The sequence below is a fragment of the Gardnerella pickettii genome (genome assembly GCF_029226345.1).
GTDB classification, from domain to species: domain Bacteria; phylum Actinomycetota; class Actinomycetes; order Actinomycetales; family Bifidobacteriaceae; genus Bifidobacterium; species Bifidobacterium piotii.
On the sequence record NZ_JAKNCU010000001.1, the window covers coordinates 634,386 to 692,056 of the forward strand.

Annotated in this window: 46 protein-coding genes, 2 tRNA genes and 2 riboswitches (2 of these 50 cut by a window edge); of the genes, 10 read left to right on the forward strand and 38 right to left on the reverse strand. The window is 40.4% G+C overall.

The features are described from left to right. The 9 genes from metK to MAF46_RS02500 form a co-directional block, all read right to left on the reverse strand. A protein-coding gene (metK, locus tag MAF46_RS02460; RefSeq protein WP_060785954.1) for a methionine adenosyltransferase crosses the window boundary here: on the reverse strand, positions 1 to 58 show its 5' end (the start). It extends 1,169 nt beyond the left edge of the window; 58 of the gene's 1,227 nt are visible here — the first part of the coding sequence; its start codon is at positions 56 to 58; its stop codon lies off the left edge, out of view. A gap of 131 nt (positions 59 to 189) precedes the next feature. Next, positions 190 to 474 carry a DNA-directed RNA polymerase subunit omega gene (gene rpoZ / locus MAF46_RS02465; RefSeq protein WP_004130985.1) on the reverse strand — a complete coding sequence of 95 codons (285 nt, stop codon included), beginning with the start codon at positions 472 to 474 and terminating at the stop codon, positions 190 to 192. Positions 475 to 611: 137 nt separating this feature from the next. Then, positions 612 to 1,226 carry a guanylate kinase gene (gene gmk, locus MAF46_RS02470; RefSeq protein ID WP_016635440.1) on the reverse strand — a complete coding sequence of 205 codons (615 nt, stop codon included), beginning with the start codon at positions 1,224 to 1,226 and terminating at the stop codon, positions 612 to 614. Between the two features lie 22 nt (positions 1,227 to 1,248). Beyond that, complete coding sequence (gene pyrF, locus MAF46_RS02475) at positions 1,249 to 2,148, reverse strand: orotidine-5'-phosphate decarboxylase (RefSeq protein WP_004130989.1); 900 nt, start codon at positions 2,146 to 2,148, stop codon at positions 1,249 to 1,251. Between the two features lie 3 nt (positions 2,149 to 2,151). Next, positions 2,152 to 5,547, reverse strand: coding sequence for a carbamoyl-phosphate synthase large subunit (gene carB, locus MAF46_RS02480; protein WP_060785953.1), 3,396 nt, complete (start codon positions 5,545 to 5,547; stop codon positions 2,152 to 2,154). Between the two features lie 29 nt (positions 5,548 to 5,576). Next, entirely contained in the window at positions 5,577 to 6,791 is a 1,215-nt protein-coding gene (gene carA / locus MAF46_RS02485; RefSeq protein WP_016784993.1) for a glutamine-hydrolyzing carbamoyl-phosphate synthase small subunit, read from the reverse strand. Between the two features lie 192 nt (positions 6,792 to 6,983). Beyond that, positions 6,984 to 7,454 (reverse strand): transcription antitermination factor NusB, encoded by a 471-nt coding sequence (gene nusB, locus MAF46_RS02490; protein ID WP_016805016.1) that lies wholly within the window; start codon positions 7,452 to 7,454, stop codon positions 6,984 to 6,986. Between the two features lie 26 nt (positions 7,455 to 7,480). Then, on the reverse strand, positions 7,481 to 8,044 hold the full coding sequence (gene efp / locus MAF46_RS02495) for an elongation factor P (protein ID WP_004130995.1): 564 nt from the start codon (positions 8,042 to 8,044) through the stop codon (positions 7,481 to 7,483). 134 nt (positions 8,045 to 8,178) lie between these two features. Then, complete coding sequence (locus tag MAF46_RS02500) at positions 8,179 to 9,132, reverse strand: hypothetical protein (RefSeq protein ID WP_060785952.1); 954 nt, start codon at positions 9,130 to 9,132, stop codon at positions 8,179 to 8,181. 196 nt (positions 9,133 to 9,328) lie between these two features. Between MAF46_RS02500 and MAF46_RS02505 the strand changes: the two genes are divergently transcribed. Then, entirely contained in the window at positions 9,329 to 11,788 is a 2,460-nt protein-coding gene (locus MAF46_RS02505) for a BspA family leucine-rich repeat surface protein (protein ID WP_060785951.1), read from the forward strand. Positions 11,789 to 11,884: 96 nt separating this feature from the next. Here the strand turns inward: MAF46_RS02505 and pyrE are convergent, their stop codons facing one another. The 19 genes from pyrE to leuS all read right to left on the reverse strand — a co-directional run bounded on the left by pyrE (position 11,885) and on the right by leuS (position 37,528). After that, positions 11,885 to 12,577, reverse strand: coding sequence for an orotate phosphoribosyltransferase (gene pyrE, locus MAF46_RS02510; RefSeq protein WP_060785950.1), 693 nt, complete (start codon positions 12,575 to 12,577; stop codon positions 11,885 to 11,887). A 139-nt stretch (positions 12,578 to 12,716) separates the two neighbouring features. Then, complete coding sequence (locus tag MAF46_RS02515) at positions 12,717 to 13,712, reverse strand: dihydroorotate dehydrogenase (RefSeq protein ID WP_060785949.1); 996 nt, start codon at positions 13,710 to 13,712, stop codon at positions 12,717 to 12,719. Positions 13,713 to 13,765: 53 nt separating this feature from the next. Next, positions 13,766 to 14,650 (reverse strand): dihydroorotate dehydrogenase electron transfer subunit, encoded by an 885-nt coding sequence (locus MAF46_RS02520; protein ID WP_004131005.1) that lies wholly within the window; start codon positions 14,648 to 14,650, stop codon positions 13,766 to 13,768. Positions 14,651 to 14,818: 168 nt separating this feature from the next. Further along, entirely contained in the window at positions 14,819 to 15,853 is a 1,035-nt protein-coding gene (pyrF, locus tag MAF46_RS02525; RefSeq protein ID WP_060785948.1) for an orotidine-5'-phosphate decarboxylase, read from the reverse strand. A 71-nt stretch (positions 15,854 to 15,924) separates the two neighbouring features. After that, on the reverse strand, positions 15,925 to 17,337 hold the full coding sequence (locus tag MAF46_RS02530) for a dihydroorotase (RefSeq protein ID WP_018615672.1): 1,413 nt from the start codon (positions 17,335 to 17,337) through the stop codon (positions 15,925 to 15,927). A gap of 110 nt (positions 17,338 to 17,447) precedes the next feature. Beyond that, a complete protein-coding gene (pyrB, locus tag MAF46_RS02535) occupies positions 17,448 to 18,674 on the reverse strand; it encodes an aspartate carbamoyltransferase (protein WP_004133044.1) in 1,227 nt (408 codons plus the stop codon). A 184-nt stretch (positions 18,675 to 18,858) separates the two neighbouring features. After that, on the reverse strand, positions 18,859 to 22,155 hold the full coding sequence (locus MAF46_RS02540; RefSeq protein ID WP_060785947.1) for a bifunctional [glutamine synthetase] adenylyltransferase/[glutamine synthetase]-adenylyl-L-tyrosine phosphorylase: 3,297 nt from the start codon (positions 22,153 to 22,155) through the stop codon (positions 18,859 to 18,861). Between the two features lie 126 nt (positions 22,156 to 22,281). Then, positions 22,282 to 23,136 (reverse strand): methylenetetrahydrofolate reductase [NAD(P)H], encoded by an 855-nt coding sequence (gene metF / locus MAF46_RS02545; protein ID WP_004131021.1) that lies wholly within the window; start codon positions 23,134 to 23,136, stop codon positions 22,282 to 22,284. Further along, positions 23,133 to 25,469, reverse strand: a complete 2,337-nt coding sequence (gene metE / locus MAF46_RS02550) for a 5-methyltetrahydropteroyltriglutamate--homocysteine S-methyltransferase (RefSeq protein WP_060785946.1) — start codon at positions 25,467 to 25,469, stop codon at positions 23,133 to 23,135. The genes metF and metE overlap by 4 nt, the downstream gene beginning before the upstream one ends. Positions 25,470 to 25,644: 175 nt before the next feature. Further along, positions 25,645 to 26,202, reverse strand: a complete 558-nt coding sequence (locus MAF46_RS02555; RefSeq protein ID WP_004131024.1) for a SixA phosphatase family protein — start codon at positions 26,200 to 26,202, stop codon at positions 25,645 to 25,647. A 21-nt stretch (positions 26,203 to 26,223) separates the two neighbouring features. Then, positions 26,224 to 27,324, reverse strand: coding sequence for a tRNA (adenine-N1)-methyltransferase (locus MAF46_RS02560; protein WP_004131026.1), 1,101 nt, complete (start codon positions 27,322 to 27,324; stop codon positions 26,224 to 26,226). A gap of 36 nt (positions 27,325 to 27,360) precedes the next feature. Then, entirely contained in the window at positions 27,361 to 28,425 is a 1,065-nt protein-coding gene (gene tsaD, locus MAF46_RS02565; protein WP_004131029.1) for a tRNA (adenosine(37)-N6)-threonylcarbamoyltransferase complex transferase subunit TsaD, read from the reverse strand. Continuing rightward, positions 28,418 to 29,035 carry a ribosomal protein S18-alanine N-acetyltransferase gene (gene rimI, locus MAF46_RS02570; RefSeq protein WP_004131031.1) on the reverse strand — a complete coding sequence of 206 codons (618 nt, stop codon included), beginning with the start codon at positions 29,033 to 29,035 and terminating at the stop codon, positions 28,418 to 28,420. The genes tsaD and rimI overlap by 8 nt, the downstream gene beginning before the upstream one ends. Before the next feature lie 20 nt (positions 29,036 to 29,055). Then, on the reverse strand, positions 29,056 to 29,850 hold the full coding sequence (gene tsaB / locus MAF46_RS02575; protein ID WP_004131032.1) for a tRNA (adenosine(37)-N6)-threonylcarbamoyltransferase complex dimerization subunit type 1 TsaB: 795 nt from the start codon (positions 29,848 to 29,850) through the stop codon (positions 29,056 to 29,058). Between the two features lie 38 nt (positions 29,851 to 29,888). Beyond that, positions 29,889 to 30,458 (reverse strand): tRNA (adenosine(37)-N6)-threonylcarbamoyltransferase complex ATPase subunit type 1 TsaE, encoded by a 570-nt coding sequence (gene tsaE / locus MAF46_RS02580; RefSeq protein ID WP_080573931.1) that lies wholly within the window; start codon positions 30,456 to 30,458, stop codon positions 29,889 to 29,891. A 36-nt stretch (positions 30,459 to 30,494) separates the two neighbouring features. After that, positions 30,495 to 31,478: a DNA polymerase III subunit delta gene (gene holA / locus MAF46_RS02585; RefSeq protein WP_060785945.1), complete on the reverse strand. Its 984-nt coding sequence runs from the start codon at positions 31,476 to 31,478 to the stop codon at positions 30,495 to 30,497. Between the two features lie 179 nt (positions 31,479 to 31,657). Next, entirely contained in the window at positions 31,658 to 33,460 is a 1,803-nt protein-coding gene (locus MAF46_RS02590) for a ComEC/Rec2 family competence protein (RefSeq protein ID WP_004133031.1), read from the reverse strand. A 51-nt stretch (positions 33,461 to 33,511) separates the two neighbouring features. Next, entirely contained in the window at positions 33,512 to 34,402 is an 891-nt protein-coding gene (locus tag MAF46_RS02595; protein WP_004133029.1) for a ComEA family DNA-binding protein, read from the reverse strand. Between the two features lie 141 nt (positions 34,403 to 34,543). After that, on the reverse strand, positions 34,544 to 37,528 hold the full coding sequence (gene leuS, locus MAF46_RS02600) for a leucine--tRNA ligase (protein WP_004133028.1): 2,985 nt from the start codon (positions 37,526 to 37,528) through the stop codon (positions 34,544 to 34,546). 214 nt (positions 37,529 to 37,742) lie between these two features. On the opposite strand from leuS, the gene MAF46_RS02605 reads away from it, so the two are divergent. From MAF46_RS02605 to MAF46_RS02620, 4 genes are all read left to right on the forward strand, one after another. Next, the gene (locus MAF46_RS02605; RefSeq protein WP_020757571.1) at positions 37,743 to 38,183 is read left to right on the forward strand and encodes a hypothetical protein; all 441 of its coding nucleotides are present in this window, start codon (positions 37,743 to 37,745) and stop codon (positions 38,181 to 38,183) included. A gap of 74 nt (positions 38,184 to 38,257) precedes the next feature. Continuing rightward, complete coding sequence (locus MAF46_RS02610) at positions 38,258 to 38,701, forward strand: DUF2871 domain-containing protein (RefSeq protein WP_004131046.1); 444 nt, start codon at positions 38,258 to 38,260, stop codon at positions 38,699 to 38,701. A gap of 89 nt (positions 38,702 to 38,790) precedes the next feature. After that, the gene (locus tag MAF46_RS02615; protein WP_004133024.1) at positions 38,791 to 39,597 is read left to right on the forward strand and encodes a fructosamine kinase family protein; all 807 of its coding nucleotides are present in this window, start codon (positions 38,791 to 38,793) and stop codon (positions 39,595 to 39,597) included. A gap of 74 nt (positions 39,598 to 39,671) precedes the next feature. Continuing rightward, positions 39,672 to 41,390, forward strand: a complete 1,719-nt coding sequence (locus tag MAF46_RS02620; protein ID WP_060785944.1) for a type 1 periplasmic-binding domain-containing protein — start codon at positions 39,672 to 39,674, stop codon at positions 41,388 to 41,390. A gap of 104 nt (positions 41,391 to 41,494) precedes the next feature. Here MAF46_RS02620 and MAF46_RS02625 read toward each other — a convergent pair whose 3' ends face one another. Both MAF46_RS02625 and MAF46_RS02630 read right to left on the reverse strand, forming a co-directional pair. Next, positions 41,495 to 43,318: an AMP-dependent synthetase/ligase gene (locus MAF46_RS02625; protein ID WP_060785943.1), complete on the reverse strand. Its 1,824-nt coding sequence runs from the start codon at positions 43,316 to 43,318 to the stop codon at positions 41,495 to 41,497. An 89-nt stretch (positions 43,319 to 43,407) separates the two neighbouring features. Continuing rightward, the gene (locus MAF46_RS02630) at positions 43,408 to 44,148 is read right to left on the reverse strand and encodes a M23 family metallopeptidase (protein WP_060785942.1); all 741 of its coding nucleotides are present in this window, start codon (positions 44,146 to 44,148) and stop codon (positions 43,408 to 43,410) included. A 260-nt stretch (positions 44,149 to 44,408) separates the two neighbouring features. On the opposite strand from MAF46_RS02630, the gene MAF46_RS02635 reads away from it, so the two are divergent. Together MAF46_RS02635 and MAF46_RS02640 are read left to right on the forward strand one after the other, a co-directional pair. Then, positions 44,409 to 44,481, forward strand: a tRNA-Asn gene (locus MAF46_RS02635). Between the two features lie 183 nt (positions 44,482 to 44,664). Next, entirely contained in the window at positions 44,665 to 45,597 is a 933-nt protein-coding gene (locus tag MAF46_RS02640) for a hypothetical protein (RefSeq protein ID WP_275883737.1), read from the forward strand. Positions 45,598 to 45,734: 137 nt separating this feature from the next. Here MAF46_RS02640 and MAF46_RS02645 read toward each other — a convergent pair whose 3' ends face one another. From MAF46_RS02645 to eno, 8 genes are all read right to left on the reverse strand, one after another. Continuing rightward, positions 45,735 to 47,183 (reverse strand): amino acid permease, encoded by a 1,449-nt coding sequence (locus tag MAF46_RS02645; protein WP_004132799.1) that lies wholly within the window; start codon positions 47,181 to 47,183, stop codon positions 45,735 to 45,737. Positions 47,184 to 47,234: 51 nt separating this feature from the next. Further along, positions 47,235 to 47,426: riboswitch (Lysine riboswitch) on the reverse strand. 71 nt (positions 47,427 to 47,497) lie between these two features. Continuing rightward, complete coding sequence (locus MAF46_RS02650) at positions 47,498 to 48,253, reverse strand: trimeric intracellular cation channel family protein (protein WP_004130489.1); 756 nt, start codon at positions 48,251 to 48,253, stop codon at positions 47,498 to 47,500. A gap of 186 nt (positions 48,254 to 48,439) precedes the next feature. Beyond that, complete coding sequence (locus MAF46_RS02655; protein ID WP_004130487.1) at positions 48,440 to 49,609, reverse strand: branched-chain amino acid aminotransferase; 1,170 nt, start codon at positions 49,607 to 49,609, stop codon at positions 48,440 to 48,442. Between the two features lie 230 nt (positions 49,610 to 49,839). Continuing rightward, positions 49,840 to 49,923 (reverse strand) — tRNA-Leu (locus MAF46_RS02660). Positions 49,924 to 49,964: 41 nt separating this feature from the next. Continuing rightward, complete coding sequence (locus MAF46_RS02665; RefSeq protein ID WP_060785941.1) at positions 49,965 to 51,596, reverse strand: DUF501 domain-containing protein; 1,632 nt, start codon at positions 51,594 to 51,596, stop codon at positions 49,965 to 49,967. Positions 51,597 to 51,654: 58 nt separating this feature from the next. Beyond that, positions 51,655 to 52,296 carry an FtsB family cell division protein gene (locus MAF46_RS02670; RefSeq protein ID WP_060785940.1) on the reverse strand — a complete coding sequence of 214 codons (642 nt, stop codon included), beginning with the start codon at positions 52,294 to 52,296 and terminating at the stop codon, positions 51,655 to 51,657. A gap of 147 nt (positions 52,297 to 52,443) precedes the next feature. After that, the gene (locus MAF46_RS02675) at positions 52,444 to 53,358 is read right to left on the reverse strand and encodes an L-lactate dehydrogenase (protein ID WP_004130482.1); all 915 of its coding nucleotides are present in this window, start codon (positions 53,356 to 53,358) and stop codon (positions 52,444 to 52,446) included. A 210-nt stretch (positions 53,359 to 53,568) separates the two neighbouring features. Then, positions 53,569 to 54,864, reverse strand: a complete 1,296-nt coding sequence (eno, locus tag MAF46_RS02680; RefSeq protein WP_004111823.1) for a phosphopyruvate hydratase — start codon at positions 54,862 to 54,864, stop codon at positions 53,569 to 53,571. Positions 54,865 to 55,011: 147 nt separating this feature from the next. Then, positions 55,012 to 55,118: riboswitch (TPP riboswitch) on the forward strand. 10 nt (positions 55,119 to 55,128) lie between these two features. On the opposite strand from eno, the gene MAF46_RS02685 reads away from it, so the two are divergent. The 3 genes in view from MAF46_RS02685 to MAF46_RS02695 are tightly spaced (at most 43 nt apart) and all read left to right on the forward strand, a layout consistent with a single transcriptional unit that may run on beyond the window. Next, entirely contained in the window at positions 55,129 to 55,917 is a 789-nt protein-coding gene (locus MAF46_RS02685; RefSeq protein WP_016800667.1) for an ABC transporter permease, read from the forward strand. Positions 55,918 to 55,947: 30 nt separating this feature from the next. Next, on the forward strand, positions 55,948 to 56,979 hold the full coding sequence (locus tag MAF46_RS02690) for an ABC transporter substrate-binding protein (RefSeq protein ID WP_032839224.1): 1,032 nt from the start codon (positions 55,948 to 55,950) through the stop codon (positions 56,977 to 56,979). Positions 56,980 to 57,022: 43 nt separating this feature from the next. After that, positions 57,023 to 57,671: the 5' portion of an ABC transporter ATP-binding protein gene (locus tag MAF46_RS02695; RefSeq protein ID WP_060785939.1), read on the forward strand. 167 nt of this gene lie beyond the right edge of the window; the window shows 649 of its 816 coding nt (coding positions 1–649); its start codon is at positions 57,023 to 57,025; its stop codon lies off the right edge, out of view.

Here is a 57,671-nt window from a genome sequence, read left to right on the forward strand (position 1 = left end):
GCTTATCTGGATGACCTTCCGTAACAGATTCTGCAGAAATAAGTTTAGACTCTTTCATAATTCCCCTTTATAACTTTGTAAATCAAGATGACTCTATAAATCAAGCGCATTAAAACAATCGCAGCCGCATACCCACACGCGATTGTAAGCGCAAGGATAATACGGCTGCAATTAAACGAAAAAGAAAACTTAGTTTCCTTCGTTCACATCGTCTTCACCAAGATTCTCTACTAGCAAACCCTTATTAATCTCGCGGAATGCAATAGAAAGAGGCTTTTCTTGGTTCTTATACTCAACAAGAGGACCAACGTTTTGCAACAATCCCTCGTTAAGCTGTGTGAAATAAGAATTAATCTGCCGTGCTCGTTTTGCGGCAAACAAGGCAAGCGCATACTTGGAATCCGCATGTTGCATTAAATCATCAATAGGCGGATTTGCAAGTCCCGTAGGTGTTGGCTTAGTGCCCAATGCCATAATGTTCTCCATATTCTATGGTGCCACAATAGTTTCCAAATAATCAATTGTAAGCTATTGCAAGGATATTCAAAACACTAATCAAAATTAAACTAAAGTGATTGGAACTAATCTAAACTAATCATAATTAATCTAAACTAATCTAAATCGTATTCTTTAGCGATTATATTCCAAAGCTCGTCTGCAGCGCGATTAGCATCGTCATTAACAATCACAAAATCAAACTCACTAGACGCGGCAATTTCCACTTTTGCTGTTTGCAAACGCTTAGCTTGCTGCTCAGGAGTTTCTGTGCCTCTACCAATAAGCCTACGCTTAAGCTCTTCAAAGCTAGGAGGAGCAATAAACACGTACACAACTTCCAAACCTAGTCTAGAAGCCTCTTGCTTTACTCTTCTAGCTCCTTGAAGATCAATCTCTAGAAGAGTTGGAACGTTTTGAGCAAGATGATCCAAAACTGGTTTAAGAAGAGTACCATAGTGAGCCATACCGTGAACAAGAGCAGTCTCTAAAAATTCGCCGTTCTTTTGCCTTCTAGCAAACTCTTCTTCGTCAATAAACCAATAATGAATACCATTAAACTCGTCGTAGCGAGGCTTTCTGGTAGTCGCAGAAACAGAAAGCCAAATATTAGGGTGTTTTTCGCGCAATACCCCCTCAACAGTGCCCTTACCAGCAGCAGTAGGACCAGTAAGAACAATCAATCGCCTTTTAATGGATTGCGTACTTTGTGTATTGTCTAAACTAACCATATTTGACTCTCTTAAATCATTTTTATGAATCCATTAAAGCTTGACGAATATCCCAAGCTATTCGTTCAGTTGCATTAGATAATGCACCAATATCTGGACCGTGCGAAGCAATAGACCTAGAAACAGTTACTAAAACGTTTCCGTGAGTTCCAGCAAAAACCGTTTTCAAATCGTTAGCTTCCGCACCCTGCCAGCCGTATCCTGGAGAAAGAATCGGACCAGTAAAACTCGTTAAATCGATTCCACCGCCATTCATCCAATCTCCAATAGTGGCTCCAACAATCAAACCAACAGAGCCCATGCCCTTTGTATTGTTGTTAAAAGTTTGAGCAGTTTGAGCAATGCCATGAGCAACAGTTGTACCGCGGTAAGAACCAGTCTGGCGAATAGCAGTTTGCAAGCTAGCGCCTTCGCGATTAGACGTTAACGAAGCAATAAACACGCCCCTGCCATTATTAAGAGCCTCATTAATCAACCCACCCATTGATCTGGCCCCGTAATACGGAAGAAGCGTAATTGCATCTGTAAGAAGAGGAGCATCTGGCTTAAAATAAGCGTCTGCAAGAGCGGAGATTGTTGTAGACAAACCACCATGACCACAATCAACAATAGTGATTACATCCATTTGCCTTGCAGCGTACAGCACTCGTTCGAGCGCAGCGAACCCCTTAGACCCGTAGCGCTCGAACATGCTTGATTGGAATTTTACGGCAGCAGCTCTGCCGTTCATGGCTTGAAGCATACGCATGGAGAACAATTCTGCTCCTTGAGCATCCATATTGTATCCCCAATTAAGCAGCATCTTGCGGTGCGGATCTATTCCAACGCATAATGGCCCATATTTTGCCATAGCGTTTTTTAGACGCAATCCAAAATCGGATCTTTGCGCGCGCAATTCCTGCTCTCGTATACTTTCGGTCATGTATTAAGCCCGACTTTCTTCGTTTTCTGCCTTTTCGATCGCAAACAGTTGCTTTGCATGCTCCTGAATGCTCATCACTTGGTAATCGTTGTTCTTAACGGCTTCTATAGCCATAAGAACTGGTGCAAACTCCGTAATTGTTGTGAATTGCGGAAGGTCTGCTGCAACAGCAGCTGCACGAATAGCATAACCATCTGTACGCGACCCTCTTGAATTCGGCGTGTTCAACACCATATCAATCTTACCATTTTCAATCAGCTCAACCACGTTTTTGCCGATTCTTTCGCGCGAAGGCACGTCATTTCGCACATCCTTCGCCGTGTCGCCTTGGCTTGAGAGCTTGTCAACAATAACGGAATCAATGCCGTAGCGTCTAAGAACAGATGCCGTACCTTCTGTAGCCCAAATCGTAAATCCAAGTTCTACTAAGCGCACTGCAAGAAGAGGCAATTGGCGTTTATCTGCATCACTTACAGACACAAACACGTTGCCGCTTGTAGGCAAACCGCCCTTGTATGCTGCAAGCTGACTCTTAGCAAAAGCATGTGGGAAGTCTCGGTCGAAGCCCATAACTTCTCCAGTAGAACGCATTTCTGGACCAAGCAAAATATCAACAGTGCGACCAACAGGCGTGCGGAAACGCTTAAAAGGCAAGACGGAAGCTTTAATAGCAACCTGCTGGCCTGGGTGAATGTCTCCACCATCTCCCTTTGGAAGAAGAAGACCACGCTTTCGCTGCTGTGCGATTGTCTCTCCAGACATAATTCGAGCAGCAGCTTTAGCAAGAGCAACACCCGTAGCTTTAGAAGCAAACGGAACAGTTCTAGACGCTCTAGGATTTGCCTCAATTACGTACAAAGTGTTTGCCATAAAAGCGTATTGAACGTTAATAAGACCACGAACCGAGCATCCGCGAGCAATCGAAAGCGTGCCCTCGCGAAGGCGGCGAATTTGATCGTCGGAAAGCGTGCTTGGAGGAAGAGTGCATGCAGCGTCACCAGAGTGCACTCCAGCCTCTTCAACATGCTCCATAATTCCGCCAATATAAAGCTCGTTTCCGTCGTAAAGCGCGTCAACGTCAATCTCAATAGCATCTTGGAGGAACTTATCAATCAAAAGCGGCGAAGGCAAGCGACCAGAAACAACAGTATCTGCTCTAGCTTCTTGCAAAGCGCGATCCACGTATTTTGCAAGCTGAGCATCGTCGTACACGATTTCCATGCCACGACCGCCAAGCACGTAGCTTGGTCGTACAAGAACAGGATAACCGATTGCGTGAGCAGCATCTTTAGCTTCTTCAAGACTTAAAGCAGTGCCGTAGCGCGGAGCATTCATGCCTTCTTGGCGAAGAACCTCACCAAAAAGCTCTCGATTTTCCGCCAAATCAATGGCCTCAGGCGTAGTACCCAAAATTGGAACTCCTGCAGCTTTAAGACGAGCCGCAAGCGAAAGTGGAGTTTGGCCGCCAAGTTGCACAATCACGCCTTTAACTGGGCCAAGCTTCTTTTCTGCTTGATAAATCTCAAGCACGTCTTCAAAAGTAAGCGGCTCAAAGTATAGGCGATCCGACATATCGTAGTCTGTAGAAACTGTTTCAGGATTGCAATTGACCATGATTGTGTCGTAATCCTTACCCAGCTCTTGCACAGCATGAACGCAAGTGTAGTCAAACTCAATACCTTGGCCGATTCTATTTGGACCAGAGCCAAGAATGATCACGGCTTCGCGATTGCGCGGCTTAAGCTCGCTTTCTTGAGCGTAGCAAGAATAGTAGTAAGGCGTTACAGCATCGAACTCGGCAGCGCAAGTGTCAACCGTTTTGTAAACAGGATGCAATCCATACGCCCAGCGAAGCTCTCGAACCATGTTTTCGCCTTCGTCGCCAAGATTACGCAAATGCGCAATTTGAACATCCGAAAGGCCTGCAAGCTTAGCGCTCTTTAACACTTTAGGCGTCAAGTTTTCTGCTTCACGAACCTCTAAAGCTGTTTTATTGATTAACGAAAGCTGCTCAACAAACCATGGGTCGATTTTTGTTGCGTCAAAAATCTGCTCTGGAGTTGCTCCGCCCCAAAGCGCGCGCTGAATTTGCAAGTAGCGATGCTCTGTTGGCGTGTGCATTTCTTCAAGAAGTCTATTAACTTCTTCTTTGCTCGGGCGCTCGCCGTCCCAGTTAAAGCATGCGTGGCGCTTATCGATTGAGCGCATTGCTTTTCCAAGGGACTCCTGGAAGTTTCCAGCCAAAGCCATAGCTTCGCCAACCGACTTCATAGAAGTTGTAAGCGTAGTGTCTGCTCCAGGGAACTTTTCGAAAGCAAAGCGCGGAATCTTAGTTACAACATAGTCAATCGTTGGCTCAAAGCTTGCAGGAGTCGAACGCGTAATATCGTTTTGGATTTCGTCCAAAGTGTAGCCGAGCGCAAGTTTTGTAGCGATTTTTGCGATTGGGAATCCTGTTGCTTTAGATGCGAGCGCCGAAGAGCGCGAAACTCTAGGATTCATTTCGATTACGATTATGCGGCCAGTCTTAGGGTTGATTGCGAATTGAATATTGCATCCACCTGTATCAACTCCAACGCCTCGAATAATCGCAATACCAATATCGCGCATCTTTTGATACTCGCGATCTGTTAGCGTAAAGCATGGAGCAACAGTAATCGAGTCACCAGTATGCACGCCTACAGGGTCAACGTTTTCGATTGGGCACACAACAACAACGTTGTCTTTAGAATCTCGCATAAGCTCCAGCTCAAATTCCTTCCAGCCTTCAATGCCTTCTTCAATAAGCACTTCGTCTGTTGGAGAATAGTGGATTCCTGCTCCTGCAATGCGGTGTAATTCTTCTTGATTATGAGCAATTCCAGAGCCTAAGCCGCCCATTGTAAAGCTTGGGCGTACCACTACTGGGTATCCAAGCGTTTCAACAATCTTGTCTACTTCTTCAATTGAGTGAGCAATAAAGGATTTTGCGCTTTCTGCTCCAGCTTTTTCTACGACTTTCTTAAAAAGCTCACGATCTTCGCCGCGGTCGATTGCTTCCAAAGATGCGCCAATAAGCTCCACATTGTACTTTTTTAGGATTCCTGCACGCCCCAAGTCCATTGCAGCATTAAGCGCAGTTTGGCCGCCTAGCGTTGGAAGAAGCGCGTCTGGCTTCTCTTTAGCAATAATGCGCTCCAAAATTGCCGTATCTATTGGCTCAATGTATGTTGCGTCTGCAAGCTCTGGATCCGTCATAATCGTAGCAGGATTAGAGTTTACAAGGATTACGCGGATTCCTTCTTCGTGAAGCACTCGGCAAGCTTGCGTTCCCGAATAGTCGAATTCTGCAGCCTGACCAATTACGATTGGGCCAGAACCAATCACCATTACAGACTTAATATCATCGCGTTTTGGCATTATAAATTCCTTTTATCTCTTTATACCTACTATTTTTCGCTCTTATTCTTGTGATTTTGCATAAGTTCTACAAAGCGATCAAACAAGTATGATGCGTCGTGAGGTCCTGCGGCTGCTTCTGGGTGATATTGCACAGAAAAAGCTGGAATATCAAGGCATTGCAAGCCTTCTACAACATTGTCGTTAAGGTCTACATGAGACACTATTACGCGACCAAAATGGCCATTTTCGTAAGGAGACTGAACAGTCTTGCCAATAGGAGCATCTACAGCAAATCCGTGATTATGCGCCGTAACTTCTACTTTTCCAGTAGTCACGTCTTTTACAGGCTGATTTATGCCACGATGACCAAACTTAAGCTTGTATGTTCCAAAGCCGAGCGCGCGACCAAGCAATTGATTTCCAAAGCATATTCCAAAGAATGGGTAGCCAGCATCTAACACGTTACGCAATAATTCCACTTCGCGATTTGCTTGAGCAGGGTCTCCAGGGCCATTCGAGAAGAACACGCCATCTGCGTTAAGCGCTTGAAGCGACTCAAAGCTTATTGAGGAGCTTACAACGTGCACACGGCATCCACGCTGCGCCAAACGGTGAGGAGTCATGGCTTTTATTCCAAAGTCAACAGCTACAACAGTGTAAAGAGGCTCTTTGCCTTCATAATCCCCGCAAGGCTCAATCGTATAAGCTTCTTGTGTGCTAACTTCGTCTGTTAGTCGCAAGCCTTGCATTTGAGGAGTTTCTTTAATCTCATTTACAAAAGATGAGACTGTGCGAATTGCTCCAGTAGTTTTATCTATAAGAGCATCATTAGAAAAAATGCCAGCACGCATAACGCCAACTGAGCGTAAATGTCGTACCAGCATTCTTGTATCAATACCACTGATTCCTACAATACCTTGTTTTTCTAAATCATCTTCCAAGGAACCAGTGGCTCTCCAATTGCTAACATTTGGACTTGGAGCTTTTACCACATATCCTGCAACCCATATTTTTGACGACTCTGGGTCTTCGCCGTTTATTCCCGTGTTTCCTATGTGTGGGAACGTTTGAACAACTATTTGTTGATCATAACTTGGATCAGTAAGTGTTTCTTGGTAACCAGTCATTCCTGTAGAGAACACGATTTCAGCGCGTGTAGAACCTTTTGCGCCAAATGGTTTACCAACGTAAACTTGCCCGTCTTCCAATACTAATACTGCATCATCAGTGCCGAATCCGGCGAAGGTGTCGTTATAGTCCACCTTAACCCCCTTATGGCTTTAGGTTATTCGTGGCAAGTCTACTCATATTGGCGGACGGCGACGCGCCGATGTATTACAAAACAAAAATCCGCCTACTTTTACAAGCAAGCGGATTTACATGTTTTACGACTATTTTGCAAAAGACTATTTTGCAAAACTAGAATCTGAATCTAAATCTGACTTTACAAAAGACTAATCGTTTTCTTGCGATTCTTGCGATTCTTCTGCTTCACCGGATTCACCATTAAACTTAGCCAAGCAAGCGTCTTTGTCGGAAACAATTGCGCTTAAAAGACCATGAATAAAGGTGATTGCTTCATCGTCACTATATGTTTTAGAAAGAGCAATTGCCTCATCAATCGCAACTTTATCTGGCACTTCGTCGTTTAGAAGAATCTCCCAAACAGCAATGCGCAAAATATTGCGATCAATAACCGCCATTCTTCCAACTTTCCAGCCTGTTGAATAGCGATTTAAGGTTTTATCAATCCTATTTCTGCGCTCTCCTACTCCGCGAATAATATCAACAGCATAATCTGGAAGAGGAGTTTGCGCACCTGGCTCTTTCAAACGTTCGTCGAGTAAAGAAAGAATATTCTGACTTTTCTCGTCTGCCTCATAAAGAGTGTTCAATGCCCTCTTTCGAGCAGTGGAGCGTGCCATATTAGCGTCCTTTTTATAAGTTTTTACTAGTTTTCGCGACCAAGGTAAGAGCCGTCACGAGTATCGACCTTAACCTTTTCGCCTTCGCCAACAAAGAGTGGAACCTGAATTTCGGCGCCAGTCTCAACTGTTGCAGGCTTAGTGCCAGCGTTAGAACGGTTGCCTTGCAAGCCTGGCTCAGTGTGAGTAATCGTCAAAATTACAGACGCTGGAAGCTCTACGCTCAAAGGAGTGCCATCATGGAAGCTAACAATGCAATCAGTTCCTTCAAGAAGATACTTGCTTTGATCTCCAACCAAATCCTTAGGAATATAAACCTGATCGTAGGTTGTCATATCCATAAATACAAAGTTATCGCCGTCTTCGTAAGAGTATTGCAAAGTACGGTTATCAACGGTCTCGAACTCCATCTTCATGCCGGCGTTAAAAGTCTTATCGACAATCTTGCCCGAAAGCACGTTCTTAATGGTGGTGCGAACGAAAGCAGGACCTTTGCCTGGCTTTACGTGCTGGAACTTAACAACTGTCCAAAGCTGACCTTCAAGGTTCAAAACCGATCCATTTTTAATATCATTGGTAGTCTGTGCCACGAGTTATCCGTTTCTTTCGCTAATAAAGCTGCAATGCGTGCAGCTAAGAAATAAACCTTGCTTATTATGCCACAAAGCGTCAACTAATTAAAATAACAACTAAAATAACAACACGCATTTAACGCAATTATTCATTACTGTTGATCGTCTTGTTCCGACGAGTCTGAGTTTTGACTACGACCCATTGGAATATATCCACCTTGATCATCCTTAGGATGTGGAGCATCAAAAGGATACCCATTGCCATCTCTGCTTAAAAATCTATCGCTCACTTTTTTAATTCTATCTTCATACTGGCTTATAACAGCTTTTATTTTTTGATAAGCCTGCTTTAACTCTGTATAATTATTGCTGCTTTTAGCAAGAGCATTACCAGCATCATTAGCAGCATTTTCTATACTTTTAGAAGCATCAGCTAAAATAGGCAAATTTTTCGCTTTTTCTACAAGCTCTCTAGCTTTTTTAACAAGATTTAACAATTGATCTCCAAAAGCAGTTCTGCTAGTTTTTAGTAAATTCTTTGCATGCGTTTTAACAGAATCAGCATCTTTACGCAAAGAATCCAATTTGTCTGAAAGCTTATTTTCAACTCTTGTAGAATCGTAAGAATCCGCGCCAAGTGGGCATGCTGGAATATCATCGTTTAAGTCATCATTAGCGTAGCTTAGAGAAGATTCAAAATCATCTGCAGCGTCTTTAGCTGCATCAAAATCTTCATCAAAATCAGCAGCTTTTATATTAGAAGCATCTTTAACATCTTGACTTGATACAATTTTTTTAAGCTCTTCTTTAGCATTGATTACTTTTTTGCGCAATTGAACGCAATTTTTAGAAGGCTCACTTGCTTTTAGATTAGTCTTAGAGTTATTAGCAAATAATACAAACCCTAATCCAGCAACGACTCCGATTGATATAAGAGATACACAAACAATAACAGCAATAGCCTTTTTATCGCTTAACAAGGAGTTGTTTGAATCATCATTAGAAGATCCAAAAATATTTTCTTGCTCATACTCATCTTGATTATTAAAGGAAGCGATATCATCCAAATCTTCTGATTCTTGGTACTTATTATTGCTGTTTTCCATATTATGAGATTAATACAATCTTTTGATATTTTTACTCACATATAAAAGCATCATTATAAAACACTAATTTATAATTATTTTTACAAAAAAAGAACATAAACTAACATATTATCTTTACTTTATTCATAAAGACTGATATATTTAACATGTTCTAACAAGAACGAACATACGCATGATTTAACCGAGAAGAGAAACCATGAGAAAAAATATATTCGCATCTTGCTTATCTTTAGTAATAATTTTCTCACTAATACCAACTCAAGCCATTGCTCGCGAAAAATTAAACACTGGGCTAACGCAGTATAACGAATCTGTTGCATCTAATCCAAAAAACACAGAAAATACACCAAACATTTGGCACGAAGCAAAATATCAGGGTTTATTTGACCCAACTCCTACTGGACTAAAGTGGAAGTTGGACGAATCAACTAACACTCTTGAAATATCAAAAATTAGCGGGACAGATTTTGCATCTAACTCAATTGAAAAAATAATTTCCTCTAATAAAAACAACCAAGATGGCGTAAATTTTGATACAGCTAAAGTCAAAGTCATAAATATTGTTCAATCAGGCGATCAAACTGAAAATGCTGGAAAAATTCAACTCGGTAACGGTGCTAGCAATCTGTTTTCAAACTTTGCAAATCTAGAAACAATAAACAATTTGGATTTATTTGACACTTCTAATGTAGAAGATATGTCTGGAATGTTTTCTTCAACTCCTAAGCTAAAAAACATTAATGGAACTAAAGACTGGGATACAAGCCGCGTAACAGATATGAGCAGCCTGTTTGAAGATAGCGGAATAATCAGCATAAATCCAATATCTAACTGGGACGTTAGCAACGTTGAAAACATGCAGCTAATGTTTAGAAACACAAAAAATTTGCGCACAGTTCACGGATTAGACGAAAAGTGGAACACTAACAACGTTACAGACATGACTAGCATGTTTGAAGGCAGCGCAATCGAATCTGCAGACGGCATTAGAAACTTTAAAACGCGCAATGTTCATCATATGAACAACATGTTCTACCAAGCAAAGAATCTTTCAAACGTTAAGGGAATTACTTGGGACAACACCTACTGCGATGAAGCAACTGGAATGTTTGAAGAAAGCGGATTAACAACTAGCGAAGGCTTAGAAGTGTTTACAAACAACAATCTAGCTTCAATGGGAAGAATGTTTATGAACGCCAACAAGCTAGAAGACATTAAAGCGCTTGAAAACTGGGATATTAGCAATACTAACGACATTGGAAAAATGTTTACTGGAACAACCTCACTTAAAGAAGCCAACCTTGGAAAATGGAAAACTTCTTATGTTTCAAACATTGTTGGTCTTTTTGACAACAGTGGCGTTAAAAAGATAACTGGCTTAGAAAATTGGAATACAAAAAATGTTTGGAATATGGGAAAAGCATTTTCAAACACTACTAATTTAACACAAATACCAGGAATCGAAAATTGGAACACTTCTAGCGCAACAGACATGAACGATATGTTTGCAAACTCTTCTGTAACGTCTCTAGATATTTCTAAGTGGGATTTAACACAAGCTCTTAATATTCAAACCGGTTCATTAAACCAAGGTGTTAAAAACATGTTTGGCGGCAGCAAAATCGTTGATATTACCATTCCATCTGGCGTTAATCTCGAACAAACAAATCTTTCGGCACTTAATGACATTTGGAAAGAAGCAAGCACACAAAATGGAAATCTTCTTATTAAAGAAGGTGGATTCTCAAATAGTGCAAAAGATTTAATAGAAAATAACGCAAAACAAAGCAAAGAAAGCGGCTCTAGAAGATTCTTACGCGGATACTTTATGGCTACAATAAAACACGGCGATGCTAATATTAATTGCTTAGTTAATACGAATGGAAAACATAATTTTGTTGATGCAATTGTTAACTGTAAAGATTCAAATAATAAAATAACTGACTTCCGAAATCTAGGTATAGAAAAAGCAAACGCAACTTTATCTACAATTCTAGGCTTAAAAGACGAAGTGATTACAGATTGGAATAATGGGAACTCTGCTTTTAATACAGATTTAAGCAATCTTGATTTAAGTAAAGATTTTAATTTGACTGTTAAAACTAAAAGCATTCAAAAGGAAACTTCAAACGTTGTTGAGCCTAGTAGATCTGAATCTTCGGACCATGATTCTGATTCTGATTACAGTTTGAACAAATTATTATTCATTCCTTTTAATAAAGATGATTACAATTATAGTAGTTATAATCAAACCAGTGTTGATGCGAAAACATATACTGCAGAACAACAAAAGGTTGCAGAACCTAAAACTGCAGAATCTGCTAAATCGCAACAAGAAAATCAAGATACTTCTTACAAAGCAGAAATCGCCAACAAAACTGTAACAAATAAGAATCAAACCGAACAAAGCAGCAACTCAATCAGCAATAACGCTGATTACAAAGATTTGCAAAACGATTATTCTAAAGAAAACAACTCTAAAGATAATGATTCAAGTAAAAGCGTAAACAAAAAGAAGGACGCACTAACAAATAACAGCTATATTGCGAAAGCAGCCTCTTCAACCAATAATACGCATGTATTAGCTATTGCTATATTAGTTGTATTTGTTGTTGCAATTGCTGGAATTGCAACCTTTACTCTAAAGAAAAACTAAAACATTTGCAATAATTTTCCGCAAAATGTTGTTCTACACAACATGTTTACAACATTTTGCGGAAAACTTTAAGATATTTTATTAAAACGCCATATATCAAGCGCCATATTGAATAAGATATTTAGCAGCGCGATCTGCTAACTGCTGATTCATTACAGGCTCGCCGTTTGAATTACTAATATTCTTGGCTGCATCGAAGATTTCGCGCACGTTTGCAATTGGAAGCACTGGGAATCCAAACTCTTGCTCTACTGCTTTTACTGCAGAAAGATCACTGTCTTTTGTGCGCTCCATTCTATCTACTGCCAAAATCAAGCCAACAACTTGCACATTTGCTTCTGCTTTAAGCTTTGGCAAAGTTTCGCGAACTGCAGTTCCAGCAGTCATAACGTCGTCAACTAGCAACACATTCATGCCGTCTTTTAGCGGCTTTCCAACCATCATTCCGCCGTCGCCGTGGTCTTTTCGCTCTTTTCTATCAAAAGTAAAACCAACTGGCATATTGTAATTATTTGTTAAAGCCATAGACGTAGAAACTGCCAGCGGAATGCCTTTATAAGCAGGACCAAAAACTGTGTCAATATTGTTAGAAAGAATACCATCTTTGATTGCTGCAACAATTCTTTGAGCGTAATAATCGCCAAGAGAAGCGATTTTCATGCCGTCGTCAAAAGCACCAGCGTTAATAAAGTAAGGCGATTGGCGACCAGACTTAAGCGTAAAATCACCAAATTTAAGTGCGCCTGAATCAAGCAAAAACTTTGTAAAATCCTCGTGTAATTGTGCCATAATTAACTCTCCTTGTTAAATCTGTCTTAAATAATCTGTCTTAAATAATCTGTCTTAAATAATCTGTCTTAAATAATCTGTCTTAAATAATCTGTCTTAAATAATCTGTCTTAAATAAATTGTTTTACTGTATTAAATTTCATCGCCAAGTTTTGCCTTCTTTAAGCAAAGATGCAAGCTTTGGTCGAGAATCAAGCAAATCGTCAAGCTCACGCGCAATGCGAATCGGAGCAGTTGGGTCCACAAGAGCGGCCGCCCCAACTTCTACAGCATTAGCGCCAGCATACAAGTATTCCAAAGCTTTCTCTCCAGAATCAATGCCACCAATACCAATGATTGGAATATCTGGCATAGCTTGACGCACTCGCCACACAAATCCAAGACCAATCGGGAAGATTGCAGGACCAGAAACACCGCCCGTACGGTTTGCAATAATCGGCTCGCCTGTGCGAATGTCAATTCTCAATCCAACTAAAGTATTAATCATGCTTAAAGCATCTGCGCCAGCGTCAACAGCAGCTTTGCAAATCGAAACAATATCTGTAACATTTGGCGTCATTTTTACAATCATCGGCTTATCTGTCATTGCGCGAAGTCGCTTAATTAAACGATGCAATGCAACTGGGTCTGTGCCAACACTCATTCCGCCATGAGTTACATTTGGGCAGCTAACGTTAATCTCTAGCATATCTGCCGCGGAATCCGCAAGCTTTTCAACAACTTGCGCATAATCTTCGTCACTGTGGCCTGCAACATTTGTGATTACAAGCGCTCCAAGCTTTTTTAACTTTGGAAGCTCGTCTACTAAATAGTGGTCGACTCCAGGATTTTGCAAACCAACAGCATTCACCATTCCAGAAGGCGATTCTGCAGTGCGCGGAGCAGGATTTCCTTGCCAAGGAACTGGGGAAACACCTTTTGTACAAATTGCTCCAAGCTGGCTAACGTCATAAAAGTGCGCGCAAGCTGCAAGTTGGAATGTGCCAGACGCTGTTCCAACCATGTTTTTCCACTCAACGCCAGCAACTTTAGTTGAGTGCTTCCAAACGTGGCTTGTGTCAAATCCAAGAGTTGATGCATTGTTTTGCGCGCTATTTTGCGCATTTTCTAAAGCTTTATTCATTTCGTTACTCATATCTTTTTATTCCCAGCCTTTATTATTTCCAGTATTTGTTCTCAGCCTTTTATTTACTCCCAGCCTAATCTTTCAGAGTCAAACACTGGCCCTTCGTTACAAACTTTAAGTCTGCCTTCCAAGGTATCTACAACGCAAGCAACACAAGTGCCATAGCCGCATCCCATTCTTGCTTCTAGGCTTAATTGACATTTAACATTACGCTCATGCGCCCAATGAGCTACAGCTTTCATCATTGGCATAGGCCCGCAAGAAAGAATAACAATAGGCAAATCGCCATTAAAATCAAAATGATTTTCTTGCTCTAGCTCATTAAGCAAAGTAATAACAGTTCCTTGCGCGTTGCTAATGCTATAAACGTTATCAACGTATTCCTTCATAAATGAGTCAGCAAAATGATTATCTCTGTATCCAAGAACGGCCGTAACCTTGCAATCCTTGTTTTTTGCAATCGCTTGCGCAGCACAAATCAAAGGAGGAACGCCCAATCCTCCGCTTACAAGAACATAGTGAGCTGGCTTAGAAATATCAAAACCCAATCCTAATGGCCCTAAAGCGTCTACAGTGTCTCCTGCTTTAAGCTGCGCAAACTCGGCAGTACCCTTACCAATCACAGCAAAAATAAGAGTAAAAGTATCTCCATCAACGCTTGCAACACCAAATGGCCTAGGAAGCATAGTTGTAGAATCTGGAGAATATAAGTTAACAAATTGCGCAGGAGTGGCCGTTTTAGCAATAGCATCATCGCGCAAAACTAAGCGATACACACCCTCGTCAAGCTTTTGATTATCAAGAACTTCTATTGGGCGCCTTCCTAAAAGACGGCTATATTTTGGCTTACTAGAATCTGCACCCGAATAGTCTAAAGAGCTTTCACGAATAGTAAATATAAAGCTTCTAGAAGATTTTCTAGTTTGGATAAACATGCCATCACTCATGTATTTGCCCTATCTTGTGTAGTGTGTAACTGTTTAGTTTTTAGTTATATAATTTGTAATTTACATCTTGCGATTTGTAATTTGTAACTTATAACTTGCGATTTGTAGCTTGTTATTAGCTATAAATTATATTCGCTTATGTTTATCTATATTCACTTATAAATCGATTCACTTATAAATCGCCTGCCTTAAATCATCTCGCATATTAATAGCAGCACAAGCAGAAGAATGTGCAACAATATCTAGAATGTCATCTAATGAAATTGAAGATTCGTGCTTTTTATAAGATTCACTGTTTTTCCAAGCGCCAATAATTCCGCGCGAAGAGTTTACTATAGCGCCACTGCCATTTTCATCAAACATTCCAGCAACATCTTTAGCTGTTCCGCCTTGCGCTCCGTAGCCTGGAACAAGGAAGAAAGTATGCGGCATAAGCTCACGCAACCGCTTGCCTTCTTGCGGATGCGTTGCTCCAACAACCGCTCCAACTCTAGAATATCCGTGATTCCCAATGTTTGATTCGCCCCAATTTTCAATCAAACTTGCCATATGCTCGTAAACTGGCTTGCCATCTTCAACAACAAGCTCTTGCAACTCTTTGCTAGAAGGATTAGACGTGCGCAAAAGCACAAAAATGCTCTTATTGCGCGAAATTACTTCGTTTACAAAAGGCATAACGCCATCCGAGCCCATATACGGGTTTACAGTAAGCGAATCCTCGTGCCAAACATCCTTTGTGCTAGAGCTTTTAAGAAGATTAAGCAAAGACTCGTCAAAGTCGCAAGAATCATCGCTAAAATACGAATCAAGATTAGCAAATCCTCGCAAATGCGCAGCATATTGAGCTGCTGTAGAGCCAATATCTCCTCGTTTTGCGTCTCCAATAACAACTAAGCCTTTGGATTTAGCATAATCGCAAGTCATTGTGTAAGTGTCAATTCCAGCAGGGCCAAGCGCCTCATACATTGCAATCTGTGGCTTAACAGCTGGAACAATATCGCAAATCGCATCAATAATTGCTCGATTAAACTCAAAATAAGCAGCACCAAGCAACGTTTGCAAAGCTTCTTCACTCTCTACTTCTTGCAAAACTTCATTTGCTAAGCCGTTTAAAATTTGCGCAGGCAAAATACCAGGCTTTGGGTCTAATCCAACAACAGTAGGATTTTGCTTTGATGCAATCGCTTCTACTAACTCGTCCATTTTTCTCCCATTTTTACTATTTTTTACGACTTACTCACGCGACTTACACATACGACTTATTAAATACGCGACTACATTCTAGAAAACGCAATTTGCGATCCAATAATAGTTGCCACTGGCCTGCCCTTTAATTGCCAACCGTCAAATGGCGTATTTCTAGCTTTTGAATGGAATGAGTTTGAATCCACACTCCACTTTTCGTTCATATTAATCAACACTAAATCAACGTTTTCTGGGTGCTCCGTGTTGCTTAATCGCAATGTACGCCTAATCGCGCATTTAGAAGACACGTTTAGCAAAGCCGAAACATCCGTAGGTCTGCGGCTCATTAGTTGCATTGGATTAACAGACATTAGTTCAATTAAGTGCTTATCATCCGTGTAGCCTGCATCCACAAGCACTTTTCTACAAACCGCGTACGCGCATTCTAAGCCAATAATGCCATTAGGCGCACTCGCAAAGTCGCCAGCTTTATCTGCAACTGTGTGCGGAGCGTGATCAGTCGCAATCATGTCTATAGTTCCATCTGCGATTGCACCAAGAGTGGCCTGTCTATCTGCTTTAGACCTAAGTGGCGGATTCATTTTTGCGTTAACGCCATACTTAAGCACATCTTCATCGCAAAGAGCAAGATAATGCGGAGCTGTTTCACAAGTAATAGGCAAACCTTCCTTCTTAGCTTTGCGAATCGCTTCAAAAGCAGCTGCAGTACTCACATGCTGGAAGTGCACATGAACGCCACTAACTCGCGCAGCATCAATGTCGCGCTTAACAATCGCAAGCTCCGTAGAAGCAGGAATTCCGCCAACGCCTAAAATCTTAGCAACTGGGCCTTCATTTACTGAGCCAGAATTGTGATGCTCACAATGTTCAAGAAGAGGCAATCCTGTTTCTTTAGCGATTTTTAGAACGTCTTGCAAAATCGAATCTGTAACTGCAGCACCATCGTCACTAATAGCAACTACAGGATGCTTCTTCATCGGAGACGTTTTTTGACTATCTTCGATTCCAGGAACATACTTTTTCCACAAATTAACGTTGCTAGGATCAACGCCACTTCTTCCGCCCGATGCGCAAACGCTTAAATCGTAGCGAACTGGCAATTTTACGCCATATATGCAACCGTATCTTTGCAAGTAGTCAATCACATTTTCCACGTCGAAAGGAGCATCATTCCAAGGCTCGCCATCAACTGCTGGAATAGTATTCGGCATAATCAAAACTTGCGTATATCCGCCTGCGGCCGCAGCATTGCCGCCAGTCATCATCGTTTCTTTATCTGTTTGACCAGGATCTCTAAAATGCACGTGTGGGTCTGCAAAACCAGGAGCAACAATCCAATCACTCGCATCAATTTCTCCGCATATTCTGGCATTTGGCTCAATTAAAGCATCTTGCCGCACACCTTCTACGATTAAATCAATGCGCTCGCTAGTATCCCAAACTGCAATATTTTGCAAAGTTAAGGTTCGTGAGTTATTCATATTGCTCCTAGTTCGCTCAAGGTTTTTAAGTTATTAGATTATTTTAGATTACTTTATATTTCAATTGCGTTAATCGCGATTATTTGCGCGTTTTAGTGCGCTCAATCTACTTATGCTTCTTCGTCGCAATACAAGCATCGATACACGTTTGCGTCAGAATCGTCCTTATAGAACTTTTTGACTAATGATAATTCACTATTTGTTATGCAACGAATATTAGGACATTTAAGATCTTTAGGAGCATTTTTGTCTTCTTTATGAACACGAGGATTAGCGAGCGAAATTCCATTAGCATCGTAAGCTTGCGATTCGTCTTTAGGCACATTCACAAAATCTGTTGGCTCATAGCCCAAAAGCTTATCTCCAAGAACAGAGCTTTCAAGAGCCATTCGCATAAGCATACCGTTTTTAACTTGCTCAAAGTATGCTGCACGAGGGTCCGCGTCAACATCAACCGCAATCTCGTTAATCCTAGGAAGTGGGTGAAGAACAGCCGTATTAGGCTTTGCTTTTTGCAATTTTTCTTCCGTCAAAATGTAAGTATCTCTAAGTCGCAAGTATTGATCCCTGTCTGTAAAACGCTCTTCTTGCACACGAGTCATATAAAGAACGTCTAAACTTCCAATAACTTCCATCAAATCGCGAGTTTCCTCGTAAGAGCACGATTCAGTTGCGTTTATGCGATCAATAACATATTGCGGAGTTTTAAGCTCATCTGGACTAATCAGCACAAAATGAACGTTTCCAAAGCGGCATAAAGTTTCAATAAGCGAGTGAACTGTGCGGCCGTATGTTAAGTCTCCGCAAAGCCCAACTGTTAAATTATTCAGCCTTCCAAATCGTGCAAGAATTGTTGCTAAATCTGCAAGAGTTTGAGTAGGATGCATGTGGCCACCGTCTCCTGCATTAATTACTGGCGTGCTAACAGCTTGCGTTGCTACAAAAGCGGCGCCTTCCTTAGGGTGACGCATTGCTACAACATCTACATAGTTTGACACCACTTTTAACGTGTCGCTAACTGTTTCGCCTTTACTCGCGCTAGAAAGTTGAGCGCCTGCAAAGCCAATCACCTTGCCACCTAAGCGAAGCATTGCTGTTTCAAAGCTTAATCGCGTGCGCGTGCTCGGCTCATAAAAAAGAGTGGCCAACACTCTGCCATCGCAAGTGTGGGCCACTTCTTTTCTGTGCGAATCAATGTATCGCGCTTTATCTAAAAGCATTCGTATTTGTGCCGTAGAAATATCGTCTAAAGTAACAACGCTTTTGCCTGCTAACGATTGAGCAATTGCGCAACGAGAAAAAACTTGATTGGAAGAATCAGAAAATGCGTTCGTCATAATAAAACCGCTTACCTTTCGCTAGTTGGCAAACGGCCGCGATTGTGCGCGACCTAAGTAATATTACTGATTAGCTTTGACGAAACCCATACTCGGAGTGGCGTATATTTGTTACCACAAAATACAACAATTAAATGCAAAAACTGAACAAAAAATTAGTAAATAAAATTAAAAATCATTTCTATTAGCGGCAGTAGAAGAGACGAGACATGACTTCGCGGCATTGACGCATAACAGCCATTAAATCGTTTTCAAAAACGCGACCCTGGTTTGGATCGTAGCCAAGATAAGTGGCGATTCCGCCTAAAGAATAAGAGTCTGTTGGAATAACATCCGCACGCTCAAGTGAGCCAGACCACAAGAAGTTTGCATTTCGCACTGCAGAACACATATGCCAGCAGCGCTCTAGCACATTTGCATCTTCATCTTCAATCAAATGTAATTCTTTAAGCGCTTTCAACGCTTGCATTGTGCCAACCGTGCGCAAAGACTCGTATTTTCCAGCGTATTGCAATTGCAAAAGCTGAACAGTCCACTCAACATCACTTAAACCGCCGCGCCCAAGCTTCAAATGCCTGTCTCTGCTAACACCTCTTGGCAAACGCTCTGCTTCCATACGCGCTTTAAGCTTACGAATTTCCGCTAATTGCGATTCGCTAAGCGGCTCCAATGAATAGCGCAAGTCGTTTACTACTCCACTTAGCAAGGCATCCGCCAACTCTTTAGAACCTGCAGCAAAGCGCGCGCGCAAAAGTGCCTGATTTTCCCACGTACTTGCCCACTTTTGGTAATAATGCTCGCACGATTCTAGCGAACGCACAAGCGGACCATCTTTGCCTTCTGGTCGCAAATCTAAATCAACCATGATTTTTGGCTCTAAAGTAAGAGGACCTTGCAAAATATTGCGCAATATGTCTACAGTAGTTTGCGCAAAACGGTGAGCAAGATTCGCTCCAGAATCATCGCTAGAATCACAACCGCAAATATCTTGTGTAGGCTTATAAACAACCATCATATCTGCATCAGAGCAGAAGTTCACTTCCCTACCGCCATAACGTCCGAGGGCAATAATTGCAATCGAAGCTTTGCTTTTATCTAGGCACATTTTTAGAGACGCATCTTTCATAGCCCATTGCAAAGCAGCATCAAGAACAGCGTCAAATACGTCACTCATCGCTTGCATAGAAGTATCATCGTCAATAATCCCACACATCCAAGCAAGAGCTACTCGCTCAATTTCTTGCCTTCTTAAAGCGCGCAAAGATTGAGCAAAATCCGCAATACTGCTTGAATATCTTGCAACCATTGCGCGCGTTTGCATATCCAAGCTTTCTCTGCCTCTTGGCGCAAGCGTCGAGTCGTCTCCAAGCCAAGTTATCGACTGTATGGACTTCATCATTGCATCGCCTAAATAGCGCGAATCAGACAAAACATGGCAAAGCCGCTGAGCTGCGCTAGGAGAATCGCGCAAAAATCCAAGATACGTGTTTTTCCCACCAAAGCGTTCGGAAAGTCGTCTAAAAGCAAGCAAACCCATGTCGGGATTTTGACCTTCTCCAAGCCATTTCAACACTGCTGGAAGTAAAATTCTATGAATTTTAGCAGCACGCGAAAGCCCCTCAGTAAGCGCTTCAACATGCATTTGTGCAGCTTTAGCGTCCGCAAATCCGATTGACGCAAAGCGAGCGCGAGCAGCCTCAGCAGACAACACAATAGGATCCGCATCCGTTTGCGCATTAATCGGAAGCATTGGACGGTAATAAATATCTTTATGCAAGTGTCTAATCTCTCGTCGCGCTTTGTCGAATCGCGCAACAAGCTCTTCTGGCTTAAGTCTAACAGCTCTAGCAAGACGCCTAATTTGCTCGTTACTGTTAAGTTCTTCTACACTAATACTTCTTGCGCGATCTAACCCACCATTTCCTTGCGCACCTAAGTCTGGGAATAAATGCGTACGTTGCATATTCCACATTTGCTGGCGATGTTCTAGCACGCGCTCAAAACGGTAGTGTTCTGCCAAAATCGCAGCTTGCGATCTAGAAACATAACCTCCAGCAGATAATGCGTTAAGCGCGCCTAGAGTATCTCTAACTCGCAAAGACTTATCTTCACTTCCGTGCACAAGTTGCAACATTTGCACAGTAAACTCAACATCGCGCAATCCTCCGCGACCAAGCTTCATGTCTAAATCTCTATGAGACGCAGGAATCAAAGACTCCACTCGCTGTCTCATATGTTGGCAATCTGCAACAAAGTGTTCACGACCAGACGCTTTCCAAACAAGCGAATCTGCCATTTGTCTATAATCTTTACCAAGTTGCGCATCTCCTGCAGCTGGCCTCGACTTTAGTAATGCTTGAAACTCCCAACTACTTGCCCACTTTTCGTAGTATTCTCTATGCGATTCCAAACGCCTAACAAGCGGACCATCTTTACCTTCCGGCCTTAACGCAGTATCAATTTGCCACAATGGCGGCTCCGCACAACCCATAACAACCGATTGGCACACTTTTTGCAAAACAAGCGCAATAGAAGAACCAACTCTCAAAGCTTCATCTTGTTTAACGCCATTAGTTGGCTCTACTACGTATATTAAGTCAATGTCGGAAACGTAGTTTATTTCTCGCGCTCCCAATTTTCCCATTGCGATTATTGCAAACTTGCAACAGCAAGATCCAGAAACTTGCCCGCGCGCAATCGCAAGAGCCGCCTCTAAAGCAGCATCCGCAGCATCCGAAAGTTTACAGCTTATATCTGGCTGCAATTCTACAGAATCTGCGCTTGCCAAATCGTATGCCATAATCGCAGCAATATGCTGGCGATATCTTGCTCTAAGCGCACAAACAGCTTGTGCAAAACCCATGGAGCTTATTGGAACAGTGCACGAATCGCAATTCTTATCGTCATCTTTTTCTTCATTTACTACTGTTGCACTGTATGATTGAACAGCTTCTAGTAAATCCGAAACACGCTCTTCTAAAGTCATATGTAGCAAATGATTTGGGTCATTTGCGGCAGCGCTTATTAAGTCTTCGCGTGCTCGCATTAGCATTGCAAACGCTTTAGATGCTCCAAGAACTTGCATTAAAGACGAAAGCGGACTTGTTATTAGTGAATTATTAGAGTTTTGAGCAATATTTTCAACAACTTTTTTATGCGATTGATATATGTCGTTAAACGCTAAAATTGCATAATCTGGATCTTCGACTCTGCTTATGCTTTCTAAAATTTTAACCGCGTTTACTGAATTATTTGCACAATTTTTGCAAACATCTTCTATAGTTTTACGAGCAGATTCTGGGCGCGCAAACCCTGCTTTAACTAGGCTTCTATACGATAAGTCATTTTCTTGAGCAAAATTTAAGCTATTTTTTGAACGATTTTGCAAATCATCTTTTAAGCCCACGTTCAAAATCGCGCTGAAGCCATTGCTTAAATCTCCAGCATTACTTGATTCTTTGCTCATAACGCCACTGTACATTGTGGTGTCGTACAACAATATTTTGCACGGCACCACATGCACAAATCACAAAAATCGCACAAATCGCACAAATCGCGCAATTTGCATAATCTACATGATTTACACAATTTGCATAAATCGCATAATCTACACGATTTTAGTAAAAAGTGGCTTAACGTTTGACCAAATGCTTCTAGTAACTCCAGGACGATTCATTGTGTACAAGTGTATTCCATCTACACCTTCCGCAACTAAATCGTTAATCTGTTGAGACGCAAATATGCTTCCAGCGTCTTGCAAAACTTCTGGATTACTTCCCCATCGCTCAATCATCGCTAAAACTGGCTCACTCATTTTAGAAGAGCACATTTTTGTCATTCGCTTAACTTGATTTGCATTTACAACAGGCATAACTCCAGCTTCAATCGGAACGTTAATACCAGCTTTTCTAGCTAAATCTCTAAAGTGCAAAAAGTCATCGTTATTGTAAAAAAGTTGCGAAATCAAGTAAGTTACTCCAGCATCCACTTTTCGTTTTAAATTATCAATGTCTTCTTGCAAAGTAGCAGCTTCTGGATGTTTTTCCGGGTAGCATGCGCCCAAAATAGGTAAATCTGGTCGCTTTGAGCGAATATACGATACTAAATCGCTTGCGTGATTAAACACTCCAGCAGCATTCTGATTTTCAATAACATCTCCGCGCAAAGCTAAAACGCCACTAACGCCAGCCTTATCAAACATGTCTAAAGCTTCGTCAACATCGTCATAATCCAAGTATCTTGCTGTTAAGTGAGCAACAGTCTTAATGCCATACTCCGATCGAATAGTGTTGGCGATTCTAGCAGTAGCAGTTCGATCCGAAGATTTTCCCGTTCCGTAAGTTACAGATATAAAATCTGGATCTAAACCCCTTAAGCCGTCTAAAGTGTCGTAAATCGTTCCTATTGGAGATGTTCTTTTAGGCGGAAACACCTCTAGCGAAAACTTTGGTTTGTACGTCATTTTAGACCGCCACCCAATTCGCTTCTAACCTTTTTGGCTGCCGAAACAAGATTTTGCAAGCTAACCCAAGTTTCTGCATTGCCTCGAGTCTTCAAGCCACAATCTGGGTTAATCCAAAGTTTGCCTGCTGGCATTTTGTGCAAAATCTCGTGAATCCTATTAACAATTTCTTCTTCGCTAGGAACGCGAGGAGAGTGAATGTCGTAAACACCAGGACCCGCTTCTGTTTCAAAGTTCGCGTTATGAATAGCGTCCAAAACAACTAAATCTCCGCGCGAAGCTTCAAACGATATTACGTCCGCATCCATTGCATCAATGTCTCGAATAATGTCGTTAAACTCCGAGTAGCACATATGCGTGTGGATTTGCGTAGTGGCCTCTACAGCAGAGTGCACAAGACGGAAAGCCGCAATCGCCCAATCCAAATACTTCTTATGCCAATCCGAACGCCTAAGCGGAAGCTTTTCACGCAAAGCTGCCTCATCGATTTGAATTACGCGAATTCCAGCACGCTCCAAGTCCAAAACTTCGTCTCGAATAGCAAGAGCAAGCTGCTGCGTTTGCTCCTCGTGCGTAATATCTTCTCGAGGCCAAGACCAGTTAAGAATCGTAACAGGCCCCGTTAGCATGCCCTTCATAACATGATTTGTGCGGCTTTGAGCATACGCACTCCACTCTACCGTGATTGGCTGCGCTCTAGAAACGTCGCTCCAAACGATTGGAGGCTTTACGCATCGAGTTCCATAAGACTGCACCCAAGCGTTTTTTGTAAACTTGAATCCGTGCAAATGCTGGCCAAAGTATTCAACCATGTCGTTTCGCTCAAATTCGCCATGCACAAGAACGTCTAATCCAATGCTCTCCTGGTGTTCTATGCACTCGTCTATTTGCTTGGCAATAAACGCGTTGTATTCTTCTTTGCTAATTTCGCCTTTTCTAAAAAGCGCTCGAATCGATCTTATTTCTTTTGTTTGAGGGAAAGATCCGATAGTTGTTGTAGGCAAATCAGGCAATCCTAATGCTTCTTTTTGTAATTTTTGACGCTCCGCGCGAGATGGCTTTCGCTCAAAATCTTCTGCCTTAAGGCTTGCGATTCGCGCTTTAACGTTTTCGTCTACTTTTACTCTAGACCCATCAAATAATGCCTGGTTTTGCGCTAATTCCTTGCTATTTTTAAGCTCATCATCATTCAAAACGCAAAGTTGAGCAATTTCACTTACTTCCTTCAACTTTTCTACAGCAAACGCAAAATGCTTTAATACGTCTTCGCCAAGCTCTTCCCCATCCGTGCTAAATGGAACATGCAAAAGCGAGCATGCAGTAGAAACAGCTATGCGATTAGTAACGTTTTTTTGCAAAGCATCTAGCAAGCCAAGACTTTGCGCGTAGTCATTTTTCCAAATGTTTCTGCCATTTACAACTCCTGCAAAAATAGTTGTTTTCTCGTTTACTCCATATTTTTGCAAAGCTTCAAGGTTTTCTTCTTTGCCTTCTACAAAATCTAAGCCAATTGCATCAAAAGCTAAATCGTTTAGCGTTTGGTACGAGTCGAAAACATTGCCAAAATACGTGTTAAGCAAAATCTTAACGTTTTCATCATTCGCAGCGCTTTCAAGTCTGCTTTGAAGAATCGGCTTATATAAGTCGCTAAAAATCCTTAAATCACCATCTTCTTTATCTAAGCACAAGTATGGTTCGTCAAATTGCAACCATTTTGCTCCAAGACTTGCAAATCGTTTTACAATATCGCAATATGCGTTTGCTAATGCTTCAATCGTCTCTTTGTTTGCTTCTAATTCTTGAGCTTGAGGATTGCGAGCAAGCTTTAAGAAGGTGTATGGGCCAATCAGCACTGGCTTTGTTTCAATTCCTAGCTCTTTTGCTTCATTAAACTCGTCGAATGGTTTTGTGCCATCTAAATGCAAATTTTGCGGATTTTCTACTTCTGGAACAATGTAGTGGTAGTTGGTTGTAAACCACTTCTTCATTGGAAGAGCTGTTACATCCCCTCTATCCCCTTGATATCCGCGCGCGATTGCAAAAAGCGTATCTTCTGCATTTTCAAACTCTAGATTCTTGTACCGTTCTGGCACTGCACCAAGCAGGATTGCTGTGTCTAGCATTTGATCATAGTAGCTAAAATCGTTGCTTGGTATAAGTTCTATTCCAGATTCTGCTTGAATTTTCCAATGCTTTTTGCGCAAGTCTTTTGCAACTTGTCTTACTTCTTCTAGAGTTGCGTCTTTTTTCCAATAGCGTTCAATAATTTTTTTAAGCTCGCGATTTGCGCCGATTCGTGGGAATCCCTGTACGGATGTAAGAACAGTATGCATATATCCTCCAAATAATTAACAACCTGATTCAGCCTAGCAAACATTTGGCTTAATGAGGTCATTACCTATTTTGGGGTGTCGTTATAAGCTAAACTTATATGCAAATTTATACAGATTATTCGCGTGGATTTATGCAAATTTTATAAGGATTTTATGCAAATTTATGCGTATTTTACTACTCAAAATCCTTTGGACTTATAACACCTAAGGCTTTTGCTCCGCGAAGTCCACAAGTTGCAAAAGGAGAGTCGGAAACTAGCACAACAATCGAAGCGTTAGAAAGCCCAAGTCTCATTGTTCCTAAAACGTCTGGGTCGGAATCTGGGGAAGAAAGCCATTGCGCAGCCATCGACATTGTTGGCTCATGGCCTATAATCATTGTTATTTTAGATTCACTCCTAATCTCACAAAGCTCATCCATTACAGACTGCATTCCGCCATCATATAAGCTTTTTCTTGATGCAACTATTGGCGAATCTCCAAACTTTTTAAGCATTTTATGCATTGTTTGCTCTGTGCGATTTGCGCTTGAACAAACAATATAATCTGGAACAAGCTTTAAAGATTTCAAGCCTTTTGCCATGATTTTTGCTTGTTTTATACCTTTATCACTAAGGTCTCTTCCCCAATCATCTCCCATTGTTGGCGGCACCGCTTTTGCGTGGCGCATTAGTAGCAACACATATTTTGCATGCTTTACTTTTTTAACGATTTTTTTAATTGACGCCGCCATTTTAATCTCCTCAGTCTTCAGTTAAGCCTTATTAGGCTTTGGATTTGAGTTAGGCAATTGTGCGATTTGCAAATCTAAATCTCTAAGGACTTTTCTAAGTTTTCTATCGGATATATCTCTAAGAGACAAGTCTTCTAGCTGTTCTGCGCGCTCTTCGGGAGTTAAGTCATCAATATCGCTAACAGTATCTTTTGTAGCACGCTCGCGCTTTTTTAGCGCATTAAATCCTTGAGCCATTGCGCGCGAAATAACCAAAAAACCAGTATGACCTATCATTGCGTGATCTGGTCTAACTGCTAAATCTTGAGCTTTCCAAGTTCTTTCTAACGTTTCTTGAATCTCTGGTTCTGTCCAAACTCCAGAAGCACGCAAACTTTGTGCCATTCTAGACATTTGCGTTGTGGTTGTTACATACGCAACCAATACGCCACCTGGAGCAATAACTCTATAAGCTTGTTCAAGCCTGTTCCAAGGATCAAGCATGTCTAGCATAATGCGATCAAAATAGCCTTCTGGAAGAGACTTTGCTACTGTGTCAAAATCGCCAGTTAAAAGATTCCACCATTTTGGACTTTCGCCATAGTAAATCGTTGCGTTTAGTTGCGCGATTCTAGCAAAATCAGGTCTAAGCTCTATTGTTGTAAGCTCGCCACTTTGACCAACAGCGTCTAAAAGACTTAAGCTCATTGCGCCAGAGCCTGCTCCCGACTCTAAAACGCGCATTCCAGAGCGAATATCTCCTAAAGAAATCACTTGCGCAATATCTTTTGGATACATGATTTGAGCGCCTCTTGGCATAGATAAAACGTAATCCGCCAATCGCGGACGCATAACTACATAATCCCATCCGCCTATTGCGCGCGCTGCCATCCAAGGCTTGTTTGATTCTTTAGATGCGTCAACTGGCTTATTGCTACGCTCAAAATCACGTTTTGTGCTAACTGTTGTTACTACAACGCCTTGAGTTTTGCCAATAACATCGTCGTGCAAAATAATGCCATGCTCGGTTTGTGTAACTCCGCCTTTAACAAGCTGTGCTGTGATTCGCTTGCCTTTTCTATCGGTGAATTGAATTTTTTCACCAACTTGCAAAACTCCTCTACGCGCATAGCTTTCGTACACAAAACACCTCGCTTATTTTTAGAACGACTTTTACTATTATAAGCTAACGGTTGTAAGTGGCATTGCTGAGTCGATTGCAAAATCTGGAGCAGATGGACGAACGCCTGCTTCTACCAAATTCACACCAAGCATTGCCACCATTGCTCCGTTATCTGTGCAAAGCTTAAGCTGCGGCAAGCGAACTTCGATTCCGTGTTCTTTGCCTTGCTCTAAAAGATGCTCTCTAAGTTGCGAGTTTGCGGAGAATCCGCCACCAATCAGCAAAGTTTTAGAACCATACTGTTCGCAACCCATCATAGCTTTGCGCGAAAGAACATCTGCAACAGAGTTTGCTAAAGATGCACAAACATCGTCTACTGGTATTTCTAAGCCTTGTGCTTGGCGAGCTTCTACCCAACGCGCAACAGCTGTTTTTACTCCCGAAAAACTAAAGTCGTAAGGATGCTCTTTGCCAGAACGACCTTGCGTAAGTCCTTGCGGAACTTTCAAAGTATTTGGATTTCCAAGGCGCCCATGCCTATCAATATGCGGACCTCCTGGATAAGGGAATCCAAGCAATCTAGCTACTTTATCAAAGCACTCGCCAGCTGCATCGTCTAATGTTGTTCCAACAACATCTATACTGCGCGCAATGTTATTAACATGCAAAAGAGAAGTGTGGCCTCCCGAGACTATAAGCGCTAGAACGTCTTTAGGCACATCGCCAAATTGCAATTGCGTTACTGCAATGTGTCCAATAACGTGGTTTATTCCATAAATCGGCTTTTTTGCTGCACTTGCTAGTGCTTTAGCTCCCGAAACTCCAACAGCTAAGCATCCTGCTAATCCAGGTCCTGCGCTTACTGCTATAGCGTCAATATCGCTTAAATCCATATTTGCATCTGCTAACGCTTTTGATACAACTGGCACAAATGCTTCTGCATGCGCGCGTGATGCGATTTCTGGTATAACACCGCCGTAGCGCGCGTGTTCTTGCATTGAGGATGCTACAACGTTGGAAACTAATGTTCTTCCTTTAACGATTGCGGCCGCTGTTTCGTCGCAAGTTGATTCAATGCCTAAAACTATTGGCTCGCTTGTTTTATTCATTGTTTCACTCATTGTTATCCTCACTTTTAGCGCTGTTATAAGCTTCGCTAGATTCTTCTAAGTTTTTTGAGTTTTCTAAATTTTCTAAGTCGTCTAAGTTGTCTAAGCAGTCTATTTGCGCACACATTGTATATGCGTCTATTCCTTCTGGCATGTAGTATCTTTTTCGTAATCCCATTTTTGTAAAACCGAATTTTTCATACAGTTTTAATGCTGGATTATTGTTTACTTTAACTTCTAAAAGCATTCGTTTTGCGCCTATTGATTTGGCATTTTCAATCATAGTTTTTAGAAGATTGCTTGCAATTCCTCGCTTTTGATACTCTTTTGCAACACCTATTGTCATTATTTGAGCGTCGTCACCATCAAACCAAAATCCTGCATACCCAGCTACCGTATTTGTGTTTAGATCAACATCTGCATAATACGCGCGCATCGGTGCTTGTAACTCTTGCAAAATCATGTTCTTGTTCCAGCATCCTGACCCAAACAAGTCTGCTTCGATTTTTGCAATTTGAGAAACTATTGCTTCATATTTTGCACAATCAATTTTCTCTATAGCTCTGCTTTTACTATTTGATGCACAAGCTGGATATTTTGAGCGAGTTATGTCTACAATCATATGCGTACTTCGCTTGAATCCTATTTTTCCGCCACTTTTGTAGCAGCGCCAGATCCCAAAACGTGCTTCAACGGGTTTGGAACAGATACGTCTGGTCTTCTTAAATAAAGCGGCTCAATAACGTCTTTTTGGCTTGCGCACATCTTAAATATTTCTAATCCTTTTACGCCTAAATCAAGAGCGCTCGCTTCGGTAATTAAGCATATATTCTCGATTTTATTCCAATCTTCAGCGTATTTTTTAGCACCATGACCCGCAACGCAAACGCAATAATCGCAAATATTATTTGATTCAAAATATTGATTTACTCTATCAACAATATTTGCAGGATAATCAATATCCATTTCTATTACTTCACAACCACTATCGTCGTATAAACTCATATAAACTTGGCGTCTTCTAGCGTCATTTAGAGAAAGAACATACGTGTGTTTAGCTACGCAAGATTCATTATTTTCGACTATTTCACTATTAGAGATAACGCCATTTTTAAGCGATTCTTTAAAAGCTCCAGAACGAATCATTAAGCTTTGAGGCAGCAAACTGTTGCATCCTAGAATCTTTGCGTTATTCGCAAAAGCAATCGCCTTAGCTGCAACTAGTCCAGCTCGCAAACCAGTAAAAGGAGCAGGGCCTACTCCAACTACAATCTCGTCTATTTGATTAAGCTCTAGTCCAGCATTTTTTACTGCAAGATCAATGTTTACTTGCAATCTTTCAACATGAGTGCGAGAATCCGTTTCCACTATTGGATTATGCCCCACAACTCCAACTGTTGAACCGTACGACGTGTCTATAATCAGCGTATTGCTCATTTTCATTCCTTAAATTGACTAACCAATTTAGCTTACTCTTAATCAAGAATTTTTAAGCGATCACACCAGTCTCCCCCAACTGGAACAAGTGTTACAACGCGATTTCCTTCGCTCGTAAACTCATTTGACTTGTCTTGATCAATCGGCCTATCAATATGAACTTCAAGACGAACATTTGCAAGAACGCCTGCCATTTGCTCTCCCCATTCCATAAGCACAACAGTTCCATCTCCTGGCTCTTCCAAAGCTTCGTCTAATCCAAGTGATTCAAGCTCATCTAAAAGCCTAGAAACAGTGTCTTGCCCTGGAGCGTAATCTTTTCCACCAAGCCTGTACGCGTCTACATGAATAAGATTTGCCACTTTTCCGTTAGAAAACGTGCCTTTAAGCTCTCTAGCAATAGTAAAAGTTGGGGAAACTATTGGCTCTTTTATTGCTAAGCCTTTACCAAATCCTTTAGCAAACGTTGTTTTTCCAGCACCAAGAGGGCCAGAAAGCAAAATAACGTCTGTTTCATGCACTATTTTTGCGATTGATTCTCCAAGATCTTGCATACACGAATCACTTGGAATTACAAGCTTTTTAATATTATGATTTTCCAAAATCACACACTTTCAATTTAATTCAATTTAATTTGATTTAATTTAACGACCGCGCAAAGCAATCATGCTAATGCATTTTTCTAAAGCGTAATCAGCATCGCTTGTTCCGCCTTTGCATTGCTCATCTGCCCACGCTAAACACATAAAACACTTACGAATCCCATTCTCACTCCATCCACCTAAATCTCTCATAGCCATTTTTAACGCCCACGGGTTCACTTTTGCTTGCGCGTTAGAAATTTCTCCGTTTTTAACTGCTATAGCTTTTGCAATTATGCGCATTTTTACAGCTAATGCTCCAATCAACGCTATAGGGTCAACGCCTTGCAAAACCGCTCTTCTTGCAGCAAGAATAGCTTGACCCGCGTTTCCTTGTGCAGCTTTATCTGCTACAAAAAATCCAGTTACTTGCGGATCCGATATTAAGTATTGGTCAACTATTTTTAGCGTTATTGGGTTATCTTCAAAATCAAAACAAAGCTGAGAACAAAGAGATGCTAACTGGTCGGTTTTTCCACCTAAAACCTCTACAATTCGCGCAGCTGCTGCAGGCTCTACTTTGCGATTTTGTCTTTCAAAAAGACTTAGAACAAAATTCAATCTTGCATCATCTTTTTTAAGATCTGGAACAGTTATTTTGTTTGCTCCAGCTTTTTCTAGCTTTGTAACGATTGACTTTCCTTTAACACCACCTTCGTGACGTGCAATAACCCAGCAATCGTTTTCATTAGATTTTACATTAGATTTAGATTTACTAGCGCAAAACTCTATTATTGCTTCGACTAAATCTTCATTAGCTTGTTCAAGATTATTAATAACAACAATTGTTCCACTAGAGAAAAGTGATGGACCTGTAGCAGTTATAAAAGCATATTTATCGGCATTCAAAGCGTCTAAATTTACAACATCTGCATCTGGGCATGAGCCTAATATGCGCGTTTTTAAGTCGCGAGCGTTCAAATCATTCAAATACGCATCCCCACCAACTACAATCGTAAGTGGCGCAAAGTTCTTTAACGTTTGCATACGTACCCCTTAATGCTAATGTTTTGCAACTCAATGCTAATATTTGCAAGCTAGCTAATCAAATCTACTATTAATTCGATTATTTTTAGCTATTTAACACATCTAGCAATTGTACAAACTATACAAAACTTAAGATGATTGACTATAAAAATTGCTCAAAATCATCACTTGCACAAAAATCATTCAAAAAGTTCAACCGAATCATCTACAAGATGCTTAAAACGATTTGATTTTGCTTGAGCGTAAATCTTAAACGCATTATAAAACTCTTTATTTTTAAGATACTTATTAATAAAAAATGCACACAAAAATACGCTAAATTCAACAAACCACGCAAGCCACGCACCTAATGGCCCAGAAACCCATGGAATAACTCCGATTTGTAAATCTCCAAGATTCCAAGCACAATTCGCCATAATGTTTGTTCCAATAGAGGAAATATTAGCGAAAAATAGCGCAATAGAGTAATTCCAGCACGAGCAAACAAGAGACAAAAGCCCAAAAATCGTTGCAAAATCAACAAAAGGAGCAACAAGTAAGTTCGCTATAATAGATATAAAAGAAACTTGAGGTTGCATTAATATTTGCACAGGAAGTGTAAAACATTGAGCACACAATGTAATACTTAACGCGCTTGCAATACTAGACGGCATATATCTTAAAAAGATTCTTCTTAAAGGCATTCCACAAACAATTATTCCAAAAGTTGCGCAAACAGAAAGCGCAAACGCGTAATCCCACGCAAATTTTGGGCAAACAAATAAAACACCTATAACCGTTAAACTTAATGCGCTAGCACATTGATACGCTCTAGAAAGTAAAAATGCAATTGAACAAATAATGCCCATTATAAGTGCGCGTAAAACCGAAGCAGATGGGTAAACAATAAATGCTAGAGAAATATTTCCAAGTATTTCAAACAGCGCACACAGCCATTTTGGAGCAAGAAAATATAAGCAAATTTTACGAATCATTGCAACAATAAGCAAAAAGTGACCTCCAGAAACTGCCATTAAATGCATTATTCCCGAAATCTTAAATCTTTGCTTCATTGTATTTGCATATACGCTGTCAATTTGACTACTTTTATCTTCATCGTCATTGCTTAAATGCTCTTGACCTAAAAGCCCTACAGTAAGGCCAGGAACAAGCATTTGACCCTGCTCACTCAAATTGCTTGTAACTTTGTAAAATTCTTTGTAAAGACTGTTTAGAGCACTTGTTAAAAACCCAGATTTTTCAATCACTTTTAAGGAATTAACTTGATTTTTGCTCGATTTATTTTCCTTACTAAACTTAGATTTATCCTTTTTATTATCTTTAGGAATTTGAATTTCTACATTATTTGCTCCAAATTTTGAGATACCAATCTTTGCAAAACTGCTAATCGTATAGCCATAATTAATTACTTTGCAATCTGGATTAAAAGCGTAAAGCTTCGCACTTGCAAAACTCACACGTTTTTGCACAACATGATTTTTATCTTTTGTTTCAACACTTTTAACACTTACATTAGCTACACAATCTCCTCTAAAAGAAGGGGATGTTCTTAAGGGAGACGTTATTTTCATAACCACTTTAGCGCTTTTAGAATCGAGCCTTTTATTACCATCATAGCTTTGAGCGCTTCTAGCACTTTCGCTTTTAATAACAGAAAAAACAGGATCTAGTTCTTCTAAACATTGCGTAATCGAACAAATCATAAATGAAGCTAAAAATGCGCACATAATCGCATAAAAAGTTTGCTTGTATTTGATTATTTCTAAGCGTCTCAAAAATGTAATTTTAAACATGCCATTAGCAAATACGCAATAAAAACATGCAACAACAAACGCAAAAGTGGCAAATATTGTATACGCTAAAACTTGATTACTTTTGCATATAAATCTTGCATACAAGCATCCAAACCACATTGCAAAAGCAATTGGAACAAGTCTAAAATCCTTGTTTCCATTTTCAAAATTCCAATAAAATTCTTCCATTTTACGCCTTAAACAACAAAGTTATAAAACAAACCTATATATAAGCGATTCTCAACCAACACAAATCATCGATTTAATCTTTGCAAAAGTTTTGGGACCAATCCCATTTACTTGCATCAAATCTTCAACACGATTAAAAACGCGAACTTTTTTACGCATGTCTAATATTCTTTGAGCCATTTTTGGCCCTATGCCTTTTATTGCTTGTAATTCTTCTGACCCAGCACTATTTATATTTATGCATTCACTTTTATTTTGAATATTTTTGCTGCGATTTTGGCTATATTCACTCTTATTTTTTTCAATCAAATCTTGATTTTTGCCAACACTTTCAACGCTTTCTTCATCTTTTTTTAACTCACTTTTATGATTAGCGCTCACTTTTGATTTATTATTTGATTCGTCTTTTATTCTGTCTTTTGATTTATTATTTGATTCGTCTTTACTATCATTTTTACCGTCACTTTTAGCATCTGACTTATTGTAAAAATCAACTTGCTTATTAGAATGATTTTTTGATTTTGCACTAGCGTTATATGCATAAACCTTGCTATAAGTTGCATATTGACTTATTAACATTGTTAAACTACAAGATAAGCAAACGACTAAAATCAGCATTATTGCTAAAACATGAGCAGGCTTTATAGCCAATCTAACATGATTCTTCATTCTTGCTTCGTTGCGCTTATTAAAATCATCAACTTTTAATGAAGAACTATTAGCATTAGCAGCAAGGTCTTTCAAAGCGAGCGCACGTTCTTTAGTTTCGCTATCTAAAACGCAAGTTTTATAGTCTAAAATATTCAAATCATCTTTTGTATGCTGTAAATTTTTAGCTTCTCTATAAGAATCACTAATATCACTGATTTCTGAACTGGCATAATTGTTCAAGCCACTAATAGCCTCAAATCTTTCCAAAACATTACGACTCGTTTTATGCACCTTTAATCACCTCCTTTTGTTATTCATAATCATTTAAAAAAAAAAAGATGCTTACCTCCACTATTAAATGAAGATAAGCATCTTTCAAGTAAAATTAACCAATGTGGTTAAAGGCTATTTTGCCTAGAAAACATTGAGTTTTCAGCTTTCGTCTGGCACAATAGACACAATCTTTGGAGCCTTTACAATCACCTTGCGAGGAGCTTTACCGCCTAAGCGATCAGCAACAGCTTTCAACGCAAGCTTTTCAAGCTCGCTAGCATCAATATTCGGGTCAACTTCGAGCTTTGCGCGAACTTTGCCCTTGATTTGCACAACAGCTGTAACAGTATCTGCACCAACATAGCGAGAATCTGCAACAGGCCAATTTGCGTGAGCAATCGACTTAGTATGCCCAAGCTTGCTCCACATTTCTTCGCAAATATGCGGCGCAATTGGAGAAAGCATAAGAACAAGCGGCTCAACTGCTGCGCGAGGCACGTGAGGCAGAGACGTTAAGTGGTTATTCAACACAATCAGCTTAGCGATTGCAGTGTTTGGACGCATTGCTTCCATCTCTACAGTCACTTCGGCAATCGTGTTGTTAAGAAGCTTAAGCGTCTTTTCATCTAATGCGTCGTCTGTTACTATGCAAGCGCCAGTTTCTTCGTTAACAACGTTACGCCACAAGCGTTGCAAGAATCTCATACCGCCAACAACATTGCGCGTATTCCACGGGCGAGATTCAGAAAGTGGACCCATGCTCATTTCGTACAAGCGGAACGTATCTGCACCGTAGTTTTCGTACATGTAGTCTGGAGTCACAATATTCTTTAGGCTCTTGCCCATCTTTCCAAACTCGCGATTCACAGCCTCGCCGTGCCATGTAAAGGTTGGCTCGCCGGAGCTGTTTGGAGCACCTTCCTCAACCTCATCAGCTGGAACGTACTGTCCACGTTCATCCGTGTAAGCGTAAGCTTGAATCATGCCCTGGTTAAACAAGCGATGGAATGGCTCAGCAGAATCCACATAACCCAAATCGTAAAGCGCTTTATGCCAGAATCGCGAGTAAAGCAAGTGCAAAACTGCGTGCTCTACACCGCCAACATAAAGGTCAACGCCGCCAGAAACATGTTCTTTACCAGGACGGTTCGTGCCCATCCAATAGTCGTATTCGTCGCTGTCAACCATGTGCTCTGCGTCATTCGGATCCAAGTAGCGCATGTAGTACCAGCATGAACCAGCCCAGTTTGGCATAGTGTTGGTGTCTCGATAGTAGGTTTTTACGCCGTCACCAAGATCGAGTTGAACTTTAACCCAATCGTCGTTTCTGCTTAATGGCGCTTCTGGCTCCGAGTTTGCGTCGTTTGGAGCGTAAGTCTTTGGTTGATAGTCTGGAACATCTGGCAAAGCAATCGGAAGCTCGCTATCTGGAACTAAGTAAGCAACACCATCCTCGTCATAAACAATTGGGAAAGGCTCTCCCCAGTAGCGCTGCCTAGAGAACAGCCAATCGCGAAGTCTGTAAGAAACTCTGCCAACGCCTACGCCTGCTGCTTCAAGCCAAGTCGTAACTTTTTTAATAGCTTCGTCTACGCGCAAACCGTTAATAGACAAGGCGTCGCCAAGCTTATGAGTATGCTCAACAGAAGAGTTAATAACAATTCCGTCATGAGAAACAAACGGAGCTTTGCCATCATAATCTTCTAACTTTTCGCCAGAATCAGGCAAAGGCTTAACAGTGTAAATCACAGGCAAGCCGAAAGCTTTAGCAAAATCATAATCGCGCTGATCGCCGCCTGGAACAGCCATAATTGCGCCCGTTCCGTAGCCCATGAGCACATAATCTGCAACAAACAATGGAAGTTTTGCACCAGTTACAGGATTAATTGCATAAAGACCAGTAAACAAGCCTGTTTTTGCGCCAGCATCTTCCGTGCGATCTTTAGCAGTCTTCGCGCGAGCTTGAGCTTGGTACTCTGCCAATCCTTCCTTAAGATTTGCGTAGCCACCCTTCCAACTTTCTGGAACATCCGCACTCCAGGCTTCTGGAATATGCTCAAGAATCGGGTGATCTACAGAAACAACAGCAAAAGTTGTACCAAAAAGCGTATCTGGACGAGTTGTATACACTTCCAAATCGCGCGTTTCACCATCTGCACAAGGCACATCAAAGTGAACGGAAGCACCGTGAGATTCGCCAATCCAGTTTCGCTGCATAAGCTTAACTTTTTCTGGCCAATCAATCGTATTCAAATCTTCAACCAAGCGATGAGCGTAAGCTGTAATTCGCATTGACCACTGACGAAGATTGCGCTGGAATACTGGGAAGTTTCCGCGCTCAGATTTTCCTTCTGCAGTAACTTCCTCGTTTGCAAGCACAGTTCCCAATCCTGGGCACCAATTTACAGGAGACTTAGAAATATAAGCAATACGGAAATCGTTTAATACGTCTGCTTGCTCTACTTTACTAAGTTCTTCCCACTTTTTGCCTGCAAAACCAGGAATTTCGCGCTTTGCGCTCTTAAACTCATCAACAAGCTCACAAATTGGACGAGCAGAACCCTTTCCGCCATCTTTGCGCACAAAATCAGGGTTATACCAAGCATCGTAAAGCTTCGAGAAAATCCATTGTGTCCAACGAACGTAGTTTGTATCAATAGTTGCAAAAGACCTACGATCATCAAAGCTTAATCCCATGCGATGCAACTGCCTGCGCATATTTGCAATATTTGCCTCAGTAGTGATGCGTGGATGCTGGCCAGTTTGTACAGCATACTGTTCTGCAGGAAGGCCAAAAGCGTCGTAGCCCATAGCATGCAAAACGTTCTCGCCCTTCATGCGGTGATATCGGCTTACAACATCTGTTGCCAAATATCCAAGAGGATGCCCAACATGCAAGCCTTTACCAGAAGGATACGGGAACATGTCCATTGCAAAGAAAGAAGGGCGGCCGTCGGCATTCCTGCCTTCGCCATCCTTCAAATTGCCCTTAACATTAGCAGCCCAGAATGTGCCTTGCTCATCCCAGGTTTTTTGCCAGCGCTGCTCAATATCTTGTGCGAGTTGCGCATTATAACGAAAAGCTGGCTCAGCGATTGTAGCTTTATTGTCAGCTGTTGCATATTGTTGATCGTTGTCTTCCATAAACAAGCACTATAGCGACTCATATCGTCAATTTGCAACACTTTTTACAACTTTTAAGCATATTTTATTGTGTTTTTTGAAAGTTTTAATGCACAATTCACAAAATACTATTATTTAGCGTTTTTTATAAAAATCATTACTACAATTGTTTTAAGAGTTTAACATAAGAATTTACTAAGAATAATAAGAATAATATGATTTAACGAGGTTAGTTATGAAGGTATCAAAGAACACACTTTTATTAATCGCATGCCTTGTATGGGGATTTGCAGGATTCAACATTCTTAAAATTGGCATTAGTGCATACTCAAACTTTTTATCTCCTATTAACTTCACTTTATCTTTAGCTGTTTTTGCAATATTCCAAGTGTTTATTTTTGGAAAACTCGTTAAAAAGCACACAACTAGAATCAATGCTTACAAAGAAAACAAGCAATTTTTCCTTAAATTCTTTGACGTTAAATCTTTTATAATAATGGCTTTTATGATGACTTTTGGAATTGTTCTTCGTGCAACAAATATCGCCCCAGAGCGCTTTATTGCAGTGTTTTATACGGGATTAGGCTCCGCATTAGCCTTAGCAGGATTGCTTTTTGGATATCATTTTGTTAAAACTGTATGTCCGCATTACAAAAACACTCATACTATGCAATAGTGCTTACAAACACTTGTAACAACATCAACATTACTAAGGAATATTTGACTATCACTCTACGTAAGGAAGTTACTATGAACCATGTTATGAAACGTTATATTAATACATCTTTGTTGTATGCTGTCCTCGCCATGATTGGCGGCGTCTTTTATCGCGAATTTACAAAATTTAATGCTTTCCATGCAAAAAGTATGCTTGCTGTAGTTCACACACACTACTTTATACTTGGCATGGTTGTTTTTCTGTTACTCATACTATTTGAGAAAAACTTCAGTTTTAGTAACGAAAAAACTACGAGAATCTTAATAACTTATCATATTGGACTCAACCTAACAGCACTAATGATGGTTACTCGTGGAATTGCACAAGTACTACGTCTACATCTCAGCACATCTATAGATTTTGCCATAACTGGTTTAGCAGGAATCGGACACATCCTACTTGGTGTAAGTATTGTACTCATATTATTGCAAATTAAACGCAGCATCACTCATTGTGCTAATACTTCATTAGAATAGTAATGATAGGAATAATTTAGTTTATTCATAAAATATTTGTTAAGTGTGTAACTATAAGCCGCATATGCTACTACATTAAGAAGGTTGCTATGAGTAATAACGTGTATAAAAAGAGTAGATCATACGCACCAGAACGATTCTTTGAATGCGAAGGTCGTGGCCTTAACTGGCTTCGAGAAGCTTACGACTATGGCGGGCCTAAAGTAGCTAAAGTTTTTGATTGGGGAAAAGACTACTTAAACATTGAACGCATTGAAACTACAAGCCCTACTCCTTTAGCATCGTTTGAATTTGGAGCGTCTTTGGCACACATGCACGATTTTGGTGCAAAATATTTTGGCGAAGCTCCTGCAGACTATAATGGCACATGCTATTTTGGACCATTAAGCGACCCTGTAAAAATGGATTGCGGCACTTGGAGTAACGTTATTGACTATTTGGCAGAAGGCAGACTTTTGCCAATGGTAAATCTTGGTATTTCTAGAGGAAGTCTTACAAAAAGCGATTTAGATCTTACAAATAAAGTTATTGGCGCTTTGCCAGATTTGCTTGGAAAAGCCGCTGAAGATAAGCCAGCGCGCGTTCATGGAGACTTGTGGAGCGGTAATGTTCTTTGGACTAAAAGCGAAGACGGAGAACACACAGAAGCTGTTTTAATTGACCCTGCAGCTCACGGCGGCCACCGCGAAGAAGATTTATCAATGCTTCACTTATTTGGAATCAGCTATTTTAAGCAGATTCTAGACGGCTACCAGTCTGTTCATCCACTAAAATCTGGTTTTGAAAATCGAATGACAATTTGGCAACTCTACCCTATTGCTGGTCATTGTGTTTTCTTCGGTGGAGGCTACGTTAGCGAATATCGAGATATGTGCTTGGATTTGCTTAATAGGTAAATTTGCATTAGATAATTTAATAGAAACTAATAGACAAGTAAGTACAAAACTAAAATTTACGAAAGGTTTTAACTATGATTCGCACGCATAAGCATATTTTGCGCAAAACTATTGCTGTTATAGCAGCTAGCACAATGCTTCTTGCGATTTGCGCATGCGGATCTAGTGCACAAAACGCGTCTCCTAGCGCAAAAGCTCAAGTGGACCACGGCAACGTTATAGTTTTTACACCCTCTGATGGCCTAAATTTAAGTAGAAAAACTCCATTAAGCACATGGGATAATCTTGTTCCAGAAATAGTAAAATCGTTAAAAAAGCAAGGATTTTCTAGCAACGCAATCACAACTAAGTCTTCTAACAGCTTGTATAATCAAAGTCAAGATATTCAAGATTATGTTGTAAACACTATTACGTCACTAAATCCTAAAAACAGCGCTAAAAATACTAAAAGTAAAAGCGCAAAAACAAATGTTAAGAATCTTCAAGATAGCGCAAAAAAGCAGCTTTCAAAAACGACTATTGTTGTTGCTCCTTGGACTAATAAAAACGGTCACAACAATTATGGAGATTATGTAACTCAACCAGATTCAAATAGTGATCAATTAAATGACGATGATTTAAAGAATCAAGAAGAAGCAGAAAATAGACTTTCTAACGCTTTAGAGCTTGCTAAAAAAGCTGGAATGCACGTTGTTATGCTTTCTAGACTGAGTAAGGGATTTAATCCAGATATTCTATTTAATCTTTCTTCCGCACAAAGAATTGGAGAGATTCAAGCCTACACTCTTGTACAAAAATTGGCTCTAAATCAAGCATCTAAAGATAATCCAAAAAGCGTGGAAGTGCTTTTGCCTTGCCATAATCAAAAGCAAAATGTTCATTTTCATGTTGGAATAAACAAACGCACAATAAACTCCGAGGATTCTTTGTATAAAACTCCAGATTTTGATGACGAATTTTCCAAACTTGCGTTTGAAGGAATCTGGAAAGTTCTAAAGCCATATTTTGAATCTGGACTAATGTTTTCTCCTTCTGGAAAGCTTAACAAAAATTCCACTGAAAACGATTGGGAAAACGTTGCTATAGATGCGGATAATTCTGATTCTGTTAAAGCAGAACTTGAATTTAGACTTATTGAAAAAAATAATTCTAAAGCAACTCCAACAAAACACGTAGATGGAATTATTGCGTTAGAAGATCAAGTTGCTATGCAAACAGAAAGCGCTTTAGAAGAGCTTGGATATAAGGGCAGCTCTGCAGACATTAATCCTTCGTTTACTCTTCCAGACATTATTGGAAACTTTATTGGAAAACGTAATTTAAGCAAAAAGCGCGTACCTTTGCCATCTAATGTAAAAAATAATAAGCTCAAAAAACAAAAAGTAAACGAAAAAAGTAACAAAAATAAAAACTCACAAGATAGCAATCAAAGTAGCATCCAAGATAGTCAAAGTGAATATGCAAACACTATTGCAAACGATTCAAAATGGCCTATTATTACAGGCTACGGAGCATACAAAGACGCTTTGCCTAATCTTGTAAACGGAAAGCAATGGATGACTTCTATAGAAAACATCCAAAAGATTTCTAGCGATGTTGCAAAACAGTGTAATTCATTGAATACTACTGGAAAGATTACGCAACTAGAAGATGTAACCATTTTTGTAAACAATAGTGATTCGCAAAAAGGTGTACCAGTTGCAAATGAAGACATTCTTGCAATCAGTGCAACTAATCTTAAAGCGCTTTTAATAGACCCAGGCTATGTGACTCTTGCAGACGCAGGTCTTTAATTGATTTGCGCTAATACATTGCTCTAACGATTGCGCTAACGCATTACGCTAATCAACTTAAGCTTACGCCCGAGCTTGTGCTCTATTAACAGAGATTAATTCGATTATCTCTTAACTCTTGGAGCATAAATCTTATTTTCAATAAGATCTTTATAACGCTCTAAAACAACGCTTCTTTTTGCTTTAAGGCTTGGAGTAACCAATCCATTTTCTTGCGTAAACGCGTCTGGAACAATCTCAAACTTTCTAATCGATTGTGCTCTAGAAACCTTAGAATTTGCTTTTACAACACTTTGCTCAATTTCGGACCTTACAATCGAATTTTTTCGAGCTTCATCCAGCGAGCGCACAGGTCCTGCCCCTCTAGATATAAGCCACGAGTTTACTTCTGCCAAATCAAGCGCAATAATTGCCGATATAAACGGCCTTCTGTCTCCTACAACAACGCATTGAGAAACGATTGGGCAAGTCATAACAGAAGCTTCTAGAATGCTTGGAGAAACGTTTTTACCGCCAGCAGTTATTATTAAATCTTTCTTTCTGCCTGTAATCCTAACAAATCCATCTGGTTCTAGCGTGCCAAAATCTCCCGTATGCAGCCAACCATTTACTATTTGCTTTTCTGTTATTTCTGGATGATTATGGTATCCAACGCATACTGCAGGGCTTTTAATGCAAAGCTCACCTTCATTATCTATTGCAACAGACACGCCTTTAACTGGAATACCTACTGTTCCAATTCTGTATCCCTTTGTAGTGTTTACCATTGATGGAGCGCATGTTTCTGTCATTCCGTAGCCTTCAAGGATTGGAAGCCCAATTCCATTAAAGAAGTGAGATATAGACGTGTCTAAAGGAGCACCGCCAGAAACACCGTATTCAACACATCCTCCAAAAACTTGCAAAATCGACTTATATACAGTGTTTTTAAAGAATTCGTGACTTATTGCAATCAATGGCGAAACCATTGCACCATTTTGCTGCGCCTTTGACCATTGTTTAGCAACTTTTACGCTTAACGCAAATATAACGCCTTTTAATCCTCTGCCTGCTTTTTGAGAAGCCGCATTGTAGATTTTTTCAAATATTCTAGGAACACCAAGCACGAATGTTGGCCTAAAGCTTTTGAAGTCACTAAGTATTGTTTTTAGATTACTAGATAATCCAAGTGTAACGTTTCCAGTAAAGCAAAAGAATTGCATATATCGTGCAAAAACGTGTGCTAGAGGAAGGAACAGCAAAAGTCGTGGACTACCATTCTTACTTTTTAACGCTATATCTGGCATAGAAACTATTCCAGACTTTGCTATAAAAACAAAATTGCCATGTGAAAGCTCAATACCTTTTGGCTCTCCAGTAGATCCAGAAGTATAAACAATTGTTGCTAAATCTTTACCTCTAACAGCTTTTTCTCTCTCGTAAAATTCTGCATCCGTAACGGTTTTTCCGTATTCAATAAACGCATCTATTGCATCTGAACTCAATACGAATATTTCTTCAAGACATTTGCACGACTTTTTTGCAATCAATACATTATCTCTAATTGCTTCGTCTTCAACAAAAATCATGCTCACATTGGAATCGTTAACAATGTTTTCTATTTGACTCACAGAGCTTGTTTCGTAGATTGGAACAGTTAAAGCTCCAATAGACATTATTGCCATATCTAGCAAAGTCCACTGCCAAGAAGTATGAGCAATTATAGATATTGAATCCCCTGGCATAACGCCATGCGCTATAAACCCTTTTGCAACCGCTATAACTAAATCTCTAAACTCTTTAGCGCTAAAAGAATTCCACTCTCCGCTTTTTGCAATGTATTCAATCAAAGGGTCGTTTGGCTTGCGATTAACGCGATCTTCAAGAAGCGAAAAAACATTTGCGTCATAATCAATCTTCTCATCAAGATTGCGAGAATACTTTTGCATAACCGCTCCTTAAATTGCGCATATTGTTTAAGCAATGATTCTCAACATTTTACTCAAGAATCTATACACACTATACGATACGTATTTTACTATTTTTCTTTTAAGTCTTCTTTTGGCTTTAACACTATTTTTTGTTTTTGAACCATCTTTTTTGGGTTTGCGTACGTTCTGTTTTTTCGTTTTAATCCCCATTGAACGCAAAGATTATCGCAATGATCCGATCCAACTGTTACATATGCAAAATTTTGACCTTTTTTAACAATTGATCCAACAGGCAAATCGGTATATGCAGGCTCAAATGTAGATGTTAAAACACCATGACTTATTGTTACAACAGACTTTCCAGCGACTAGACCTGCAAAGGCGATTATTCCGTCTTGTGGAGCGCGCAACTCATCGCCTTCTTTAGCTTGTAAATCAACACCTCTGTGGCCTGCAAGCCAAGGCTTGCTTGGAGCATCAAAATCCTTAATAATATTTGCTTCTTTTACTGGATATATCATCCTAGACTTGCAATATTCCTCCTTAGAATCCTCACTCATACTTGTAGCTAAAACATGCTTTTTAGAATTATTTTTACAAGTATTCGCATATTGCGTATACGCATCTTGCTGATTCGCTTGAATGTACTCATATTCAACGCTTTTGCTAATACTCGTATTTTCTAGAACACGAATTAGTGTAATAAATGCAATCAAAGCAAAAAACGCTATTATGTATACAAAAATTATCTTATGTTTCAAAACATATTTTTTTATTCTATTAATTTTTTTGGTGATTCTTTGCATCATTTTTTTATCAATGACTTCCATCTTAAATATTTTCCACATATTTTCTCTCCTTTGAATTTCACACTAAAAATGGCGTATTTTAAGGGTTTTTGCTAATTTATTTTGCGTTCTTAAAAGTTTTTCATACGATTCTTTTTTAGTAAAGATTTTTTAAGCAATGTGGTTAAAGGCTATAAAACCTTGATATTTCAACGTTTAACAATTTTCGACACGCCCAAACGAGCATATATTTGCATATTGCCAAATTCCGTGTAATATAAATGTCTTGTGCACGGCACAAAGCCAAGCATGGAAGATATTCCTGCGTAGCTCAGTTGGCAGAGCGTTCGACTGTTAATCGAATGGTCGCTGGTTCAAGCCCAGCCGCAGGAGCAAAATAAACCACCAGTTCGTCTGGTGGTTTTTTGTTTTATAAAAATTTTAGCTACATCAAAGCTAAGTCAAACTCTCAAAAACCTATAAGTTGCAAGGCATTACGTACTTGCTTTGGCGTAAACTGTAAAGGTCGTTTGCATAAAGCAAATCTTGGCAAATATTGATAAACAGAGGATAAATATGTTAGAAAACATCTCCAAAGTCATGAATAATGGCAATAAAAAGAAGATGATAGTTCTTATAACTGGCTTTGTAGTACTTGCGCTAGTTCTTTGCATAGGCGCATTATGCTGGAGCGTTCAGCATAATGCTCGCGTAAAAGAGGCTCGTAAAGCTTGCGAAGTTCAAGTTGCGCAAGTAACTAAAGCAAACAAATCTTGGAACAAACTTATTAAAAATTCTCTACTTGTGTCTTTTGCTAAAGAAGATTCCGAAAACGGCAAACTACTAAATAAGCTTATGAAGTTGCGCATTCCAGAAACAGTTGTGTGCAACGCAAATTCACCAGAAGCTTTAGGCGCGCAAAATGCTCAAGCTGTTGCAGCAGCGCAATGGTATTCCGATAACGCTCAACGAATTCGCAGCATCACTTCTATTATGATTGATAAAGCTGCAGGCGACGAGTCTACTCAAGAAGACAAAAAGAAGGAAGAAGAAGACAAAAAGCAGCTGCAAAAAATTACTGCTCCTGTTATTCGTAGGGCTCCTAGAATAAACCGTAGGCCAAAGCTTAATATTCCTAACATTCCTCCTGATCCTGTAGAAAAAGCTGAGCAGGAGAGCGCGCAAGCGAAACCAGAACCAAAGAAACCAGAACCAAAGAAACCAGAACCAAAGAAACCAGAACCAAAGAAACCAGAACCAAAGAAACCAGAACCAAAGAAACCAGAACCTCCTCAAGCTCCACCACTTCCGCCAGCTCCTCCAGCCGGCCAGAACCAACAAAACGGTGGAGAAGAGAATCCTCCAGCTCCAAATCCTCCAGCCCAGCCACAAAACCATGATGGTAACACGGGCGGCAGTGGCAGTGGCAGTGGCAGTGGCAGTGGCAGTGGCAGTGGCAACACTACACCGCCAACCCCAGACCCGCCAGACTCCAGCACCACCAACTAATAACGGCGGTAACGGCGGCACTACTACACCTCCAAACCCGCCAGCAAATGGCGGCGGAGCAAACGCTCACTAACCTCTGATAATTCAATATAAAAAATGCGCTCAGCAAATCACTGAGCGCATTTTTTATATTCTAATCACTTTGTTAAATCAACTTGATCTAACGGAATAACCTTGGTGTGGTACTTAATCTTGTATCCCACATAAAGCACAATGAACAGCGGAACAGACATATAAGTTATGCCAATCGCTTGCCAATTAAGCGTGTGGAACGATTCAAGATCTTGACCAACAATAACCAAAATGCACAATACAAGAGCCACAATAGGACCAAACGGATACCACTTTGCTTTATAAACAAGGTCGTCCAAAGACTTTCCTTGCGCAATATACGCCTTGCGGAACCTGTAGTGCGCAGCTGCGATTCCTGCCCACGCAATAAATCCAGTCAAACCACTTGCAGCAACTAAGAACATGTAAATTTGCGTTCCAAAAATACTCATCAAGAATGTTAAAAGAGCTACAACAAACGTTGCAACCAAAGATTGCATAGGAACGCCTCTTCTATCTACGTTTCCAAACACCTTTGGAGCGTGATTATCTTTTGCAAGAGCGTAAAGCATTCTAGTAGAAGCGTACATTCCAGAATTTGCTGCAGAGATAACAGATGTAAGCACAACAGCATTCATGATTGTTGCTGCAATCGCCAATCCAGCGCGCTGGAACACAAGCGTGAACGGGCTTATAGAAATATCGCTAGCTTCCGATCCAAGCAAACTTGGGCTTGTGTATGGAATAATGCATGCGATTACAAAGATTGCAAGAATGTAGAACAAAACAATACGCCAGAACACTTGCTTTACAGCCTTTGGAATACTCTTATCTGGTGTTGCAGATTCGCCTGCTGTAATACCAATAAGCTCTGTTCCCTGGAACGAGAAGCCTGCAATAGCAAACGCGCCTAAAACAGCTGGGATTCCGCCAGCAAATGGAGCATTCTTATGCGTAAAGTTGCTTAGCAATGGCGCTTTTCCGCCTAAAATTCCAACAATCGTAAGCAAACCAATAGCAAGGAATATAATAACGGTTACAACTTTAATAATCGAAAGCCAATACTCGGTTTCTCCAAAGCACTTAACAGTAAGAATATTAATCAAAAGAATAACAACAAGAACTGTTAGAGAAAATACCCAAATTGGCACCTTTGGAAGCCAATATTGCAAAACGATTGCTGCAGTGCTTATATCTACAGCAACCGTGATTGCCCAGTTAAACCAATAATTCCAACCCATTGCAAATCCTAAAGCTGGATCAATAAACTTTCCAGAATAAGATGCAAAAGATCCACTAATTGGCATATAAGTTGCCATCTCGCCAAGAGATGTCATAAGAAAATAAACCATAATGCCGATTGCAGCATACGCTAAAAGCGCTCCCCCTGGGCCTGCCATGTGGATTGTTGCACCGCTAGCTACAAATAAGCCCGTTCCAATGCTTCCACCCAAAGCAATCATGGAAATGTGGCGTGTTTTTAGACCGCGATGAACGGTTTGAGATTCTGTAGTTGATGAACTGTTGTTACTCATTGTTTCCTCCTTTTGACAATATTCAAACAGAGGCAAACAGGCAACAGTATGCATGTCGATAGCACTCCGCAGCAAATTGCCAAAATTGCTGCGACAGTCCTTGGCCTATTGAACCAAGTCCCAGCTTGTAAGCTAGAAAGAATAACCTACAAACTTCGGCGCTCTCCCCTTTTGCAAACCACTTAACGCCTCTTTCTGGCTAATGATTGCTACTCTTGTTGAGCGCGACCTCTGGTCGATGTGTTTTATTATTAAGATAGGCAAAGACAAACTCTAGACACTAACCGATATTTATTCAGATTAGACTAGATTTTCTAGTTATTTTGATTATTTTTTTCTGTATTTTTTATGGCTTTATCGGAAATTTTACGACTATATGCATTATGTCTGCGATATTTATTTATTTTTATTGGCGATTTGCGATTCATTGCACCAAAAAGCGTTAAATCAAACTTTACAGACATTAATCGCATAGCGACTACTAGCACAACAATAAGAGTATCTAAAATCATCTCTGTAATAACGTCAAAACATCCTGCACGTTGTGCTTTTACAACAAATACCGTTAAAACACACCCAACTGCAGCAGGAAGCGCATACCAATGCTTATCTCGAACAATTACAGGAACTTGATTCAAAACCATATCTCGAATTAATCCACCACCAAGCGCCGTGGCCATGCCCAAAAACACAGACGCCATTCCAGACATGTGAAAATCAAGACCCTTAGCAGTGCCATTTACAGCAAAAAGGCCCAATGCTAAAGCATCTAAAGTTAACATAAGCCACTTCCACTCATCAATTTCTAGATGAGCAAAAGCAACAATAACACCAGAAGCCAGTCCAGTAAAAACAAATCCCCTATCCGAAATTCCTACAGGAGGCAAAGCGCCAAGTAAAACGTCTCTAACAATTCCACCACCCAATGCTGTAAGCCAAGACGTTGTGATTATTGCAAAAATATCGTAGTTCTTGCGAATAGCCCACATTCCGCCAACCATTCCACAACAACCCGCAGCTATGTATTCAACAACAAGGAAGAAAACGTTGTCCCCTAATGCCCCTTCCACAATACTTCCTTTCCATGCGCTAAACACTCAAAACAAAATCTAACTAACAATTAACCTATATCTAACCAAGCATACAATTAGCGCGCCACTTGTTATAAACATAAAATGTTATAAACATAAGATGACGCGCTAAATAAAATATACTAACGTTTTTTACGACTAATTTTAAACGATTTCAATTCTTAACTAGTCGCACACCTTCCACATCCAGTTGTGAGTGTCTTCAACATCTCCAAGCTGAATGCCAAGAAGCTCATCGCGAAGCTCTTGCGTAAGAGCACCAACACCGCCGTCTGCAACCTTAAGATCGAATTCATCCGACTTAAATCTGCCGATTGGTGTAATGATTGCAGCAGTTCCGCAAGCAAGAACTTCCGTAACTTCGCCAGAACGAATGTCGTCAAGCAAGCCTTTAAGAGGAATCATGGTTTCAACAACATCATGACCCTTCTCTTTTGCAAGTTGAATAATAGAACGGCGAGTAACGCCTGGAAGAATGCTACCAGTCAAAGATGGAGTTTCCAAATGACCATCCTTGTGGAGCGCAAACATGTTCATGCCGCCAAGCTCTTCCAAATAAGTCTTAGTTGCAGCATCCACAAAGCAAACCTGCTCGCATCCGTGCTCAATACCCTTATATTCGCCAAGCAAAGAAGCAGCATAATTTCCGCCGCACTTAGCAAAACCAGTTCCACCAGGACCAGTACGGAACCATTGATCTTCTACCCAAATGCTAACAGGCTTTAAGCCGCCCTTAAAGTATGGGCCAGATGGAGAAGCAATTACGCAATACTCAACCTCGTGAGCTTCGCGAACACCAAGGAAAGGCTCGGAAGCAAACATAAATGGTCGCATATAAAGCGTGTATTCACGCCTGCTTGGAACCCACTCTTTATCTCGCTTAACTAAAGCTGCAACCGATCCAATAAAATCGTCAATAGAAAGATCCGGCAAATACAAACGCTTAGCAGAATTTTGGAATCGCGCAGCATTAATATCTGGGCGGAAAAGCCAAACAGAACCATCGGAACGCTTATAAGCCTTCAAGCCTTCAAAGCATTCTTGCGCGTAATGAAGAACAGATGCGCCTGGATCCATTTTTAACGGACCGTAAGGCTCAACGCGCCTATCAGACCAGCCTTCTCCCTTGGTCCAAGACATATGAACCATATTGTCGGAGAAAATCTGACCAAATGCTGGCTTATCAATAAGTTCGTTACGCTTAGCACTAGAAACTGGATTATCGTTAGGCAAAACGGTAAAGTTGCCAGCTAATTTGTTTAACAGAGCAGGATCGCTATGATCATAAGAATCGTAGGCATCCTTAAACTCTGGAGCGACTTCTAAATCGGCCATTATGTCTCTTTTCCTATTTGCAATTACTGTATTTGTGATTGCTTTATAATTAATGCATTGCAATTGCTTTTAATGCAATTAATGGTATAGATTAGTACGATTCTCAATTAACGCAAGCCCGTATACAAATATTTTTTATAGAAAAACAAGCATTTAGGCTAAAGATTTACGATTTGCAACAAAGAATTAACATAATATACGAAAAAATTAAATTCGCAGCGTAAGATTTGTGCCTCTGGTGGGACTCGAACCCACAAGCCCGTAAGGGCGTCAGATTTTAAGTCTGATGCGTATGCCAATTCCGCCACGGAGGCAACAGTCATTAATTATGCCATATAAAACAATTAAAAACAACTCAGCGTGTGGCGAGTGTTCTACGACCCAAATCTAGAGTGATTCCATCCAGCAATCCGTGCTCACTTGCAACAAAAGTTTCCAAGACGCCACCATGATCTTGATAGGCCTCTTTAGCAAGACGCTCAAGAACGCGACTTAGCACAACTGCACCTCCGCCAACAACATCAACTCTTCCAGGATGAATCGTTGCATACGTGCGGCGCCTCTCCCTAGACATATGCAAGAACCTATCGTTAACCGTATATGCCTGATCTAACGCGATTTTTACTCCATCAACAGCCTTATGATCATAATGCTTTAAGCCAATCGCAAGAGCTGCCATAGTTGTAACAGTACCCGAAACACCAATAATCGTGCGGGCTTTACCAGCCTTAACGTGCTTTAACGCTTCGTCTATATTCTTGTCAATATCTTTTATTGCGCAAGATATCTCTTCTTCGGTAGGCGGGTCCGTATGCAAATGACGCTCAGTCATGCGCACAGAACCAATGTTCATAGAATACGCAGAATCAACCTTATCTTCAGCAATATTTACGCCATCTCCGCCTAAAACAAGCTCTGTGGAGCCTCCGCCTAAATCAATAACAAGATAAGGCGCTTGCAAGTCTTTTCTAGAAACAACACTTGTTGCTCCCAAAAAACTCAAAGCAGCTTCTTCGGTTCCACTAATTACCTCTGGATGCACTCCAAGTTCTTCAAACATCATTTGTTCAAACACATCTCTGTTTAGAGCATCCCTTGTTGCAGAAGTTGCAACAAAACGAATAGCATCCACCTTATGCTCGCTAAGAACCTTAGCAAACTCTTTAGCAGCTTCTTTTACACGCTCTAATGCATCGGGCGCAAACATATGCGTTTCGTCAATTCCCTGCCCCAAGCGTACAACCCTAAGCATTCTAGGAACAACATCTTTCATGCCATTTTCATCAACTCTAGCAATTTTTAGACGAATCGAATTAGTTCCACAATCGATTGCAGCAACACAAACAGACTTGCTACATACGCCTTCTCGATTAACTTTTTTACAAACAAGATTTAGCGATTCTTCATCTTCATTTTGAGCATAGTCATTATCTTCCCAAGGAGTAGTGCATTTGCAAACTTTTGGACTAAACTCACTTGCGATTTTGTCTAAAACAATATCTCCAATAGGATTAACGCCTCTGCCCATAACAAGACTTTGAGCTAGCAAAGCATGCAAGCATTTAACACGAACTGGCATTCCGCCTGCACTCATGTTTTTAATATGCTCTTCGCTATCGTTTAATCGATTAGCTAACTCTTTGCGAAACTCTAAATACGCTTTATGCGCATATTCGTATTTTTTAGCAACTTCTTCGTTAGTGTTTAACAAATCATTGCATTCCTTCATAAAGCCTTGTGCTTCTAGGTGCGAAGCAGCTTTAACAGCCTCTGGACTTGTTAAATAGCATGTTGTAGGAAAAGGAGTTCCGTCTTCTAAGCATGGACGCGTAATAACAGCAAGTGGCCTACCACAAACGCATCTAGCGCCAACAGCAACCATGCCCCTTGGAAATCTTCCTAATTGACGCTTTACAATGTTTTTGTCTGCTTTATTTGCAGGATTCTCTAGTAGCGAACTCACTAATAACTTTGCGTTTAGGCCCATGTTACACTCCATATGCATTGCGCATCTTAAAATCGTATATAACTCTTATTGTTAAATTCTATCTAGTTTTATTACCATTATTACTATGTTTTTTGTTTGTTGATTTTTCATTATTACTTTTAGATTTATTAGACTTGCTTGTGCTATTGGAGTGATTATTTTGTTTGCCACTTTGCTTAGTGGTATTAATCTTAGAAGACTTGCTACTTTCATCATTTTCTTTAGCTTTAAAGCTCATATCGTCTGGCTTGTCTGCCTTGTGAAGCGCGTAAAACAAGTCACTATACCACGGCAACGCTTTTCTATCTTCGTACAAAGAATCATCCTTATTAAAGGATTCTGGAACAGAACCAGTAATCACCTCTGGATGCTCTACTCTAACAGCTTGCTCCCCTGGAAATATAAACCCCAATCTTTCCCTTGCTTGAGCTGCAACATACGCCTTGTCTTTCCAACGCTCTACATCGTTATTAAGAGCTTGCTTTTTATCTTTCAAAGCAGACTCATCCCTTTGCAAAGCGTGCAATTCTGCCAAACTTAAAGCATAGTTACGAATTGTTGATATAAGACCAATACAGCAAAGAAATACAACAACTATCATGGAAACAAATACGATTGAACCAGAAAACAGCTTCTTTTTTTGAGGCTGATTTGATTCGTCAACTGTATTTGCAGTCATGCGGCGATTTCTTAAAATCATACTTCTAAATTACTTTGAATATTCGACGTGACGCACACGCGCTTATAAGATTGCGGCCAGCAGCACAAGGCCACTGGCCGCAATCAACTCTTAGCTTTATTATTAGGCTTATTATTAAGCTGTAGTCTTTAGAGTTTTGACTTTAGATTACTCCATTTGAGCTTTGCTCAAAATCGTATCTGCAGAATGTTGCAATTTTTGCAACTCTTCTTGAGTCAAATCAAGCTGGCATTGCTTAACAATTCCTTCTCTACCAACAATTGCTGGGTAAGAAAGATAAGAATGGTATTCTTCGCGATAGTTAGAAACAGGCATTTGCTCTTTAGAATCCGAAAGAACTGCATCCACTAAACGAACTGCAGCAGCAGCAATACCGTAGTTTGTGTACTTCTTTCCGTAGAACACTGTAAATCCGCCTTCGCGAGTTTCCTCATCAATAGCGTCTAAATCCATGTTCTTTTCTTTAATAAGCTCTGTTATAGGCTGCTCAAAGACTTTAACTGTGGACCACGCAACAAATTGCGAATCACCATGCTCTCCTAAGCTATATCCCTTAACAGCCTTTGGATGCACGCCAAAGAACTTGCCTACTGCACGATGCAAGCGCGCAGAATCAAGCAAAGTGCCAGTTCCAATAATCTTTTCGTAAGGAAGACCAGTAGCTTCCTTGTAAAGCTGGCAAATAGCGTCGCAAGGATTAGTTATGTCAATCAAAACACCGTGGAATCCAGAAGCCTTAATCTTTGCACCAACTTCTGCAACTTCCTTACGATTATACTTAAGCTCTGCAAAACGATCTGGATGAGGAACATCCAAAAGCTTTATGTGACCCAAGGCGCTTACAATTACCTCTACGTCTTTTAATGCTTCATAATCATTAACCGTAATATTAACGTTAAAAGGCACATTATCCATTGAATCTTCAAAATCCAATGCGTCGGCATTCACTTTTGCCTCGTTTGTATCATAAAGATACAAATCATCAGCATGACCGCCAACAACAAGTTGATGCGCTACTGCTGCACCAACGTTTCCCATGCCTATAACTGCGACTTTTCTCATATGAAACATCTCCTTCCGTTTTTAGTTTTCCATAAAAAATAGCACTATTTTGATGAGAATGAAAGTAATTTTAGAAAAATTTATATATTTTTTCAAAAAATCGCTAAAATATACGAAAAACGGCCAATCGCATGAATGCGACTGGCCGAATTATGCTACAGTCTAGATCTTAAACAAGACTTACGTAGAACTTATAAAAGCTCTAGCATATTACTTCATATACTTCTTGCAAGCCTTGAATGCGCTGTAACCAGCATATTGAGCAGTAGAACCAAGCTCTTCTTCAATCTCAAGCAAGCGGTTGTACTTAGCAATACGCTCGCCACGAGCAGGAGCACCAGTCTTGATTTGGCCAGTGTTCTTAGCAACAGCAAGATCAGAAATGGTGGTATCTGGGGTTTCGCCAGAACGGTGGGAAACCATAGAAGTGAAGCCATTCTTGGTTGCAAGCTCAATAGCGTCGAGAGTCTCGGTAACGGAACCAATCTGGTTCAACTTTACGAGCAAGGAGTTAGCTGCTCCAAGCTCAATGCCCTTAGCCAAACGCTTTGGATTAGTAACGAGCAAGTCGTCACCAACGAATTGCAAACGATCGCCAAGACGCTTGGTGATTGCTGCCCAATCATCCCAGCCTTCTTCCTGGAATGGATCTTCGATAGAAACGATTGGATACTCGTTAATGAGCTTCTCGTAGTAATCAAGCATGTAAGCAGATTCGCGCTCTTCGCCGTCGAAACGATACTTGCCAGTTTCCTTGTTGTAGAACTCAGAAGAAGCAACGTCGAGGGAAATACCAATCTGCTTGCCCGGCTCGTAACCTGCAGCTTCGATTGCATCCATAATGTACTTCAAAGAATCTTCGTTGGACTTCATCTTTGGAGCGAAGCCACCTTCGTCGCCAAGACCAGTAGCCAAGCCTTCCTTCTTCAAAACGTTCTTTAAGGTGTGATAAACCTCAACGCCAGCGCGCAAAGCGTCGCTATAAGTAGCAAAACCGTATGGAGAAATCATGTATTCCTGAATATCGGTTGCAAAATCAGCGTGAGCACCACCGTTCATAATGTTCATGTTTGGAACTGGAAGAATGTGGCCATTTGTACCGCCAATGTAGCGATACAAAGGAAGCTCAGCAGACTCAGCAGCAGCATAAAGAGCAGCAAGAGAAACGCCAAGAATAGCGTTTGCGCCAAGCTTGCCCTTGTTTGGAGTGCCATCAAGCTCGATCATTGTTTCATCAAGAGCGCGCTGATCAGAGGCATCCATGCCAATAACCTTTGGAGCGATTACTTCGTTAACAGCCTTAACTGCTTCCAAAGTACCCTTGCCTTGGTAGCGAGACTTATCGCCATCGCGACGCTCCCAAGCTTCTGCCTCACCAGTTGAAGCACCAGAAGGAACTAAACCAATTCCTTGAGCGCCATCTTCGGTCTCCAAATAAACCTGAACAGTAGGATTTCCACGAGAATCCAAAATTTCGCGTGCATATACGCTTTCAATAGCTGCCACAACTACTCCTTATTTATCTGTTGGTTGTGTAACATATTTAAGATTAATGCGTTTTATGGACGTTATTTCGCAGCGTAAGTCGTTAAGCATACAAGACTATATAATCTAAGCTTTTGTTAATTTGTCCACACCTTTGTACAATAATAACAAACTGACACGGGGTGCAATTATTTGCTTGATTGTAATTGCTGAGATTATACCCGTCGAACCTGATATAGCTAGTACTATCGAAGGGAATGTCGAATGGTTAGCCATTGTAAGAGCATGCTAAAAAATGCATCTTCTTCACTACGTTTATGTGTGCCATGGCTTTCTACACTTGTCATACTTATTGGATGGTTTTTAGCTACACTTGGGCCTAAAGAGACTAGGCACATTCCATCACCTGCAGAAGTAATTAACGCTTTTCAAGAATTAAACTCAGAAGGTTTAATTTGGCCTTCGTTGGGAATTAGTTTTACAAGAGTTATTGCAGGATTATGTTTAGGAATGATAATTGCAGTTCCAGCAGGAGTTATTTCTGGTAGCACAAAGCTGGGCGACATTATTATTAACAAGCCTGGCCACATGCTACGGTCTGTTCCTTTTACTGCACTAGCACCTTTGCTTATTATTTTATTAGGCATTGGTGAGACTATGAAAATAGCTCTTATTGCTATAGGCGTATTTGGAACGTTCTACGTAAATATGAGGGATGGAGTTCGTAATATTGATCCCAAACTCTTGGAATTAGCTCGCGCATACAAAGTAAATAGCAAAACAGTATTTTTCACAATTCTTCTTCGAGGAGCGCTACCTAACTTTATGACTGCTTTGCGCTTTGCAATATCAGTGTCTTGGGTGGCATTGGTAACGTGTGAAACAGTCAACGCTTCAAAAGGAATTGGATATGTTCTTGCAAGATCACAAGAATTTTACAGACCAGATCAAATGCTGCTATGCATAGTTTTATACGCGATTGCAGGTCTACTTTCTGAAGGAATTGCAACACTTTTAGAAAAAATTTGCATGCCTGAGCGACGTTCATCCATCGTTAAAATCAAACAGAACTAAGAATATTAGCAAAATAATTAGGAGAATAAAATGGCTAAATTCGCATTATCTACAACAAGCAAGCGAGCATTAGCAGCTTTCTGCGCGCTTTGCACAGCAATCACCCTAGCATCATGCGGGAGCTCGAACAATAAAACACAAGCATCATCCGCAAAATCTTCCACAAATACTACTAAGCAAGTAAAAGAAGATACTGGAACTTTAAGAGTAGCATATTTGACTTCTGCAAATTATTTAACAACTCTTTCAAATAACACAAAGATGGCAGATAAGATCTTTGGTAAGGCAAAGGTTACATTTAGCGGGCCATATGTTCCTCCAGAAGCAAACACTGCAGTAACTTCTGGAAACGCAGACGTAACAACCACAGGATCTGGCCATTTTATTCATTTTATCTCCAAAGGCCAGCCATGGGTTGCTTATGCTATTAACTATTACAATGGAAACGCTCAAGGAATCGTAGCAGCACCAAATAGCGGAATCAAATCGCTTAAAGACTTATACGGAAAGAAGATTGGAATTATTGCTAAAGGTGGAAGTGGAGATTATATAATTCACAAAGCTTTTGAAAAAGCAGGACTTGACCCATCTAAAGTTCAAGAAGTAGAGATGAGTCCAAAGAACTTCCATGCAGCATTCACAACTGGTCAAGTTGACGCATTAGCAACCTTCGATCAGAACTTTGCTGCAGCTCTTGCAACTCCAGGATCAAAACTTCTAGTCACTGCAAAAGATTATGGAAATATTAACTTCGGAATCCAAGTTGCATCTGCTGAATTTGCTAAAAAGCACCCACAGTTATTAAAGAAAATGTATCGTGCTTTAGTAGAAGAAGGTAAAAGAGTTAAGAAGAAGCATTCGATTATTCTTGATATGTATAAGAAGTTTGGTGCATCCGATGAAACAATGAAAGAATTAGCTAAGTTTGACATTCCACAAATTCGACCAATGAATGCAGAAACTATGAAAATGCTTAAACAACAAGCTAAGGAATATGTTAAATACGGATTCATTAAAGAAGTTCCTGATTTCTCTAAAGCTGTAATCGACTGCAGCAAGTAAACGATTACTAATTGTAATTAGAATACGACTTTAGAATACGACTATGTTTAATAGCATTTTTCATAAGCGTAGCAATGTAGAAGTTTCCAAAGAATCTACTTGCAAATCGAATATTAACGATAGCGATTACTGCGTTAATATAGAGAATCTGGGCATTTCTTTCGCAAGTGCAAAAGATAAAAATACAGAAAATGATTTTGCAAATAATTCTTCTTTTGTATTGAAAAACATTACGATGAGAATTAAAAAGGGCGAATTTGTTTCGCTTATTGGTAGATCGGGATGCGGAAAAACTACGCTTTTGAAAATAATTTCAGGACTTCTAACTCCTAGCGAAGGCAGCATTCATGCCACAAGCCGTCAGGCTATTGGTTTTCAAGATGCACGATTAATACCGTGGCTTTCTGTAAACAAAAATGTTGTTTTTGGCATGGAAGGAAGTAAGCAAGATCTTAAGAATATTGCGCATTTAGCGCTTTGCCAAATGCAGCTTGTTGGTTACGATAATAAGTGGCCTTCTGAGCTTTCTGGAGGCCAGCAGCAGCGCGTATCTTTAGCAAGAGCTTTAGTTAGAAGTCCTGAATTATTGTTACTTGACGAGCCTTTTGGAGCTTTGGATGCTCTTACGCGTTTCGATATGCAAGATTTGCTCAATAATCTTCAAGCTAAATATGGCTGGACTACACTTATGG

Excerpts from the sequence above, each read along its gene's own strand:
- rpoZ (WP_004130985.1), bottom strand. The coding sequence starts at position 474 with ATGGCATTGGGCACTAAGCCAACACCTACGGGACTTGCAAATCCGCCT.
- gmk (WP_016635440.1), bottom strand. The coding sequence starts at position 1,226 with ATGGTTAGTTTAGACAATACACAAAGTACGCAATCCATTAAAAGGCGA.
- pyrF (WP_004130989.1), bottom strand. The coding sequence starts at position 2,148 with ATGACCGAAAGTATACGAGAGCAGGAATTGCGCGCGCAAAGATCCGAT.
- carB (WP_060785953.1), bottom strand. The coding sequence starts at position 5,547 with ATGCCAAAACGCGATGATATTAAGTCTGTAATGGTGATTGGTTCTGGC.
- nusB (WP_016805016.1), bottom strand. The coding sequence starts at position 7,454 with ATGGCACGCTCCACTGCTCGAAAGAGGGCATTGAACACTCTTTATGAG.
- MAF46_RS02500 (WP_060785952.1), bottom strand. The coding sequence starts at position 9,132 with ATGGAAAACAGCAATAATAAGTACCAAGAATCAGAAGATTTGGATGAT.
- MAF46_RS02505 (WP_060785951.1), top strand. The coding sequence starts at position 9,329 with ATGAGAAAAAATATATTCGCATCTTGCTTATCTTTAGTAATAATTTTC.
- pyrE (WP_060785950.1), bottom strand. The coding sequence starts at position 12,577 with ATGGCACAATTACACGAGGATTTTACAAAGTTTTTGCTTGATTCAGGC.
- MAF46_RS02515 (WP_060785949.1), bottom strand. The coding sequence starts at position 13,712 with ATGAGTAACGAAATGAATAAAGCTTTAGAAAATGCGCAAAATAGCGCG.
- MAF46_RS02520 (WP_004131005.1), bottom strand. The coding sequence starts at position 14,650 with ATGAGTGATGGCATGTTTATCCAAACTAGAAAATCTTCTAGAAGCTTT.
- pyrF (WP_060785948.1), bottom strand. The coding sequence starts at position 15,853 with ATGGACGAGTTAGTAGAAGCGATTGCATCAAAGCAAAATCCTACTGTT.
- MAF46_RS02530 (WP_018615672.1), bottom strand. The coding sequence starts at position 17,337 with ATGAATAACTCACGAACCTTAACTTTGCAAAATATTGCAGTTTGGGAT.
- pyrB (WP_004133044.1), bottom strand. The coding sequence starts at position 18,674 with ATGACGAACGCATTTTCTGATTCTTCCAATCAAGTTTTTTCTCGTTGC.
- MAF46_RS02540 (WP_060785947.1), bottom strand. The coding sequence starts at position 22,155 with ATGTACAGTGGCGTTATGAGCAAAGAATCAAGTAATGCTGGAGATTTA.
- metF (WP_004131021.1), bottom strand. The coding sequence starts at position 23,136 with ATGACGTACAAACCAAAGTTTTCGCTAGAGGTGTTTCCGCCTAAAAGA.
- metE (WP_060785946.1), bottom strand. The coding sequence starts at position 25,469 with ATGCATACTGTTCTTACATCCGTACAGGGATTCCCACGAATCGGCGCA.
- MAF46_RS02555 (WP_004131024.1), bottom strand. The coding sequence starts at position 26,202 with ATGGCGGCGTCAATTAAAAAAATCGTTAAAAAAGTAAAGCATGCAAAA.
- tsaD (WP_004131029.1), bottom strand. The coding sequence starts at position 28,425 with ATGAGTGAAACAATGAATAAAACAAGCGAGCCAATAGTTTTAGGCATT.
- rimI (WP_004131031.1), bottom strand. The coding sequence starts at position 29,035 with ATGATTGTAGACATAACTCGCTCAAAATATCCAGCTTGTGCATCAAAT.
- tsaB (WP_004131032.1), bottom strand. The coding sequence starts at position 29,850 with ATGAGCAATACGCTGATTATAGACACGTCGTACGGTTCAACAGTTGGA.
- holA (WP_060785945.1), bottom strand. The coding sequence starts at position 31,478 with ATGCAAACGTTAAAGAACTTTGCGCCACTTACGATTGTAGTTGGTGGG.
- MAF46_RS02590 (WP_004133031.1), bottom strand. The coding sequence starts at position 33,460 with ATGGAAGAATTTTATTGGAATTTTGAAAATGGAAACAAGGATTTTAGA.
- leuS (WP_004133028.1), bottom strand. The coding sequence starts at position 37,528 with ATGGAAGACAACGATCAACAATATGCAACAGCTGACAATAAAGCTACA.
- MAF46_RS02605 (WP_020757571.1), top strand. The coding sequence starts at position 37,743 with ATGAAGGTATCAAAGAACACACTTTTATTAATCGCATGCCTTGTATGG.
- MAF46_RS02610 (WP_004131046.1), top strand. The coding sequence starts at position 38,258 with ATGAACCATGTTATGAAACGTTATATTAATACATCTTTGTTGTATGCT.
- MAF46_RS02615 (WP_004133024.1), top strand. The coding sequence starts at position 38,791 with ATGAGTAATAACGTGTATAAAAAGAGTAGATCATACGCACCAGAACGA.
- MAF46_RS02620 (WP_060785944.1), top strand. The coding sequence starts at position 39,672 with ATGATTCGCACGCATAAGCATATTTTGCGCAAAACTATTGCTGTTATA.
- MAF46_RS02625 (WP_060785943.1), bottom strand. The coding sequence starts at position 43,318 with ATGCAAAAGTATTCTCGCAATCTTGATGAGAAGATTGATTATGACGCA.
- MAF46_RS02630 (WP_060785942.1), bottom strand. The coding sequence starts at position 44,148 with ATGTGGAAAATATTTAAGATGGAAGTCATTGATAAAAAAATGATGCAA.
- MAF46_RS02640 (WP_275883737.1), top strand. The coding sequence starts at position 44,665 with ATGTTAGAAAACATCTCCAAAGTCATGAATAATGGCAATAAAAAGAAG.
- MAF46_RS02645 (WP_004132799.1), bottom strand. The coding sequence starts at position 47,183 with ATGAGTAACAACAGTTCATCAACTACAGAATCTCAAACCGTTCATCGC.
- MAF46_RS02655 (WP_004130487.1), bottom strand. The coding sequence starts at position 49,609 with ATGGCCGATTTAGAAGTCGCTCCAGAGTTTAAGGATGCCTACGATTCT.
- MAF46_RS02665 (WP_060785941.1), bottom strand. The coding sequence starts at position 51,596 with ATGGGCCTAAACGCAAAGTTATTAGTGAGTTCGCTACTAGAGAATCCT.
- MAF46_RS02670 (WP_060785940.1), bottom strand. The coding sequence starts at position 52,296 with ATGATTTTAAGAAATCGCCGCATGACTGCAAATACAGTTGACGAATCA.
- MAF46_RS02675 (WP_004130482.1), bottom strand. The coding sequence starts at position 53,358 with ATGAGAAAAGTCGCAGTTATAGGCATGGGAAACGTTGGTGCAGCAGTA.
- MAF46_RS02685 (WP_016800667.1), top strand. The coding sequence starts at position 55,129 with ATGCTAAAAAATGCATCTTCTTCACTACGTTTATGTGTGCCATGGCTT.
- MAF46_RS02690 (WP_032839224.1), top strand. The coding sequence starts at position 55,948 with ATGGCTAAATTCGCATTATCTACAACAAGCAAGCGAGCATTAGCAGCT.